Source organism: Arthrobacter sp. 05N425 (assembly GCF_056397125.1).
Genome location: NZ_JBFTMU010000001.1, coordinates 399013 through 455986, shown reverse-complemented (window position 1 = coordinate 455986; position 56974 = coordinate 399013). Strand labels below are relative to the sequence as shown.

Genomic DNA, 56974 nt, shown 5'->3' with positions numbered 1-56974 from the left:
GCGCCAGCGGGTCGAAGAGCAGCTTCGGATCCGGCCGTTGCCGGGCGATGAGGAGCTTGAAGGCTTCGCTGGCCACCCAGCCGGAGCAGGCGACCAAGCCAAAGGCCACGGCCTTGACCAGGTCACGGCGGACCAGCCAGAGGTAAACGGAGACGACGCCGACCAGCATGAGCCCTACCAGCGGACCGAACAATACGTTGATGCCCATCGCGACGGCGGTCAGCGCCGCGCCGTGGTGCCGGCTGAGACCCTGGTCCACGCCCAGCTCGGCGGAGGTTTCGCCGGGCACCAGCTGCACCGCCAGGCCCAGCGCGATGACGGCCGCGCACAGCAGCGCGCCCACCACCAGCCAGTGCCTGGCCTGGGGGAGGGTCCAAAAACCTGGTCCGGCAGCGGCCCGATTGTCGGGCAGGCGGGACGGTGCAGTGCGGTCGTCAGTGGCGGGCCCAGTCATGGAATCCTTCGGCTCGAGTCGGCGGCGCGCGGTCACGCGTCCTGATCAACTCTTCCGCGGGGCTCTTAAGAAACGCTTAAGAACTGGCCGCGGGTGTCCTAGGACCCGGCGTTGTAGACGTCCAGGCCGAAGCGGTTCAGGCCCGGTGTCCCGGCATAGCCCAGGTAGGGCAGCCCGAAGGTGTCTTCGATGCTGGCGAGCAGGCTGTAGTGGTTGTACGGCGTGGTGGACCAGGTGCCGCCCTTGGTGAACGGCGAGAGGACCAGGGCACCGACCCGGCCTCCGCCCATGCCGGTGATGCCCGGCAGCGGCGCATTCGGCCCGGGGCCTTCGCCGCAGCAGGCGCTGGCGTCGCTCTGCGGCCCGTCGGACTCGTCGAAGGTGATGACCAGGACCCCGTCCTGCTTGAACGCGGGGGAGGAGGTGATGGCCGGAACCCATTGCTTGAGCCACTCGTCGGCGCTGGCGAGGCCGCCCGGCTGCCCGTCCACGCACGGGGAATCGTGTCCGTCGTGGCAGAGGTTGGGAGTGATCATGGACAGGTTCGGGGTGGTGGCGGCGGAGGCGAGGTCCGTCTTCAGGGCGGCCAGGTCGACGTCGTTCTTGGCGCAGTCGGGCGAGCCGGTGATCCCGGCGAAGTATACGAACGGGTTGTGGCGCGCCGCGTACTGGTCGCCAACCTTGGCTTTCTGGGTGTCATCGACGGCGCCGAGCGCCGGGTGCCGGCACGGGGTGCCCATGTCCTCCATGTACCCCTTCCAGGTCTTCCCGGCGGCCGTCAGCTGGCCGGCGACGGTGGGGACGCTGGCCGGGAAGACGCAGCCGTCCCCGACGGCCTGGCCCGGGCTGGCCGTTCCGCTGCCGGCAAAGGGGGTGTAGCTCTGGCAGTCGGCTTGCATCTGGGGGTTCGGTCCCTGCCCCGAAATCTGCGCCACGTAGTTGGGCTGCGAGTTGTGCGCGGTTCCGAAGTACTGGTTCAGCAGGACTCCCTGGCTGCGCAGCGTTTGGGAGAGATACGGTGCTGCCGACGCCGGGCCCCAGGTCTTGTCATAGCCCTTGTTTTCAAGGTTGATGACGAAGACGTGCTGGGCCCCGGGCAGGTAGCCCTGGCCGGCGGTGGTGCCGGCCGGGGCAGCGTTGGCCGGCGTGGCCGCCGTGCCGGCATGGGGGCCGTAGCTGAGCGCCGCGGCGGCCAGTACGAGCAGCGCGGCGGCGGCGAAGCGCTTGAGCGTGCGGCGGCTACGCGGCCGGGGTGCGGATGCGGTAGGGGTGGTGGGGTTCACGGGAGCTTCCATCCGTCGGCGAGTGCTTTCTCTTTCAGTCCGGACCATTCCTCGGCCGGCGGCGGGCCGACGGGGGTGCAGGCCGGTCCGGCCACGAAGGGCGGGACAAGGTATTTGGGCGCGGCCAGGTTTGCCGGTGTGGCGAAGTCCAGGACTTCGGCGATGTTGCGGGCGGCCCTGTCCCGCGGCGTCAGTGGCGGGAGGTTCCAGCGCCATTCGATGGCCTTGAGGACCGAGGTGTGGTCGTAGACGTCGTGGGCGACGTAGCGGCGTCGTGCGCGGGGAGAGACCACCAGGGAGGGGACCCGGAAGCCGCGCAGGGCCGTGGCGGCACTGGTGTCCGGGGCCGTCGTCGGTGCGACGTGGTCGTAGAAGCCGCCCCATTCGTCGTAGTTGACCACCAGCAGGGTGTTGGCCCAGCCGGGACCGGAGGTGACCGCGTTGTAAACCTCGGCCAGGAACGTTTCGCCGGAGCGGATGTCCGCGTGCGGGTGGTCATCGCCCGAGGTGCCGGAGCCCTCGTCGGTGAACCGCGGGTCCACGAAGGACACCGCGGGCAGGGTCCCGGCGGAGCAGTCTGTAAGGAACTCGGAGTAATGGTGCGAGATGCCCTGGTATTTGGCCCCCCAGAGCGCGGTGAAGGGGATGTCGCCGTAGTAGTACTTGCCGGATACCCCTGCGGCGGCGAGCCGGTCCCAGATGGTCGGCAGGGTGCTGGTGACCGTGGAGTTATGGACCCGGTCGGTGGCTGCGGCGTGCTGGTAGAACCGGTTGGGGTAGGTCTCTGCCATGGTCGCGGCGAAGTACTGGTCGCAGACCGTCCAGTCGGGGCCGGCCTGCCGCCAGAAGTCCAGGTCGGCGGCGTCGTAGTATCCGACGGCGAACTCGTCGTTCTCCCCGGCCTGGAGCCAGCCGTTGTTCTTCCCGTTGTTGAACTGGATCCGGCCGCCCTCGTAGGAGTGGTCAGGGTCCGGGTGGCCGCAGCCCTGGAAGTCTGTCAGGTGGTGGGTGGAGTGCGGGATGCCGTAGCGGTCGGTGAAGCTCAGCCCGGACTGTTTCCCGTCGGCCCCCGGCATCCAGCCGAGGAAGTGGTCGAAGGAGCGGTTCTCCATCATCACCACGATGATGTGGTCGATGCCGGAGGCACCGGGTGCAGGCAGCGTCGCCGCGGCTGCGGCCCGGGAAGCGTTGCCGGCGGCCAGGGCCGTGGCGGTGCTGGCGGCCAGGGCCGTGCCGGCGGCGGTCATGAAGTTACGTCGTGTTAAGTTCACGCCCAGAAGTAGATCACGGAAAGGTTACGGCCCCGGCCCGTTTCGGGGCTGGTTCACGAACTGTTCACCGTGTGTTGGCGGTCCGGTACCGCCGCGGAAATCCGGGCAGGACCCCGGACTTCCGCCGGGCAACGGTCAGGCTGGCGCGGTGCCGCCTGGCATCCCGGGCGCGTTCTGGCCGTACTCGGCCGAGATCAGGATGGGCAGGTGGTCGGAGGCGCCGCGCGGCAGCGTTTCGACGTTCTCGATCATGAGGCCCTGGGACGTGGCGAAGTCGAAGTGACCCTTGAAGACCTTGTACCGGGTGTACGTCCGCCGGTCGCTGAGGGAGAGCTCGTAGCCGGCGTCCTTCATCTGTTCCGTGAGGTACTTGGTGAAGAACGGGTAGTTGAAGTCGCCCACCATGAGTGTCATCAGCCCGCCGCCCATGCTGAGCAGTTCCGCGTGCGCGGCGTGGATCTGGTTCCGGCGCAGCGAGTTCGACGCCGTCAGGGGCGCCGCGTGGAAGGAGGCGATGACGAGGTCGTGGTCCGTCTCGTTGTCGACCACCCGGGTGCCGATGAGCCGCTCGTGCGCGGGTGCCAGCACCCGGTCATGCATCGATTTCTTCAGGGCGAACGTCTTGGTCTCGTACGCGGTGAAACGGTCCTTGCGGTAGTAGATGGCCAGGCCCAGCCGGTTGCCTCTCGTGGCATCCGCGAGGTGAAGGTCGCCGATGGTTTCGGGCAGGTCTTCGGTGTCGCACTCCTGGAGGCAGAGCGCATCGATCTCATAGCCGCTGGCCAAAGCCTCCAGTTCGCCGCTGGCCTTGTGTTTGCGGAGGTTGTAGCTGATAACTCGGATCAGGGGGAGCACCTCTTCGCGCAATAGTCGGGGTAAACCTGCTCCCGAGTCTACCCAGTCCGGCGGATCGGACGGGACCAGACTGGCCGGGTGACTGCCCGGGCCGCTCCGTGGAACCGCCGCCGCAATGGCGCGCTGAAGCGGTGGTGGCCCGAGGCGATAAGGTGGTTGGGATTCTCTGATTGTTGCTGCGAAAGGGTCGACGTTGACTGCTGAACTACCCGTGCTGGCCGAGGGCGATTTCTACTACGAGGTGCTGGGGGACGGGCGTTTCCGCTCCACCATCCACGCCCAGGGCGCGTGGAACGTGCACGAACAGCACATGGCGCCGGCGTCCGGCATCATGGCCGATTGCCTGGCCCGGCACGAACCGCGGGACGACATGCGGATGGCGCGGATCAGCTACGAGATCCTGGGCCTCATCCCCGGCGGCGAATTTGAGGTCACCACCACCACGCTGCGCCCGGGCCGGACCATTGAACTGCTGCAGGCCGAACTCGTGGCCGGCGGCCGCGTGGCGATCCGGGCGACGGCGTGGCGCATGATCACCTCCGACACCTCGGCCATTGCCGCCTTCGAAGACCCGAGGATCCCGGCCCCGGACGACTGTGAGCCCTATGACGCCGCAACGGTCTGGCCGGGCGGGTACATCGCCTCGCTCAAGATGCGCATCGCCGAGGGCCACCGCGCCGGCTCCGGGACCGTCTGGCTGCACACCGACCACCCGCTCACGGACCGGGCGGACAGCAGCGACCTGGCCCGTCTGATCGGCCTCGTGGACACAGCCAACGGGATTGCCGCCCGGGTTCCGCCGGGCAAGGGCAGTTATGCCTTTCCCAACTTGGACCTGCAGATCCACATGTACCGGCGCCCGGAGGGGGAGTGGCTGGGTCTGGACAACGAGGTGTCCTTCGGCACGGACGGCATCGGCCTGACCTCCACGGTGCTGCACGATCTGCAGGGCCCCTTCGGGCGGGCCGAGCAGATCCTGACGCTGCGCAAAAGCTAGTCGAGTGCCCCGGCAGGGAAACTGTCCGGTCAGTGGAAGACGAGCCAGCCGACGGTTGTGGCCAGGCCGGTCAGGAACGCGCCCCAAAGGATGTCCGCCACGACGATCGCCAGCGGCCAGTTCTTCAGCGTCGCGGCGTTGGTGAGGTCGTAAGTGGCGTAGGCGAACCCGCCGAGGGCGGCGCCGTATCCCAGCGCGGTCAGCCAGCTGCCGCCGTCGAGGGCCGGGCGGAGGGCGAAGAAGACGATCCCGGCAATGTAGAGCAGGTAGAACACCACGGCGTACCCTAGATGGGGTTTGTCGGCCATCAGGTGGCCCAAATGCCGGCGGTAGAACTTGTTCATCGACTTGAGCCAGACGGCGTCGATGACGGCGAACGCGGCGGCTACCACTAGGAATTGCAGAATGACCATAAGGGAGCATAACAACATGCAGCAGGCCGCGGCCGGACCCCGGAGCCTGACGGCGTTCCGGCAGGAGCACTCCCTCGGCGCCGCGGAGGATCTGGACCTCGCCTTGGAGCTGCTGCAGCGGGTGAAAACCGGCGCGGTGGGACCCATGCTGCGGCTTTACCGGCCCGCGCCCACCGTGGCCTTCGGTCAGCGTGACACGCACCTGCCGGGCTTCGACGCCGCGGCGCGGGCCTGCCGCGAGCTCGGGTTCGAGCCGTTGGTCCGGAAGGCAGGCGGACGGGCTGCCGCGTACCACGGGGGAACGCTGGTGATCGACCATCTCGAGCCGGACGCCGATGCGATCGCGGGCGCGAAGGGACGCTTTTCCTTCTTCGGCGAACTGCTGGCGCAGGCACTGCGCGACGCCGGGGTGGAGGCCGCCGTCGGGGAGATCCCCGGCGAATACTGCCCCGGCGAGTTCAGCGTGCACGGCCAGGACCCGCTGGCTCCTGAGCGCCGGCTCAAACTCATTGGCACCGCCCAGCGCGTGGTCTCCGGCGGCTGGCTGTTCAGCTCGGTGATCATCGTGGAGAACTCGGCGCCGATCAAGGCCGTGCTCGAGGCCAGCTACGCGGCCCTGGGCCTGGACTGGGACCCGGCGACGGCGGGGGCGGTCAACGATCTTGTCCCGCACCTGGGCGTGGACGCTATCGAGGCCGCCGTGCTGGGCGCGTACGGCCGCTACGCCACCCTGGACTACGGCGACTTCGACAGCCTGCTGGATTAGCCTGGGGCGCGCGCCGCGAGGAGTTGCTCGCGCAGGATGTCGGCGTGCCCGCAGTGCTGGGCGAGTTCCCGGAGCATGTGCAGATACACCCACCGCAGCGGGAGCGGCCCGCGCCGGTTTCCGGTGACCAGGTCGTCCAGCCCCAGCGGCCGGGTCCTTTCGCGCGACTCAGCGCAGGCCAGCCGGTACGCGGCCTGGACGCTTGCGATGGTGTCGCCGTCGTCCAGGATGAAGGACTCGTCCGGGGTGGCTGGTATGCCGATCTCCTGGCGGCTACGGCGCGTGATGGCTTCGTCGAACCAGACCTTTTCCACGAACGTGGCGTGCTTGACCAGCCCCAGCAGCGTGGTGCGCGAGGGGACCAGGGAGGCCCGGGCCTCGTGCTCGCTCATCCCATCCAGGCAGTCGTGCAGTGAGGTCCGGTGCTCGTCCAGGAAGGCGTCGAACTGCGCCCGAAGGTCGGCCGCGAAGATGCCGGGATCCATGCTGGGGAATGTGCTCATGGGTCCACAGCCTAATACCCTGCCGCCGGGCGCCCGCAGGCCTGCCCTTACCGCATCCACCCCCACCATGGGCTGGCCCCGTCCGCGACTTCGGACGGGGCCAGCCCCTGACGGAACACCGGGACGTCAGTGCCCCCGCGCGATCCAATCCCCAAGTTGCGGCGCTTCGGCGCCCACACTGGTCGAGTCCCCATGGCCGGTGCGGACCACCGTGTCCGCGGGAAGCGTCAGCAACCTGGACTTGATCGACTCGACAATGGTGGGGAAGTCGCTGAAGGACCGGCCGGTGGCGCCCGGGCCGCCCTGGAAGAGCGTGTCGCCGGTGAAGACCGTGCCCTCGGCGGCCAGGTAGAAGCTCACGGAGCCGGGCGAGTGGCCCGGGGTGTGGAGCGCCACCAGCCGCGCGCCGCCGACGTCGAAGGTGTCGCCGTCGTCGATGCCGTGATCCGGCTCGGTTCCCGGGAAGACCCGGTCCCAGAGCATCCAATCGTTCCGGTTGAGGTAGACCGGCGCGTTGACCAGGCCGCGGAACTCGCCCACCGCGGCGATGTGGTCGTCGTGGCCGTGGGTGAGCAGGATGGCTGTGACTTTCCGGCCGGCGACGGCGGCCGCGATGGCGGCGGCGTCGTGGGCCGGATCGATCACCACGCACTCCTGGTCATTACCGACGAGCCAGACGTTGTTGTCCACGTCCCAGGTGCCGCCGTCGAGCGAAAACGTGCCCGAGGTGACCAGCCGCTCGATCCTCAGTCCGGTTCCGGAACCGGCGCTCACAGTTCCACCACCGAGCGGAGGACGGCCCCGGAGTGCATCTTCTCGAAGGCGTCTTCGATCTGGTCGATGGTGATCCGCTCCGTGACGAAGGCGTCCAGGTCCAGCCGGCCTTGCTGGTACAGGTCGATAAGCATGGGGAAGTCGCGCGACGGCAGGCAGTCGCCGTACCAGGAGGACTTCAGCGAGCCGCCCCGGCCGAACACGTCCAGCAGCGGCAGTTCCAGGGTCATGTCCGGGCTGGGGACACCCACGAGGACCACGGTGCCGGCGAGGTCGCGGGCATAGAAGGCCTGCTTGTACGTCTCGGGCCGTCCCACGGCGTCGATCACGACGTCGGCGCCGAAACCGCCGGTCAGTTCGCGGATCGCCTCCACCGGGTCGACGGCGGAAGAGTCCACCGTGTGGGTGGCGCCGAGTTCCTTGGCACGTTCGAGCTTTTTGGCGTCGATGTCCACCGCGATGACGGTGGTGGCACCGGCGAGCGCGGCACCGGCGACGGCCGCCACGCCCACGCCGCCGCAGCCGATCACGGCGACGGAATCACCGCGCTGGACGTTGCCGGTGTTGATCGCGGCGCCGAGGCCCGCCATGACGCCGCAGCCGAGCAGGCCGATCGCGGCGGGGTCGGCGTCGGGGTCCACCTTGGTGCACTGGCCGGCGGCGACGAGGGTCTTCTCGGCGAAGGCGCCGATGCCGAGCGCGGCGGTGAGCTCGGTGCCGTCCGCCAGCGTCATCTTCTGCGTCGCGTTGTGCGTGTTGAAGCAGTACTGCGGCTCGCCGCGGCGGCACGCCCGGCACTCGCCGCAGACGGCTCGCCAGTTCAGCACCACCCGGTCGCCGGGGGCCACCTCGGTGACGTCGGGGCCGACGGCGCTAACCACGCCGGTGGCCTCATGGCCGAGCAGGAACGGGAAGTCGTCGTTAATGGCGCCCTGCTTGTAGTGCAGGTCGGTGTGGCAGACACCGCAGGTGAGGATGTCCACCAGGGCCTCGCCGGGTCCGGGGTCAGGGACCAGGACGGTCTCCAGGGTGACGGGTGCGTTCTTGGAACGGACTACTGCGCCTTTGACTTCGTGGACCATGGGGTTGGCTCCTTTCATCACCGCTTCCGTGGCGGGAAGCGGCACGGCGCGGGCCCCTGGGGTGAGCCGGGAGTCCGCGCCGTAAGTGGTTTGGGGGTGTCCTGAAAAGGTGGCGTTAGGCCGCGAGGCGGCTCTTGACCTCGGCCGCGGAGGGGTTGGTGGCGGCGGTGCCGTCCGGGAAGAGCACGGTGGGGACGGTGCGGTTGCCTCCGTTGAGCTGCTCCACGAGTTCGGCGGTGCCTTCGACTTCCTCGATGTTGATCTCGGTGTATCCGATGCCCTGCGCGTCCAGCTGCTTCTTCAGCCGGTTGCAGTAGCCGCACCAGGTGGTCGAAAACATGGTGATGGTGCCGGAATCGGGGGTGAAGTCCACGAAGTTCTCCTCAAGGCAGGTTGACGGCACTGGTTGGCGATGATGAGTGGCATCGCCGTTGCCGACAAAAGTCGTATGTCACTCCCAATAACGGTAACCCGGGGCCCGCTATTCCCTGCTCTATTCCCGCTGGGCGGCCCGCGGTGGCATGCTGGTGCCATGTGTGGACGCTACGTGATGGCCCGGGCCGTCGGGGACCTGCTGGCAGAATTCGACGCCGAACTCGAGGAAGAGGTGGTGATTCCGCCGTCCTGGAACGTCGCGCCGACCGCGGACGTGCCGATCCTGCTTGAGCGGCTGGTGGACGGTGAACCCGTGCGGCAGCTCCACATTGCCCGCTGGGGACTGGTGCCGTCCTGGGCCAAGGACCCCGGCATCGGCTCGAAGATGATCAACGCCCGCAGCGAGAGCGTGCTGGAGAAGCCGGCCTTCCGCAAGGCCACCCGCACCCGCCGCTGCGCCGTTCCGGCCGACGGCTATTACGAGTGGAAGGGCGAGGGCCGCGGCAAGCAGCCGTACTACGTGCACCCAAAGGACGGCAGCCCGGTGGTCTTCGCAGGCCTCTATGAATGGTGGAAGGACCCGTCAAAGACCGAGGGGGACCCGGGGCGCTGGCTGCTCTCGACGTCGATCCTCACCACCGATTCTCCGCCGGAGGGCTACGCGGACGGCATGCTGGCGGAACTGACGGCCCTGCACGACCGCGTCCCGCTGCCGATGGACCGCAGGACCATGGAGACCTGGCTGGATCCGCAGGCGGAAGACGCCGCCGCGCTGGTCGGGCTGGTCCGCGCCGGCGCGCACGACGTCGCCGAGGGCTGGAGGATCGACGCCGTCGGCACCGCCGTCGGGAACGTCAAGAATGACTCCCCGGAGCTGATCGAGCCGGTCGGCAGCCTGTTTTAGCGGACGGGCCGGCAGGCTTGGCTCCGTTCCCGGCCATGTTTGGCTCTGCAGGGCCGAGACAAAGGTACATTTGACTCGATTAGAATCTGGTTCTGCCATGGGGGGCAATGGTGACAATTTTGGGTCGTGAGTCGGCTACCGCGGTCTTTCGAATAAGGCGAAAAGCGAGTGGGCTGCGGTGGATCATCCTAAGCACCGTACTCGCTGTGATGGGCCTTCTCGGCGTATGGATTACCATCCCGGAATGGATCAACGTGCTCCTGGCGGCAATCTCATTTGCCTTGTTGTACATGGAGGTGCGCGCCCACCGTCGTTCCGTTGCCTCGACGGTGTTTGAACCGCGCATTAGCGATTCCTTCGAAAGTTTCGTGCCGACGACTAGCAGCCACGGCCGGTTCACCTATCGCAAGTTCCCGCACGGATCCTTCCTCTCGGACAACTTGGTGAGCTCGGCCATACAGGACGGACTGGTGGCGCGACTGGAATCCAAACCCTTCACGATGCCCCCGTCCCTGAGCGCCCTCGGCCAACGCTTTCTCGACGACAAGATCAAAGTTAGGCATGTCTTTGACGGGCCTATCCTTGGATGGAACTCGAACGTTGGGGTAGGGCCGGCTGCGTCTGAGCTGCCTCGCTGGATAGATTTTCAGCCCGCAACCTACTTTCAGCACATCGCAACGGACCAGCTTGCGCTCCACGACGTAAGCCAGGCCGGTCGTTTCACCGAAGACCACGGACGAAGGCTTTTCATTACCCGACGCGGGGCGCTCAGGGACTTCCACGACTCATGGCTTGTAAACGTGGTTGGGACCTCAGTCATGGCATTCACGAGCGATGGCAAGCTGCTCATAGTGGATCAAGGAATTCATAACCTAAACAGCGGCGGTCAGTTGGCTCCGAGTGGCTCGGGTGCGCTGGAGCCCAAGGATTTTCAGGGCCGCGCTTCGCTTCCCTTGGCGGAACTGGCGGCCAACGGGGCCAACCGTGAGTTGCAGGAAGAAGCTGGAGTTCTGGCCAGTGAGATCCAAGAGAGCTACTTCCTAGGCTTCGGACGCTGGCTTGAAAAGGCGGCGCGTCCCGAACTCATGACATTGAGTTTGCTCTCCGTGGACTCGCACGTTCTGGAACAGCGGATGACGGGGAAACTCGAGAGACCGTTCGTTCGCGGACGGACATTCACCAGGCTTGTGGGTGAACCGAGCGAATGGGGATCGTCGCCGGAAACAATGCTCGAGCCCCAGTACCGGGGAAGACTCTCCCTGCCGCTTTCAGTGGGGCTTGCCCTTTTGAAAGAATTCGTCGCAGCGGGCGGCCCGTCTGCAGAAGTGTTTTCGAGCCAGGTCATCGGCGGCGACTAGACCGTGACCTTGCCGCCGGCGTCGACCGTCCAAGTGGGGTTGAAGGCGACCTCCCAGCGGAAACCGTCCGGGTCCGCGAAGTAGCCCGTATAGCCGCCCCAGGGCTGGGTCTTCGGCGCGGCCACGACGACGGCGCCGGCGGCCTCCGCCTGGCGCATCGCCTGGTCCACCTCGTCAGCGCTGCCCACGTTGTGGCTCAGGGTGATGCAGGGGATGCCGGCCGGGGGATCGGTGGCGGCCTCGGCCTGCATCTGCCCGGCGTCCCAGAGCGAGAGGATAAGCCCGTGGTTGACCTGCAGGAAGAGCACCTCGCCGGAAACCTCCCGGTGGACCGGCCACCCGAGGCCCTCCACGTAGAAGCGGCGCGAGGCGTCAACGCTGCGGACACCCAATGAGATGAAGTCGACTCGTGGTTGCATCGTTCGATACTGTCATGCACATGTCCACACATCACCGTGACGCCAAAGACGCCCAGGCCGATAAGGAACAACTCGCCGCCGTGCGGGTGGCGGTCGACGAGGTGGACGAGCAGATCGTCGCGCTGATCGGCCGGCGCGAACGGCTCATCCGGATTGCCGGCACCCTGAAGGCGGACAGTGCCGAGGTGCGGGCGCCCGGCCGCGTGGAGCGGGTCCTAGAACACGTCAAGGCGACGGCTGAGCAGAAGGACATCGACACCGAGATCGTCGAACAGACCTACCGGGCCATGATCGATTCCTTCATCCGGCTTGAGCTGGACGTCTACAAAGCCTCCAGCTAGGGCTGGTCGACTCAGCTAGAGCGACTCTTCGACGGGCACGTTGGCCTGGTACTCCCGGCCCTCACAATCGCTGTAGGCCGTCATCAGATGGCCCTTGGCCAGCCCCATCACCGTGCTAAGCGGAAAGTTGCCGGTGATGGTGTTGCCGGAGTGCTCCACACCCTTGAGGTCGAAGTTCTCTTCCGTGCCGTCATGGCTGAAACAGAAGAAAGAAACTGCCTCGCCGTTCATGAACTCGATTTCCATCCGGCGCTGGTGCGAATGGTCCGGGGTGGCCGCCACGAGCCCCACCACATAGGCCCCGGAACTCGGGATATTCCCGTCTATATCGAACTTCGCCACCAAGGTTGAATCCTTGGCGGCGATGCTTACGTGCTTCAGGAGTGCGCTATGGGAGCTCATAGCTCAATCCTGCTACCTGCGCTTGCGTCCGTCCACCCCCATCTAGGTTTTGTCCCGGGCCCGGCGTAGACTTGAATTGTTCGAAGATATATTCGAATACCCTCTCAAGATTCTTGCCAGAGGTCAGCGTATTCCGGGAGGCACCATGGGGATGTTCAGCGAGTCGGTGGACGTCGCGTGCACCCCGTCCGGCCAGCCGCTGTCCCTTGACTGGGGCGGCCGGCACTACGACGTCTGCGCCGAACCGGTCCGCTGGTTTGAGCGGCGGCAGTGGTGGGCCGAGGAGCAGCGGGCTCCGCTGGGCAGCGGCCCGGGACTGGTGGACCACGAGATCTGGCGGATCCAGGTCCGGGACGCCGGTAACCCGGAGGACACCCTCACCCTGGACCTGAGCCGACATCTGGGCAGCGGTCGCTGGCGGCTGCTGCGGATCCACGATGCCCTGCGCACTATCAGGAAGCCCGAGTCGGCATGAGCTTCACCCACCTGCACGTTGCCACCGCCTTCAGCGCCCATTACGGGGTGTCCTGGCCGGAGGAACTGGCTGCTGCCGCCGCCGCGGACGGGGCCACGGCGCTCGCCTGCACGGACCGTGACGGGCTTTACGGCACGGTCAAGCACCTGAAAGCCTGCATGGCGGCAGGGCTTGACCCAGTCGTGGGGGTGGACCTGGCAGTCTTCGACGACGACGGCGACCTCCGCACCCAGCTCGGCGGCCGCGTCGTCGTACTGGCGCACGGGCACAACCGCGGCGCCGGCTACCGGGCGCTGTGCCGGCTGGTCTCCGACGCCCACGCCCGCACCACGGGCAGGGCCGGAGGAATGGTGCCCGTCGCCGTGACCAGGGCGGAACTGGCCTCCCGTGCCCTCGACCCGCAGACCCTCGAACCGGTGCTGACCGTGCTGATCGGCCCGGACTCCGATGTCGGCCGCGCGATGGGCGGCCGGCGCTACCTCCGGCCCCGCACGTTCTTCAAGCGCTGGCTGGACGCCATGCCGGCGGGAACTCTCGCCGCTGAGGTCGTCTCGCAGCTCAGCCCGCCCGGCGAGCCGCTGAGCACGGCCCACGCGGTGCGAATGCTCAAGCTCGCCGCGGAACACGCAGTCCCCGCGGTGCTGAGCAACGCCGTGCGCTACTGTGCCGAGGACGGTGCCGCGACGGCGGACGTGCTGGACTCCGCCCGGACACTGAAATCCCTGCCCGAGCTCTCCGCCGCGCCGCAGCTGCAACCCAACGGGCAGGCCTGGCTGAAATCCTCCGCGCAGATGCTGCGGCTGGGCCAGGAAATCATGCACGCCGCCGGCTACGGCGCCGCGGACCTCAAGAGCCTGCTGGCACACACCGAGGCGCTCGCGGACCGCTGCCGGATGGATCCGGTCACGGACATGGGATGGAAGCAGCCCGTGGTCCCGGAGGCCTCGGTGATCGGAATTGCGGGGGACCCGCTCGTGGAACTCACGCAGCGCTGCGAGGCCGGCATCAGCCGACGCTTCCCCGGGATCGCCGGCAAGCCAGCCGAAGAAATGCGCGCCCGGCTGGAGCACGAACTGCGGATCATCGACAGTCTTGGTTTTGCCTCCTATTTCCTGACGGTGGCCGAAGTGTCCCGGATGATCCTGGACATGGGGGTCCGGGCGGCAGCCCGCGGCTCGGGCGCCTCCAGCCTGGTCAATTTCCTGATCGATGTCAGCCAGGTCAACCCGCTGCAGCACGACCTCATCTTTGAACGATTCCTGTCCCGGGACCGCGCCACCCTGCCGGACATCGACATCGACGTCGAAAGCGCCGAAAGGCACAACGTCTACCGGAGGATCTTTGAGCGCTTCGGCTCCGAACGCGTCACGCTGATGAGCATGCAGAACGGCTACCGCGCCCGCGGGGCCGTCCGCGACGCCGGCCTGGCCCTTGGCATGGACGGCGGCGACATCGACGAGATCGCCAAACAGCTGTGGCGGTTTTCGGCCCGGAACTTCCGTGAGGCCCTGGTGGAGAAGCCGGAGCTGAAGGAATTCGCCGGCCGGGTGGAGCAGCGGGACTTCACCGAAAACCAGCAACTGGACCTGTTGGTGGACCTGACCGAACGGCTGGACCGGCTGCCGCGGCACATCTCGATGCACCCCTGCGGGGTCATCCTGGGCGATGCGACACTGCTGGACCGCACCCCCGTGCAGCCCAGCGGCCTGGGCCTGCCGATGAGCCAGTTCGACAAGCACGACATGGATCCGATGGGCATGCTCAAGCTCGATGTCCTTGGCGTCCGGATGCAGAGTGCCATGGCGTTCGCGGTCCGGGAGGTGATCCGGCTGCACCCGTCCAAGGCCGWGGTGGTGGCGGCCGGCCGCCACCCCGCAGGCCCGGACGGCGCCGGCCCGGACTACATCGCAGCCGACGGCCGCATCGACCTCAACGCCGTCCCGCTCGACGACGAACCCACCTATGAGCTGATCCGCAGCACCCACACTCTGGGCTGCTTCCAGATCGAATCCCCGGGCCAGCGGGAACTTATCGGCAAGCTGGCGCCCCGGGAATTCAACGACCTCATCATCGACATCTCGCTGTTCCGGCCGGGGCCGATGAAGTCGGACATGGTCCGGCCCTTCCTGGAACACCGGCACGGCTTCGCGCCGGAGGTCTACCCGCACCCGGACCTCAAGCCGGTGCTGCAGGAGACGCACGGCGTCACCGTCTTCCATGAGCAGATCCTCAAAACCTTCGACGTCATGACCGGCTGCGGGCTGGCCCGGGCCGATGAATTCCGGCGGGCCCTCGGCAACGAGGTGCTCGAGGGCCGGGTGGAGGATTTCTTCCGCCGCGAAGCCCGGGCCCGGAACTACACCCCCGAGGTGGTGGACAAGGTCTGGGGGACGCTGAAAGCCTTTGGCAGCTTCGGTTTTTGCAAGGCCCACGGCGCCGCCTTCGCCGTGCCCACCTACCAGTCGGCCTGGCTCAAGACCCACCACCCCGAAGCCTTCCTGGCCGGGCTCTGGGAACACGACCCGGGGATGTACCCCAAGCGGCTGCTGGTGGCCGAAGCCCGGCGGCTGGGGATCCCCATCCTGCCGCTGGACATCAACCGCAGCCACGCCGAATACCGGGTGGAACGGGTGGACACCGGCCCGGACCGGGGCAAGCTCGGCATCCGGCTGAGCCTGAACGGCATTTTCGGGCTTTCCGGGGCCGAGCTGAAACGGATTGTGGCCGGCCAGCCCTATGATTCCCTCGCGGACCTGCGTGCCCGCACCCGGCTCAGCAAGCCGAGCATCCAGCGCCTGGCGCAACTGGGCGCCTTCGACTCGCTGCACCGCTCCTCCGGCAGCACCGCCAACCGGGCCGACCTGGTCCAGCACCTGCAGCAGCTGCAGGGCAGGCCGCAGCGCAAGGGGGTCGAGGTCATCGAGGGGCAGTTGGCCTTGCCGCTGGGCGACGTCGAGCTCAGGAACCTGAAGGGCGGCCTGCCGGCCCCTACGCTGGTGGAAACCGTGCGCGCCGAACTGGACCTGTTGGCCCTGGATGTCAGCGGTCACCTGATGGACAGCCACCGCCCCTTGCTGGACCGGCTGGGCGTTACGACGGCGGACAAGCTGCTGGGACTGCGCAACGGTACCGAGGTGCTGGTGGCCGGGGTGCGGGTGGCCACCCAGACCCCGCCGATGCGCGGTGGCAGGCGGGTGGTGTTCATCAGCATCGATGACGGCACCGGCTGCGTGGACTCGGTCTTCTTCCATGAGGCCCAGGAACAGTCCGGACCGCTGCTGTTCGGCACCCGGCTGCTGTTGATCCGCGGTACCACCCGGCGGACCGGGCCGCGGGGCATCAGCATCAGCGCCTCGATGGCCTGGGACCTCAGTCGGACCGAGACGCTGCCCTTCCCGGCGCCCGCCGCCAACCGGACGGCTGCTGCCGAGCCTGGCGCCGGCGGAGCTGCCGCCCCCGCGCAGGGCCGTCCTGAGCACCCGGTCCAGGGCCCGCTGGACGGGATCCGCCGGACCCTGGCCATCACCGGGTTCTCCGGCTAAGCGGCGGCAAAACGCCTGTCGGCCGGCGGCCTGCCGCGTTGGTTGGCCTATCCGGAACCCGATAGCATGGACGAGGCTGGCTGTGGTCCCCGTACGCCACAAGCTACGAAGCCTTAACTTTGAATAGGAGACACCCGTGTCAGATGCCCAGCAGATCACCCTTATCGTCGACGGCGAAGAGACCAAGGTGACTACCGGGACCACCGGCGCGGAACTCTTTTTTGAGCGCCGCGACGTCGTTGTGACCCGCGTCAACGGCGAGCTGAAAGACCTGGACCAGCCGCTGCCCGAGGGTGCAGCGATTGAAGGCGTCACCATCGATTCCCCGGACGGCCTCAACGTCCTGCGCCACTCCACCGCCCACGTCATGGCCCAGGCCGTGCAGCAGTTGCGCCCCGACGCCAAGCTCGGCATCGGCCCGTACATCACCGACGGCTTCTACTTCGATTTCGACGTCGAGGAGCCGTTCACCCCGGAAGACCTGCGCCAGCTGGAAAAGATGATGCAAAAGATCATCAACCAGAACCAGAAGTTCGTCCGCCGCGTCGTCTCCGAGGACGAGGCACGCGAAGCCATGAAGGACGAGCCCTACAAGCTGGAACTGATCGGCCTCAAGGGCGCCGGCTCGGACGCCGACGGCTCCAGCGTGGAGGTGGGCGGCGGCGAGCTGAGCATCTACGACAACGTGGAGCGCAAGGAAGGCACCACCGTCTGGTGCGACCTGTGCCGCGGCCCGCACCTGCCCAACACCAAGCTGATCTCCAACGCCTTCGCCTTGACCCGCTCGTCGGCCGCCTACTGGCGCGGCAGCGAGAAGAACAAACAGCTGCAGCGCATCTACGGCACCGCCTGGCCCACCAAGGAAGCCCTCAAGGCCTACCAGGAGCGGATCGCCGAGGCCGAACGCCGCGACCACCGCAAGCTCGGCGCCGAACTGGACCTGTTCTCCTTCCCGGACGAGCTGGGCTCCGGCCTGCCGGTGTTCCACCCCAAGGGCGGCATCATCCGCAAGGCTATGGAGGACTACTCCCGCCAGCGCCACGTCGACGCGGGCTACGAGTTCGTCTACACCCCGCACATCACCAAGGGCCACCTCTACGAAGTCTCCGGACACCTGGACTGGTACCGCGAGGGCATGTTCCCCCCGATGCACATCGACGCGGAACTGAACGAGGACGGCACCGTGCGCAAGCCCGGCCAGGACTACTACCTGAAGCCGATGAACTGCCCGATGCACAACCTCATCTTCCGCTCCCGCGGACGCTCCTACCGCGAACTGCCGCTCCGGCTCTTCGAATTCGGCTCGGTGTACCGCTACGAGAAGTCCGGCGTCGTGCACGGCCTCACCCGCGTCCGGGGCATGACCCAGGACGACGCCCACATCTACTGCACCCGCGAGCAGATGAAGGACGAGCTCACCAAGACGCTCAACTTCGTCCTCGGCCTGCTCAAGGACTACGGCCTGGAGGACTTCTACCTGGAACTCTCCACCAAGGACCCGGAGAAGTCCGTGGGTTCGGACGAGGTCTGGGAGGAAGCCACCCAGACCCTCGCCGAGGTGGCGCAGGAGTCCGGACTGGAACTGGTCCCTGATCCGGGCGGAGCCGCCTTCTACGGCCCGAAGATCTCGGTGCAGGCCCGCGACGCCATCGGCCGGACCTGGCAGATGTCCACCATCCAGCTGGACTTCAACCTGCCGGAGCGTTTCGAACTCGAGTTCCAGGCCGCGGACGGCACCCGCCAGCGCCCGGTCATGATCCACCGCGCCCTTTTCGGCTCGATTGAACGCTTCATGGGCGTCCTGACCGAGCACTACGCCGGCGCCTTCCCGGCCTGGCTGGCCCCGGTGCAGGTGGTCGGCATCCCCGTGGCCGAGGCGTTCAACGACTACATGTTCGACGTCGTCGACCAGCTCAAGGCCGCCGGGATCCGCGCCGAGGTGGACATCTCCTCGGACCGTTTCCCGAAGAAGATCCGCACCGCCAGCAAGGACAAGATCCCGTTCGTGCTGATCGCCGGCGGGGACGACGCCGAGGCCGGCGCCGTGTCCTTCCGTTTCCGCGACGGCAGCCAGGACAACGGCGTGCCCGTTGCCGAGGCCGTCCGGCGGATCGTCGACGCCGTCCGCAACCGGACCAGCTAGGGGAGCAGCACGTGCAGGAGACCACAGGCGCTGTCCCGGGCTACCCGGGTGATGACGGCGTAACCGACGACTTTGGCCTGGCCGGGGTGCCGGACGCCTTCCAGCGCCTGTGGACTCCGCACCGCATGGCGTACATCAAGGGAGGCCAGCACCAGTTCAAGAACCCGGATGACTGCCCCTTCTGCGTCGCTCCCGAGCGCGAGGACGACGACTCCCTGATCGTGTTCCGCGGCCGGTCCTGCTACGTCGTGCTCAACCTCTTCCCCTATAACCCGGGCCACCTCCTGGTCTGCCCCTACCGGCATATCCCCGATTACACGGACCTGACTGTCGAGGAGACCGCGGAGTTCGCCGAGCTGACCCAGACGGCGATGCGGGTGCTGCGTAAGGTCGCGAACCCGACCGGCTTCAACTTAGGGATGAACCAGGGCGTGACCGGCGGGGCCGGCATCGCGGGCCACCTGCACCAGCATGTGGTGCCGCGCTGGGGCGGGGACGGCAATTTCTTCCCGATCATCGCGCAGACCAAGGCGATCACCCAGACCCTGGGCGAGGTCCGACAGCAGGTCGCCGAGGCCTGGCCCCAGGCCAATGACCAGGCCAATGACGAGGGCAGCGACCAGGCCGGTCCTACGGGTCACCGGCCCTCCGGGACGTCGGATGCTGAATAAGCACGCCCGCGGTTTCTTCACCGCGCTGTTCTCGCCGCTGGCCCGCTGGCTGCTGCGGGTGGGTGTCTCGCCCGACGCCGTCACGATCATCGGCACCGCCGGCGTCGTCATCGGAGCGCTCGTGTTCTATCCGCTGGGCCAGCTCTGGTGGGGAACGCTGTTCATCACGGCGTTTATCTTCTCCGATGTCATCGACGGCATCATGGCCCGGATGCAGGAACGCGGCGGACGCTGGGGCAACTTCCTGGACTCCACCCTGGACCGGGTCGCCGACGGCGCCCTCTTCGCCGGCGTCGCCATCTGGTTTTTCACCGGCGGCTCCGATATCCCCATCGCCATCGCCGCCGTCGTCTGCCTCGTACTGGGCATGGTGGTGTCCTACGCGCGGGCCAAGGCCGAGGCGCTCGGCTACCACGCGAACGTGGGCATCGCGGAGCGGGCCGAACGGCTGGTGTCGGTCCTGGTGGTCACCGGCTTCACCGGGATAGGCCTCCCCACCGTGGTCCTGTTTGCCACCCTCTGCCTGCTCGCCCTGGCCAGTTTCGTGACGGTCGTGCAGCGCATCGCCTCCGTGCACCGCCAGTCGCTGGAGGAAAATACGGGAAGCGCCACGGAACAGGCCGCCTGAGCCCGTAATCGGAATTCAACCCCGCCGCGGCGGGGGACTAGTATTAGGCTTACCGGCCAATGGTTCCCGGTAATCCGGTGTGTGCGAGCCGGTGTATGCGAGATTGTCATCTGCGTGCCGTCCGCGCCCCGGCGAGGTCATCTATCTACCCATAGGGGTTTTTGTGTCTACACCTGATGTAAGCAGCGAAGCCGGCGCGTCCGCCAAGAACGTTACGGGCAGCAGCCGCGTCAAGCGCGGCATGGCGGAGATGCTCAAGGGCGGCGTCATCATGGACGTCGTCAACGTCGAGCAGGCCCGCATCGCCGAGGACGCCGGTGCCGTGGCCGTGATGGCGCTGGAACGCGTTCCCGCAGACATCCGCGCCCAGGGCGGCGTGTCCCGGATGAGCGATCCGGACATGATCGACAAGATCATCGACGCCGTCTCCGTGCCGGTTATGGCGAAGGCCCGGATCGGCCACTTCGTCGAAGCCCAGGTCCTGCAGTCGCTCGGCGTGGACTACATCGACGAGTCCGAGGTCCTGACCCCGGCCGACTACACCAACCACATCGACAAGTGGAACTTCACCGTTCCGTTCGTCTGTGGTGCCACGAACCTCGGCGAAGCGCTGCGCCGCATCAACGAGGGCGCGGCCATGATCCGCTCCAAGGGCGAGGCCGGCACCGGAGATGTCTCCAACGCCACCACCCACATGCGCCAGATCCGCGCCGAGATCCTCAAGCTCGCCGCCCTGCCCGAGGACGAGCTCTACGTCGCCGCCAAGGAGCTGCAGGCCCCGTACGACCTGGTCAAGGAAGTTGCCGCGACCGGCAAGCTTCCGGTGGTGCTGTTCACCGCCGGCGGCATCGCCACCCCGGCCGACGCCGCCATGATGATGCAGCTCGGCGCCGACGGCGTCTTCGTCGGCTCCGGCATCTTCAAGTCCGGCAACCCGGCCCAGCGCGCCGCCGCCGTCGTGAAGGCCACCACCTTCTTCGACGACCCGGACGTCATCGCCAAGGCCTCCCGCGGCCTGGGCGAGGCGATGGTCGGCATCAACGTCGACGAAATCCCCCAGCCGCACCGGCTCGCCGAGCGCGGCTGGTAGCGTTCGACTGCTTCTCCACAGACTCGGCGCCAAGGCGCCTCGTCCATGGAGCCTCTGCAGTCTCTGGTCCCCCGCCGCCGTCGTTTGTGTTCTGGGGGTCAGTCGAGGCCGCGGCGCTTGAGCAGCGGTTCGAGCCGGGCTTCCCGGCCCCGGAAGGAGCGGAAGGATTCCAGCGGGTCGCGGCTGTTGCCCCGGGAGAGCAGCTCGGCCCGGAAGAAGTCACCGTTCGCCCGGGTCAGGCCGCCGTTTTCCTTGAACCATTCGACCGTCTCGGCGTCGAGCACCTCGCTCCAGATGTAGGAGTAGTACCCCGCGGCGTACCAGCCGCCGGCAAAGATGTGCTGGAAGTAGCCGGTGCGGTAGCGCGGCGGGATCAGGCTGTGCGCGACGCCGGCGGCGGCCAGGGCCTTGGCCTCGAACTCCAGCGCGTCCTCGGGGATCTCGGTACCGTCGAGCACGTGCCAGGCGAGGTCCAGCAGCGCGGCGCCAAGGTACTCGGTGGTGCCGAAGCCCTCGCCCCAGAGGGCGGCTTCGTTGAGCTTGTCCACCGCTTCCTGCGGCAGCGGCTCGCCGGTGGCGTGGTGCCGGGCGTAGTTGGCGAGCACCTCCGGCCACATGATCCACATTTCATTGACCTGCGAGGGGTACTCGACGAAGTCACGCGGCACCGAGGTGCCGGCGAACCTGGGGTAGGTGACCGAGGAGAACAGCCCATGCAGGGCGTGGCCGAACTCGTGGAAGGTGGTCCGCAGCTCGTCCAGGGTCAGCAGCGTCGGCTCGCCGGCCGGCGGCTTGGAAATGTTGAGGTTGTTGATCACCACGGGCCGGGTGTTCAGCAGTCCGGATTGCTCCACGAGGGAGTTCATCCAGGCCCCGCCGCGCTTCGAATCCCGGGTGTAATAGTCGCCCAGGAACAGGCCGAGGTCGGTGCCGTCGGAGTTCTTTACCTCCCAGACCCGGACATCGGGGTGATAGCCCTCAAGGTCGGTGCGTTCGTGGAAGGTGATGCCGTACAGGGCGGTGGCGGCGAAGAAAACTCCATCCCGGAGCACCCGGTCCAGCTCGAAGTACGGCCGCAGGGCCTGCTCGTCCACCGAGTACCGTTCACGCTTCACCTGCGCCGAGTAGTAGGCCCAGTCCCAGGCCTCGAGCGGGTGGCCGGCGACCTCCGCCAGCGCCTCCGCCTCGGCGTCGGCGTTCCGGACGGCGGCCGGGGCGAGCCGGTTCATCATGGCCTGCACGGCCTCGAAATCGGGGGCGGTCTGCTGGTCCACACTGAGCTCGGCAAAGTTGGCGAAGCCAAGGAGGCCGGCCTTCTCCGCGCGGAGCCGGACCATGTCCTTGACCAGGTCCAGCACATCGAGGTCGCCACCGCCGCTGCCACGGCCAACCGACGCCTCGAAAAGCCGGCGCCGCACCTCCCGGTTCTCCAGGGCGGCCAGCGCGGGCTGGTTGCTGGGCTGGATCAGGGTGAGCAGGAATTTCCCCTCGTGCCCCGCGGCGCGCGCGGCTTCGGCGGCGCTGGCGACGTCGTCCGCCGGGAGACCGGCGAGCTCGGCGGCGGCGTCGTCCAGCAGCAACGAGGCGGACTTCATGCCCTCCTTGACCCGTTGGCCGAACTCGGTCCCGAGGGTGGACAGCTCGGCGTTGATGGCCTTGAGCCGTTCCTGGCCGGCCGCGTCGAGCTGGATGCCGGTCTGGCGGAACTCTTTGAGGTATTCCTCCACGAGCCGGTTTGATTCCCCGTCCAGCCGGTCGGTGTTGATGGCGGCGAAGCGCTCGTACAGCCCCCGGTTCAGGTACACCGCGTCCTGGTGGGCCGAGAAGCTGGGGGAGAGGCGGGTCTCGAGCTCCCGGATGGCCTCCGAGGCGTCCGCGGACACCAGCGTGAAGAACGACGCCGCGGCACGCTGCAGCAGCTGTCCGGAGCGCTCCATCGCCAGCGCCGTGTTCTCGAAGGTCGCAGGCTCCGGGTCCGCCACGATGGCCTGGATCTCGGCCAAGTGTTCGGCGAGGCCGGCCTCGACGGCCTCGGAGTAGTGCTGGACCTCGATGTCCGCGAATGGCGGCAGTCCGTAGGGCAGGGTGCTGGGACTCAGAAGGGGATTGGTCATGAAATAACTCTTTCATGCACAGCGCCGGTTCTCAATGGACCGCTAGGCGTGTTGTGACCCGGGCCACCGTACGATGACAAAATGCGAATCATCACCCCCACGCTGCGCGGACGGCTGCTGGCCGGGTCCGCCGCGGCTCTCCTGGCGGTCTCCCTGGCGTCTTGCGGCCTCGTCGCCCGCCCGGACTCCAGCGCGGGACCGTCCTCGGCGGCTGCCGCCAATACTGCCGGGACCACTGCCTCTGGAACCCCGGGATCCACGCCGGACGCGACGCCGACACCCACCCCGACGCCGACGCCGGGGAAGGGGCCGGCCTGCGCCGCCATCCGCTGCACCACCGTCCTGGTCACCGGGGACATGCTGGTCCACGCCCAGCTCTGGGAGCAGGCCCGTGCCGACGCCCTCGCTACCGGTGCCAAGGGCCTGGACTTCGAACCGCTGCTGGCGGGCCAGCGCAAGTACATCGAAAAGAGCGACCTCGCGGTCTGCCATCAGGAAACACCGGTCTCCGGACCCACCGGGCCGTTCTCCGCCTACCCGTCGTTCAACGTGCCGCCGCAGATCATCACCGCCGCCCAGCAGGTGGGCTACCAGGCGTGCACCACCGCCAGCAACCACACCATCGACCAGGGCACCGCGGGCCTGGTCCGCACCCTCGACGCCCTCGACGCGGCCGGACTGCAGCACACCGGCTCCTACCGCAGCGAAGCCGACTCCCGCGGCGTGATGATCCTGAATACCGCCGCCGCCACGGTGGCCGTGATCGAGGGCGCCTACGGTTTGAACGGGCAGACCCCGGAGCACGCCTGGCAGGTGGACATGCTCGATCCCGCCGCGATGATCGCCAAGGCCCGCAAGGCGAGGGCACTCGGGGCGGACATCGTGCTGGGCGTCATGCATGCCGGGGACGAGTACGCCAACGTGCCGAACGAGCAGCAGCGCACCGTGGCCCACGCGCTGGTGGACAGCGGCCAGTTCACCATGATCTACGGCCACCACACCCACTCGGTGCTCCCGATTGAGCGCTACAAGGGGACCTGGATCGTGTACGGGCTGGGCAACGGCGTCACCGAACTCTCGCCCTGGTACGTGGTGAACAACGAGGGGCTGCTGGTGCGGGCGCAGTTCAGCCAGGACGCCGCGGGCAAGTGGTCCGCCTCGGACCTGGCCTGGGCGCCCTCGGTCATTGTGCGCGGGCCTTACCGCTGGTGTTCGGTCGCCTCCGACGCCCCGCAGGGTCCCTGCGCCGGTGCCGCCGCGGACGCGGCCACCCGGCTCCGGACCCGAACCGTGGTGGAATCGATGGGCGCTGCCGCGGCAGGCGCCCATGAACTGCTGATCACGAAGGAGCGGTAGCCCTGGACACACTGAGCGAACGACGGCGGACTGTCGGCGCGCACGGTGCCGAGCTGGTCGTCGTCGAATACGGCCGGCAGCCGGGTCCGGACGTTCCGACGTTGCTGCTGGTGCACGGGTATCCCGATGACCACCGGGTGTTCCTGCCCGTCATCCGGGAGCTTGCCGCAACGCACCACGTGGTCGCGTACGACACCCGCAATGCGGGCGCCTCCGTCGTCGGGAGCCCCGGCGACTTCAGCCTGGCCACGCTGGTGGACGATCTTTTTGCCGTGCTCGACGCCGTCGGAGCCGCCGGGGTGCATCTGGTTGGCCACGACTGGGGGTCGATCCAGGGCTGGGCAGCGGTGCAGGATCCGCGTGCCGCCGGTGTGATCCGCCGCTACACGAGCATCTCCGGCCCGGACCTGCGCCACTTCTCGCGCTGGGTGCGCTCACGGCTCCGGGACCCCCGGTCCTGGCGGCAAGCGGCCGGGCAGTTGCTGCGCAGCTGGTACATCGCGGCGTTCCTGGTCCCGGTGCTGCCGGAGGCTGCCTGGCGGCTGTTCCTGACCGGGCGCTACGAGCGGGGCGCCAAACGCAGCGTCGGCAACGACCCGGTGCGCGGGCTGGCCCTGTACCGCAGCAACTTCCGGTCCGCCCGGAACTGGCCTGCACCCGCGCGGGTGGCGATGCCGGTGCAGGTGGTGGTCCCGTTGCGGGACCCCTTCCTGTCCCCGCACCTGGTGGAGGGGCTTGAGGCGTGGGTGGATGACCTGCGCGTGGTGAGGGTGGACAACGGCCACTGGTGGCCGGCTACCCGGCCGGCCGAGCTCGCGGCGCTGCTCAGGACTAGCGGAGCTGGAGGATGACGACGACGGCGGCGCCCGCGGTCCATTTGCTCTGCGGGCTCAACGGTGCGGGCAAAACGACGCTGGCCCGGGAACTTGAGGCAACCTTACCGGCCGTGCGGTTCAGCCTCGACGACTGGATGCTGCGGCTGTATCCGGGCTTGCACTACGCGGCCGAGGAGTACGGCGGCCGCGCAGAGAGCTGCAAACTGCTCATCTGGGACACGGCTGCGCAGGTCCTGCGCGCCGGGACGGATGTGGTCCTCGACTGGAACCAGTGGAGCCGCGCCCGGCGGGCGCTGTGGCATGGGAAGGCGACCGCGGCCGGGTTCGACGTCGTGCTGCATTATCTCCAGACGCCCTTGGACACCGCCCTTGAGCGTGTCCGCCGGCGGACCCTGGCGGAAGAACCGGGTTCCCATGCGTTGGAGGACTCCGGGGTCCGGCACCTGGCGGCAATCTTCGAGGAACCGGGGGAGTCGGAGGGGCTGGAGATCCTCCGGGTGTCGGGCAACTGACCGCGGCGTCCGGCGCTTCTCAGTTCGTCAGCGAACCCGACAGGTTGCAGGCCATAAAGACGCTGTTGGGGTCGGGCAGGTAATCGGCGAACGGCTGGCAAAGGACAAATCCGTGCCGTTCATAGAGCCGCCGTGCCGGTGCGAAGAAGTCCTCCGACCCCGTTTCCAGGCACACCCGGCCGTAGCCGCGGTTCCGTGCCTCGTCGAGGATCCGGGCCAGGAGGAGTGCGGCGATGCCACGGCCGCGGGCGTGGAGCGCTGTCCGCATCGACTTGATCTCGCCCTCGCCCGTGCCGAGGTCCTTCAGCGCTCCGCAGCCAAGCAGCGCGCCGCCGCCGTCGCGCGCGGTCCAGAAGGCGATCTCCGGACCGGCCAGCGCGTCCGGGTCCAGGGCGTGCACGCTCTCGGCCGGTGAGGTCGCATACATGTCCGCGAGGTGTTCTTCCAGGAGGCGCCGGACGTCCGGGCGTGCCGGGTTGTCGCGGGCAACCTTGATCATGCGGCGCGCGTCAGCGGGGCCGGCGGGCCGCGTGATCGCGGGCCAGGACGGCGTACGAGTCATCCGGGGTGCCCGGTGAGAAGCTGCCGTACTTGCGCTCGACGGCGGTTTTGATCAGGAAGTCTGCCAGCGCGGGGTTCTTGGGCAGCAGCGAGCCGTGCAGGTAGCTGGCGACGATGTTGCGGTAGCGGGCGCCTTCCTGGCCGTCGCTGCTGTTGTTGCCGGTGCCCTTGGCCGTGGTTCCCAGCGGCGCGACGCCCGGGCCCAGCGTGGTCTGGCCGCTGTGGTTTTCGTAGCCCAGCACGGTGCCGAATTCGGGGGAGGCCACCGAGACGTTGCCGATCAGCCGTTCGTCCGTGCCGTGCGTCTCGACGTCCAGGATGCCGATGCCCGGGATGACGGAGCCGGTCCGGGTCTTGAAGAACTTCCCGAACAGCTGGTACAGCCCGCAGATCACCAGCATCGGCGTGCCGGCCTCGGCGAGTTCCTTCAGGACGGTCTCGCGGGAGAGCAGGTCATCCTGGATCACCAGCTGGCCGCTGTCCTGGCCCCCGCCGCCCACGATCAGGTCGACGCCGGCGGGGAACTCGTCCCCGACGTTGTACTCGAGCAGTTCCGGGGTGTACCCGTGCCAGCGCAGGCGCTGGGCCAGGACCAGGGCGTTGCCCCAGTCGCCGTAGATGTTCATGTCCCGTGGATAGAGCTGCAGCACGCGGACGCTGCCCTTGCTGGGGGCCGGGGTGTCCTCGGGGGGCAGTTCGTGCCCGAAGGAGAGCCCGTTCGGGGTTTCGGGGGACCCGGGGGTCATGAGACCACCTCCACTGTGGTGATTTTGGACAGCTCGCGGCGGATGGCCAGCATGGCCGTGTAGGTGCAGAAAATCCGCTTCGGCTTGTCCTTGGAGCCGCGGATGAAGGCGGCAAGGGCGGCGGCGATGTCTGTGTCGACGGCGCCGATCGCCACGTCGTCGTATTGCAGCCGGAGCGCCATGTCGTAGGCGCGCGAGCCGGAGAGCTGGTCCACGCCGCCGTCGCGCAGGGTGTCGAATTCGACGTCCCACAGCCAGGACATGTCCCGGCCGTCCGCGTAGTTGTCATTGATGGCGATCATCGTGGCGTAGCCGGCGGCCGGGAAGGACTTCAGGCCGAGGCGGAAGCCGCTGGGGTTCTTGACCAGGACCAGTTCCAGCGGCAGTCCGTCGACGACGAGGCTTTCGCCGCGTCCGAAGGCAGGGGCAACGTTGGAAAGCGCCGTCAGCAGGCCGGCGTGGTCGGTGCCCGTGCCGCGGGCGCCAGTGATGGCCCGCGCCAGGGTCAGGGCAGCCGCAGCGTTGAAGATGTTGTAGACGCCGCGGAGCTTCATCCCGGTGCTGACCGTCGCGCCGTCGTACTCGAAGTCGGCGTCGTCCGCGCCCACCCGGCGGAGGACGACGTCGGCACCCGGCTTGGCGGGGGCCGGAGGCACCGGGCTGCCCGGCGCGGCACGCATTTCGTCGTCGTTGGGGAACGTGCTGAGCAGCGAATCATCGAGGCCGAAGTAGCGGACCTCGGGACCGCCGGCCGCCGGGCCGTTGAGCGTGTCGGCGATGCGGGCCACGCGCGGGTCCTCGCGGTTCAGGACGACGGTCCCGGAGGTCTTGGCGGCGATGTGCTGCAGCAGCTCGGCAGTCTTGTCGATCTCGCCGAAGCGGTCCAGCTGGTCGCGCAGGACATTCAGCAGCAGGCAGTAGCGCGGCGGGACCTTGTTGACGAAGTGCACGGCGTGGGCCTCGTCGAGTTCCAGGACGGCGACGTCGGCGTCGAGCCGGCCGCGCCAGTCCACCTCGCCGAGCAGCGCCGCGGCCACGCCCCGGGTGAAGTTGCTGCCGGTGCGGTTGGTGAAGACCTTCAGGCCCTGGCTCTCCAGCAGTTCCACGACCATCTTGGTGGTGGTGGTCTTGCCGTTCGTGCCGCTGACGACGGCGACGCCCAGCGGCAGCGTGGAGAGCGTCCGTTGCATGAAGCCGGGGTCGATTTTTTCGACCACCAGACCGGGGAGGGCTGAGCCTCCGCCCCGGAGCCGGGAGACCCGGCGGACGAGCTTGCCGAGCGGAACGCTGAAGTAGAGCATGCTTTGTAATATATCCCAGCGGCGGCATGGAACCCGGTCCGGGGGCGCGCTCCGGTGCGGCCCCGGGGAGCGCGGCGCATTATGCTGGCACCATGACCACCCCCCTTTCTTTGCCTGGTTCCGGCGCGGGATCAGGCCTCCGGATCGGCGTCCTGGCGCTCCAGGGCGACTTCCGTGAACACCTGCACGCCGTGGAGGCAGCCGGCGCCACGGGCGTCGGCGTCCGCCGCCCCGCCGAGCTGGACGGCCTTGACGGCCTCATCATTCCCGGCGGGGAATCGACGACCATCGACAAGCTCGCCCGGATGTTCGAACTGCGGGATCCGCTGCGCGAACGCATCCAGGCCGGTCTGCCGGTCTATGGTTCCTGCGCCGGCATGATCCTGCTGGCGGCGGACATCGCCGACCCGGCCCTGGACCTTGCCGGCAACCCCCAGCAGACCTTCGGCGGCCTGGACATCACGGTCCGCCGCAACGCCTTCGGCCGGCAGCGGGAATCGTTCGAGACCGACCTTGAGTTCAAGGGGCTGGAGTTCAGCGCCGATGAATCCGGCGTGGCCCCGGTGCACGCCGTGTTCATCCGCGGACCCTGGGTGGAGCGCGTCGGCGCGGGCGTTGAGGTCCTGGCCCAGGTGGAACCGTCCAAGGCCGGCCACCCGGAATCCCTCGACGGGACGGCTAGAATTGTTGCTGTGCGTTCCGGCAAGCTGCTGGCCACCTCCTTCCACCCGGAAGTGACGGGGGAGAAGCGCGTGCACGAATTGTTTATTCGAATGATCAGAGGAGAAGCGTAAAGCATGTCAGGCCACTCCAAATGGGCGACGACCAAGCACAAGAAGGCCATCCTGGACAGCCGCCGGGCCAAGTCGTTCGCCAAGCTGATCAAGAACATCGAAGTTGCCGCGCGCATGGGCGGACCCGACCTCGCCGGCAACCCGAGCCTGGAACTCGCCGTCACCAAGGCCAAGAAGACCTCGGTCCCCGCTGACAATATCGACCGCGCCATCAAGCGCGGCGCCGGCCTCACCGGCGAGGTCGTGGACTATACCGAGATCATGTACGAATGCCGCGGCCCGCAGGGTTCGGCCCTGCTGATCGAGTGCCTTACGGACAACAAGAACCGCGCGGCCTCCGAGGTCCGGCTCGCCATCTCCCGCAACGGCGGCACGATCGCCGATCCCGGTTCGGTCAGCTACCTGTTCTCCCGCAAGGGCGTCGTCTCGCTGCCCAAGAACGGCCTGAGCGAGGACGACGTGCTGATGGCCGTCCTGGACGCCGGAGCCGAGGAAGTCAAGGACAACGGCGACAGCTTCGAGATCCACTCCGAACCGACTGACCTGCAGGCCATCCGCGATGCGCTCAAGGAAGCCGGAATCGACTACGACACCGACGAGGCCGAGTTCGTGCCCTCCATGCAGGTGCCGCTGGACCTCGACGCCGCCAAGAAGTTCATGAAGCTCGTGGATGCCCTGGAAGAGCTCGACGACGTGCAGAACGTCTACAGCAACGCCGACCTCAGCGACGAAGTGCAGGCCGCACTGGAAGCCGAGTGACCCTTCGCGTCCTCGGCGTCGATCCGGGCCTCACCCGCTGCGGCATCGGCGTCGTGGACGTCGAGAAAAACCGCCGCGCCACCATGGTGGCGTTCGGCGTCGTCGGTACCTCCCCGGAGGAGAGCCTGGACCAGCGGCTGCTTGTCATCGCCACCTCGATCGACGACTGGCTGGACAAGTATGAGCCGCAGGTCCTCGCCGTCGAACGTGTCTTCTCCCAGCTCAACGTCAGCACGGTCATGGGTGTGGCCCAGGCCTCCGGCGTCGTGATCGCGGCCGCCGCGCGCCGCGGCATCCCGGTGGCGTTGCATACGCCCTCGGAGGTCAAGGCCGCCGTGACCGGCAGTGGAACGTCCAACAAGGACGCTGTCACCAAGCTCGTCACCAAGATCCTGCGGCTGGATGCCCCGCCGCGGCCAGCCGATGCCGCCGATGCGCTGGCACTGGCCATCACACACGCGTGGCGGGCCGGCAGTGGTGCCGCGGTGGCCACCACAGGGCCGGGAAGCCAGTCCCTTACCCCGGCCCAGCGCGCCTGGGCCGACGCGGAGGCCAAGGCGCGCCGCGCGCGCTGAATGTCCGGGGCGCTTGCTAGGGTATTCGTAGATATGTTCGGATAGCCGGCTGCCAACCCAGCCGTAGACCCAGGAGCCAGGCCTTGATCAGTTTTCTCCGCGGAACCGTAGCGCACGTTGGCCTGTCCTCGGCAGTGATCGACCTCAACGGCGCCGGCATGAGCGTCAACGCGACGCCGCAGACCCTCAGCAAGCTCCGCGTCGGGGACGAGGGCAAGCTCTTTACTTCCCTGATCGTGCGCGAAGACTCGCTGACCCTTTTCGGCTTCTCCAGCGACGACGAACGTGAGGTCTTCGACGTGCTGCTCAGCGTCAGCGGCGTCGGCCCGCGCCTGGCCCTGGCCGTCCTGGCCGTCCATGAGCCCGAGGCGATCCGGGTCGCCGCGCATTCCGGTGACGGCAAGGCCTTCACCAAGGTTCCCGGAATCGGCCCCAAGGTCGCCGGCCGGATCGTGCTGGAACTGGCCGGCAAGCTGGTCCCGCACGGCACGCCCGGAGGCTCCGCGCCGGCCGTGTCCGCCGAAGCCGTGTGGAAGCCGCAGGTGGTTGCCGCGATGACGAGCCTGGGCTGGTCCGAGAAGGACGCCACCGCCAGCATCGACAAGTCACTGGCTGATTCCCCGGAGCTCGCCGAAAAGGGCAACGTCGCGGAAATCCTCCGCGCCACGCTGCGCTGGCTGGGCCAGGACGGCGCCCGCGCCGGCAACAGGGTAGGCGCCCGTGGCTGAGCCGTCGCTCGTCGCCGGGGGCGAGGAACCCGAGGAGCGCGCGATCGAGGCCGCCCTCCGGCCCAAGAACCTGCACGACTTCGTGGGCCAGCACCGGGTCCGCAAACAACTCTCCCTCGTCCTGGAGGCCTCCCGGATGCGCGGCCGCAGCGCCGACCACGTGCTGCTGTCCGGGCCGCCCGGCCTGGGCAAGACCACGCTGTCCATGATCATCGCCGCCGAGATGAACGCCCCGCTGCGGATCAGCAGCGGCCCGGCCATCCAGCACGCCGGTGACCTGGCCGCCATCCTCTCCTCGCTGTCCGAGGGCGAAGTCCTCTTCCTCGACGAGATCCACCGGATGTCCCGCCCGGCCGAGGAGATGCTCTACATGGCCATGGAGGACTTCCGCGTCGACATCGTCGTCGGCAAGGGCGCCGGGGCCACCGCCATCCCGCTCGAGCTCCCGCCCTTCACCCTGGTCGGCGCCACCACCCGCGCCGGGCTGCTGCCGGGGCCGCTGCGGGACCGGTTCGGTTTCACCGGCCACCTCGAGTTCTACTCCGTCGAGGAGCTCGAACTGGTGCTGCGGCGCTCCGCCGGCCTGCTGGACCTGAAGGTGAATTCGGCCGGGTTCAGCGAGATCGCCGGCCGGTCCCGGGGCACGCCCCGAATTGCCAACCGCCTGCTCCGCCGCGTCCGGGACTGGGCCCTGGTGCACGGCGTGGATCAAATCGACGCCCGGACGGCGTCCGCTGCCCTCGACATGTACGAAGTGGACAAACGCGGCCTGGACCGCCTGGACCGTGCCGTCCTGGAGGCGCTGATCACCAAATTCGGCGGCGGACCGGTGGGCCTGTCCACCCTGGCGATCGCCGTCGGCGAGGAAACCGAAACGGTGGAAACCGTCGCCGAACCATATCTGGTCCGGGAGGGTCTGCTGGGCCGGACGCCGCGCGGTCGGATTGCCCTGGCCCCGGCGTGGACCCACCTGGGTTTTGCGGTGCCCGCCGGCGCCTTCGGGCAGGACCCGCTGGACCTGTTCCAGGCCGGCACCCCCGATAGCGGACCGGCCGGCTTCGGCGTGGATGCCGAGGGCGAAGTCGATCCGGAATGGATCCGTAATAGTCAATAGCACTCGCTAGTGACCTTTTCCCTTTAGACTGGTATGACGCTCGGCACGTTCGGGCCATTGTTTCCGTGTGCGGCTACCGCTAGCCGCTGCCGGCCGGGCATGATTTTCTGCCAGGTCTACTGCCAGGGCCCACACCAGGCGGCCCCGGAACGGAACGGACGTTGCTGTGAAACCAGCTTGCAAGTACAGAACGGAACTTTCCCCTTGGATCCAATGACTATTCTCCTGTTCGTCATGCTCGGCGTGTTCGTCTTCATGATGTTCCGCCGCAACAAGAAGACGCAGCAGCAGCAGGCAGAGCTCCAGTCGAAGTTCGGCACCGGCGTTGACGTCATGACCAGCTTCGGGCTGTTCGGCCGCATCGTTGAGATCGACGAAGCCGAGAACAAGGTTGTTTTGGAGCTCTCCCCGGGCAACACCGCCACCGTGCACCGCCAGGCCGTCACCAAGATCGTGGAGCCGGTTGTTGCCGCCGAGGAACCGACGGTTGTTCCTGACGATGCCTCCTCGCTGACCCTCGGGAAGACCGATGCCACCATCGACGGCGTCGACAGCGCCGCCACCGCCGGTGAGGCGCCCCGCCACGAAACGCCGGACGAAACCCTGCGCCGCCTGAACGACGAAGGCAAGAAAGACAGCTAGTCTGCCTCCTGAGCTATCCCGCGAAGCTACGGTGCGCGGGCATCCGCCGGTGCAGGCCTGACAGGCCGCACCGGCGGTTCCTCCGTAAACAATAGAAAGATCGACAATGGCACGAACTGGCCCCAAAAACTCAGCCCTCAGGGTGCTGGTCTGGCTTGGCGTAATTCTCGCCGTCTTGACTGCCGTCCTGGCGGGCGGCACCATGGCCGGGCAGGCGAGCTGGGCTCCGAAGCTGGCACTGGACCTTGAAGGCGGCACCCAGATGATCCTGGCGCCCAAGGTGGAGGGCGGTTCGGACATCAACGAAGAACAGCTCAACCAGGCCGTGGCGATCATCCGCCAGCGTGTGGACGGCTCCGGCGTCGCGGAAGCTGAAATCAGCACGCAGTCCGGCCGCAACGTCGTCGTCAGCCTTCCGGGCACTCCGTCGAAGGAGACCCGTGCGCTGATCCAGGCGTCGGCCGACATGAACTTCCGCCCGGTCATCCAGGCCGGCGCCGGCGCAGCCGTCCCGGTCGCGTCCCGGACCCCCGCGAACAAGCTGCCCAAGCCGACCGCCGCGCCCAAGAACAGCAGCGACGAGAACTGGGTCACCGCGGACGTCTACAAGAAGTTTGAGGCGCTCGACTGCGACAACCCGTCCCAGGACAAGCAGGAACGCTCCGATCCGGCCAAGCCGCTGGTTACCTGCGAACCCGCCTCCGACGGCAGGCCCGCAATCAAGTACATCCTCGGGCCGGTTGAGGTCAAGGGCTCGGACATCACGACCTCGTCCTTCCAGCTGCAGCGCGGCGCGCAGGGCGCGGTGACCAACCAGTGGGCTGTCGACATCCAGTTCAACGACGAGGGCACTGCCAAGTTCAAGACGGTCACCGAGCGGCTGAACAAGTTCTACGTCGCTGCCGGCGGCGAGACCGGTTCGGACCCGAAGGCGCAGTTTGCCATTGTCCTGGACGACCAGGTCATTTCCGCCCCGCGGGCCCAGGCCGTCATCACCGATGGCCGCCCGCAGATCACCGGCGGTTTCACCGAGCAGTCCGCCAAGGCCCTCTCCGACCAGCTGCGCTTCGGCGCCCTGCCGATCAGCTTCGAGATCCAGAGCGACCAGCAGATCTCCGCCACCCTCGGCGGTGAGCAGCTGCGGATGGGCATGCTGGCCGGCCTGATCGGCCTGCTGCTGGTTGTGGTCTACTCGCTGTTCCAGTACCGGGCGCTCGGCTTTGTCACCGTCGCCTCGCTCGTCGTCGCCGGTGCGCTGACCTACCTGGCCATCGCAATCCTCGGCTGGACCGAGAACTACCGCCTCTCGCTCGCCGGTGTGGCCGGCATCATCGTGGCAATCGGCCAGACGGCGGACTCGTTCATCGTCTACTTCGAACGCATCCGTGATGAGCTGCGCGAAGGCCGCGGCCTGGTCTCGGCCGTGGAAAACGGCTGGAAGCGGGCCAAGCGGACCGTGCTGGCGTCCAAGGCCGTCAACCTGCTGGCAGCCCTCGTGCTCTACTTCGTGGCGGTGGGCAACGTCCGCGGCTTCGCCTTCACCCTGGGCCTGACCGCAATCGCCGACCTGATCGTGGTCTTCATGTTCACCCATCCGACCCTGCAGGTCCTGGCCCGCACCAAGTTCTTCGGCGAAGGCCACAAGTTCTCGGGCCTTGACCCGAAGCGGCTCGGCGCCGTGCCCCTGTACCGGGGAGCCGGACGCATCCGCACGCCGGAGGACCGGCCGGTTGCGGCCCCGCGCGCCAAGAACACCGGTGCCGCGGCCGAGGCCGAACGCCGGATGACCATTGCAGAACGACGCCTCGCGGAAAAGCAGGAACAGCTTGCTGGTTCCTCCAAGAGCGCGTCCAAGGAGGGCAAGTAAATGGCCAGCTTCGCCACTTTCGGTAACGAGCTTTACACGGGCAAGCGCTCGTACGACTTCGTCGGTTCCAAGAAGATCTGGTTCCTGATCGCCGCGGCCGCCGTCGCGCTTTCCATCCTGCTGCCGATCGCCAAGGGCGGCTTCAACCTGGGCATCGAGTTCCGCGGCGGCTCGGAGTTCACGGTCTCCAACGTCAAGGACCGCGACGCCGCCCTCGGCGAGAAGGCCGTCCAGGAAGTCGTCTCCGGGAGCCTGCCGCGCGTCGCCAACGTCGCCGGCAACACCATGCGCATCCAGACGGACAAGCTCAGCGACGACGAGGTGATCAAGGTCAAGGAAGGCCTCACCAAGGCCTATGGCGTGACCGACAACGAGGTCACGTCGACGTTCGTGGGGCCCACCTGGGGCGCTGACGTGACCAAGCAGGCGCTGCTCGGCCTCGCCATCTTCGTGGGACTTGCCGCAGTCCTGATGGCGCTGTACTTCCGGACCTGGAAAATGTCCCTGTCCGCCCTCGCCGGCATGGCGGTAACGATGTTCGTCACGGCCGGGGTGTATTCGCTGAGCGACTTCGAGGTCACCCCCTCGGCCATCATCGGCTTCCTCACGGTGCTCAGCTACTCGCTCTACGACACCGTGGTGGTGTTCGACAAGATCCGTGAAAACACCTCGGACCTGCAGGCATCCACCAGGCGCACGTTCGCCGAAGAAGTGAACCTCGCCGTCAACCAGACGCTGGTGCGTTCCATCAACACCATGATGGTCGCCATCCTCCCGGTCGGCGCGATCCTCTTCATCGGGGCCGGACTGCTGGGCGCGGGCACCCTTCGGGATCTCTCGCTGGCGCTGTTCGTCGGCATCCTGATCGGCACCGCGGCGACCATCTTCGTCGCCGCCCCGCTGTACGCCTGGCTGCGCCAGGGGGAGCCGGACCTGATCAAGCAGGCCAAGCGCGTGCAGCAGCGCCGCACCGAGAATGCCGCCAAGGCGGCACCGGCCACGGCCTAGCCGGCAGGCCCGCAGAAGACCGCCCGACGGGCCGGAGAACGTCCCCGCGACGTTCTCCGGCCCGTGGCCGTTGGTCCCGGTTATCGAAGTGTCCTGCTGCGGGAATAGACTTGAATAATTAACGGGTTGTGAGAGGTGCTTCATTGGAAGAACGTTCGACGCCGGTGCCTGCAGCCCCGGCGGATAAGGCTACCGGCCAGGGGCCCCAGACTGGCGTGGTCGCTGCCGGACGCCCGGACACGGCCGTGCCCGTCGACAACTCCGGAACCCGGCCCACCTTCCCCGGACGCCGCGAACGCACCCGCTCCCGGCTGGCGCGCCTGACCGGCCGCGGAACGCCCTCGTACTCGCCGATTCTGGAGCCGTTGCTGCGCACCGTGCGCGCCAACAACCCCAAGGACGACTTCGAACTGATCCAGCGCGCCTTCGTCGTGGCGGAACGATGCCACCGCGGACAAAAGCGCAAGAGCGGCGACCCGTACATCACACACCCGGTGGCCGTGGCGACGATCCTGGCCGAGCTGGGATTGAGCGGGACGACGCTGGCCGCCGCGCTGCTGCACGACACCGTCGAGGACACCTCGTACACCCTGGATGATCTCAAGGGTGAGTTCGGTCCGGAGGTGGCCATGCTGGTCGACGGCGTGACCAAGCTGGACAAGGTCAGCTTCGGCGAGGCCGCCCAGTCCGAGACCGTGCGCAAGATGGTCGTGGCCATGGCCAAGGACATCCGCGTGCTCATGATCAAGCTTGCGGACCGGCTGCACAACGCCCGCACCTGGCGTTTTGTCTCGGCCGAGTCCTCGGCCCGCAAAGCCCGCGAAACCCTGGAGATCTTTGCGCCGCTGGCCCACCGGCTCGGCATGAACACAATCAAGTGGGAACTCGAGGACCTCTCCTTCGCTGCGCTGTACCCCAAGGTCTACGAGGAAATCGTGCGCATGGTGGGGGACCGCACCCCAGAGCGGGAGAAGAACCTCGCCGTCATCCGCAACCAGATCACCGAGGATCTGCGCGCGGCCAAGATCAAGGCCACGATCACCGGCCGGCCCAAGCACTATTACTCGATCTACCAGAAGATGATCGTCCGCGATAAGGACTTCGACGACATCAACGACCTGATGGGTGTCCGGGTTCTCGTCGACTCGGTGCGCGACTGTTATGCAGCCCTCGGTGCCATGCACTCGCGCTGGAACCCGCTCCCGGGCCGGTTCAAGGACTACATCGCGATGCCGAAGTTCAACATGTACCAGTCGCTGCACACCACGGTGATCGGCCCGGGCGGCAAGCCGGTGGAAATCCAGATCAGGACCCACGAGATGCACCGCCGCGCCGAATACGGCGTCGCCGCGCACTGGAAGTACAAGGACCAGCCCAACCGCACGGCGGCCGGTCCGGGGAGCCCGCGCGACGGGGACATGGGCTGGCTGCGGTCGCTCGTGGACTGGCAGCAGGAAACCTCCGACCCCGGCGAGTTCCTCGATTCGCTGCGCTTCGAGATCAACGCCCGCGAAGTGTTCGTGTTCACGCCCAAGGGCGAGGTCATGGCCCTCCCGGCCGGTTCGACGCCGGTGGACTTTGCGTACGCGGTCCACACCGAAGTCGGGCACCGGACCATCGGCGCGCGCGTCAACGGCAAACTCGTGCCGCTCAACAGCGAACTCAACCACGGCGACTGGGTGGAGATCTTCACCTCCAAGGCCGAAGGCGCCGGCCCCAGCCAGGACTGGCAGCACTTCGTCAAGAGTGCCCGTGCGCGGAACAAGATCCGGCAGTGGTTCAGCAAGGAACGCCGCGAAGAGGCGATCGACCGCGGCAAGGAACTGCTCACCAAGGCAATGCGCAAGCAGAACCTTCCGCTGCAGCGCCTGATGACCCACGACGCCCTCGCCGCGATTGCCGAGGACTTCAAGTACGCGGACATCTCCGGGCTCTACGCGGGCGTGGGCGACGGCCACACCTCGGCCCAGTCCGTGATGGAGCGGCTCGTCGAGAGCCTCGGAGGGAACGAAACTCCCGAGGACGACCTCACCGAGATCTCGATCCCCACGCAGGTCACCAAGACGCGGTACTCGGACTCCGGCGTCGTGGTCCGCGGCGTCGATGACGTCTGGGTGAAACTGGCACGCTGCTGCACCCCGGTGCCGCCGGACCCGATCCTGGGCTTCGTCACACGCGGTTCCGGCGTCTCCGTGCACCGGACCGACTGCACCAACGTGTCCGGCCTGATGGACCAGCCGGACCGGATCGTCGAGGTGGAGTGGGCGCCGACCCAGTCCAGCGTCTTCCTGGTGGAAATCCAGGTGGAGGCCCTGGACCGCAAGTCCCTGCTCTCCGACGTCACCCGGATCCTCTCGGAGAACCACGTCAACATCCTGGCCGCTAGCGTGCACACCTCCACCGACCGGGTGGCGATCTCCAAGTTCGCGTTCGAGATGGGCGATCCAAAGTACCTGAGCCACGTGCTCAGTGCCGTCCGGCGCATCGACGGTGTCTTCGACGTCTATCGCACCACGGGCAACCGCCGCCGCAGCTAGCATCCCGGACCGGCTAACAATCCGGGACAGTGCCGCGGTCCTGCTCCGGCAGCAAGGCCGCGAGTTTCGCCAGGGCCGACCTCCGGTACGGCAGCCGGGGCGTGGCCTCCACCGCGCGGATGAGCAACCGCAGCCGCACGTTCAGCTCCGGCGCGGCCAGGAAGGCTCCGAGGGCGGGCACTGCCCGCTCTGCGTCCACATGCAGGGCGATGTCCACTGCCGTCCGCAGCGGACTGGAGACCATGAGCCCGCCGAGGCTGACGACGTCGAACGGCCCCAGCCGCACCTCATGGAAGGTGCAGCCGCGGGTGGCCCGGAGGCTTGAAACGCGCCGGTTGGCGTCCACGAGCAGGGCCGTCCGGTCCGGTTCCCCGGCGCAGCCGTAGATCCACGCCGCCGTCATCCGTCCCGCGACCACGCGCTGCCGGATTGGCGGCGGAATGGTGCAGGCCGCCGCCCGGGCGCGCAGCTGCGGGGTGGACGCGGCGCCGGGCGCGAGGTAGCCGCGCTGGGAGAGTTGCGTCAGCACGCCGTCGGACGCCATGGCCTGCAGCTCCGCCCATGAGAACAGCGTCCCGGGGGAGTAGAGCACCGACGGTGCACCGCCGGGCTGGCCCGGAGCGGACGCCGGCTGGCCGCCAGCCGCGGGGCCGGCACCCGGGGAACTGGCGGCGGGGTAGCCGGGGCGCAGGGTCATTCAGCCATCGTGCCGCGTGGCCCCGGACGCGAAACAGGCCCCGTCCCGGTCATGTGGATAACCGGGAGGGGCCTGTCGCTGCTGGCTGTTCCTAGGAGAGTTCGCTGGCTGACCGCTCGAGCTGCTCAAGCCAGGCTTGGCGGGCCTCCAGGGCTTCCTGGGCTGCCTTGATCTTGCGCTCGTCGCCGGCTTTCTCGGCCTTGGCCAGATCGTCCTTCAGCCCCGCGATGGCAGACTCCAGCTGGGAGAGGGCGCTGTTGGTGCGGGCCTTCGTTTCCGGGTTCGACCGCTTCCAGTTCTCGTCCTCGGCGTGGCGGACGGCGTCCTCCACCTTCCGCAGGCCGGCTTCGATCCGGCCCATGTCCGCGCGGGGAACCTTGCCGGCTTCCTCCCAGCGGTCACGGATGGACTGCAGCGCCTTCTTGGCCGCGGCGAGGTCCTTGATCGGGAGCAGTTCGTTGGCCTCCACCAGCAGGGCTTCCTTCACCTTGAGGTTCGCCCCGTACTCCTGGTCGATCTCCTCGTTGGCGGCCTGGCGATTGGTGAAGAAGACGTCCTGCGCGGCGCGGAAACGTGCCCACAGGGCGTCGTCGTCCTTGCGGCTGGCGCGCGGCGAGGCCTTCCACTGATCCATCAGGCGGCGGTATTCGCCGGCAGCGAAGCCCCAGTCGGTCGAGGAGGACAGCGCTTCGGCCTCGGTGATCAGCTTCTCCTTGGCCGCCTTGGCCGCGGAGTTGTTGCTGTCCAGCTGCGAGAAGTACGCGCGGCGGTGGCGGTCGAAGACGGTGCGGGCGGCGCGGAACCGCTTCCACAGCGCGTCCTCGTTGCTGCGGCCAAGCCGGACGCCGCTCTTCTGGGCGGTCTTCCAGCTCTCGAAGAGCTCGTTCATCCGGGCGCTGGAGGTCTTCCACTGGATCTGCGCGGGATCGTGCCCGGCGATCTCCTCGGCCTCGGCCACGATCGCTTCGCGGGCTGCCAGCTCGGCGGCGCGGACGGCGTCGTGCTCCGCCTTCTCGGTCTTTTCGAGTTCGGTGATCTGGCCCGACAGCGTGTCCAGGCGACCCTCCGCGGCTCGGAGGTCGCCCACCATGTTGCGCTCGGCCAGCAGCTCGCGCAGGTGCGTGACTGTCTTCTGCATGTCCGTCGCGGGGGCCTTGGAGGCAACGCGCTGCTCGAGCAGGACGATCTGGGCCACGACGTCGTCGTACTTGCGGGCGAAGTAGCCGAGGGCCTCATCATCGCTGACGCCGGGGTACTGGCCGACGGGGTGTTCCTCGCCATCGATGGTCAGGAACACGTGGCCGTCGCCCTCGACGCGGCCCCAGCGTGCTGCCTCGGCAAGCGATGTGGCACTCGAGGAGGGGGTGGCTGCGGGCGCGGCCAGCGATGGCGTTGCCTTCGGGCGTGCGGCAAAGGCGGCGGGTGACGGGGCCGGACGGGGCGCGGGAGCCGGGGCCGGGCGGGAATCCGGTGCGGATTCTGCGGCGGCGGCGGCGGCCTCGGGCTGGACTGCTTCCTCGGCCTCGGGCTGCACGTCCGCCTCTGCGGATGCGGCGTCGGCCTCCGTTGCCGCGGGCTCCGGGGCTCCCGTCTCCTGTACTTCCGGCGTGGCCGGGTTGGCGCCGCCGGGCTCGTTGGCCGTCTCGGTCACCGTAACCTCGGCTTCGGTCTCGTTGGCAGCTGCTGCCACTGTTTCGTCGGATTTCTGACTGTCTGTCACCGCTAGAAGTCTTTCGCTTGGAGGGAAATACCGGCACCGCGGCCGCGAGGGCCCCGGCTGGTTACTTCAGAGAGAACGAGTCTATCGTGACTGGTTCCACAGGTGCGCCGTCCGTGGCGCTGGCGCCGGGTTTGACGCCGGCAGCCGCAATCTTCTTGACCACGTCCAGCCCGGACGTGACCTTGCCGACCACCGTGTAACCGCCGGCGGCGTCGGCGGGGATCACGGTGTCCTTGTAAACGATGAAGAACTGGGTTCCATTGCCGTACGCGTTGCCGCCGGTCCGTGCCACGGCGATGGTGCCGGCCGGGTACTTGTTGTCGGCAGGGGTGTTTTCCAGCGGACCCCAGGTGTACGCGGGGTCGCCGCTGCCGTCCCCGGACTTGGAACCGCACTGCAGCACGCCAAAGGACGCGGCGGTGGTAAGCCGGTGGCAGCTGAGGCCCTTGTAGAAGTTTTTGTCCGCGAGGGACTTGAACACGGCGGCCGCCTGCGGAGCCTTGCTGCCGTCCAACGTGACCCCCAGGCTGCCGCGGTTGAGGGCCAGGGTGCCGGTGAAGGTCTTGCCGGACGCGGTCTCCGGCTTCGGAATGTTCGCGCCGTTGCTCGCGGCGGGGGACGGGGTGGCGGAGGCCGACGGGCTCTGCAGCCCGGCTTCCGCGGCCTTGAACTCGTCCTCGCTGGGATTGCTGGAAAACACCGTCAGCTGCAGCACGACGGCGAGGACGAGGGCGGCGGCGCCGCCGGCGGTCGCGAGGACATTGTCGCGTTTCCGGCGTTTGTCCTGCTCCCGGCGCAGCTCGCGCTTCGCCTCCATCTGCTGGACGCGCCGCTTGGCTTCGCGGGCGCTCCGTGAACTGGCCGCCAAAAGTCCTCCTGGTTGTAGGGCCGCACCCCGGGCCGCGCCGTCGGCGCCGATCCGGGTGCAACACGCAAGCTTCCGGCAGTACTGCCGGCGGCAACCGTTTCAGAGCCGCGCATTAGAGATGCGCGCGCCGAAAGCATAAACTGACTGCCGCACACAGTTTATGCACGACTGGCCGGTCAGCGCGCGACGCCGCGGCCGTTGCAGCCGCCGTCGTTATCAGAGGAGAAAATTCCACCATGGCACGCACCGCCTCCCTGTCCGGATTCCCCGAGTGGCTTCCCGAGGAGCGGCTGGTGGAACTGCATGTGCTGGACACCCTGCGGCGGACCTTTGAACTGCACGGCTTCTCCTCCATTGAGACGCGCGCCGTGGAGACGGTGGGACAGCTGCTCCGCAAGGGCGAAATCGACAAAGAGGTCTACGGCCTCAGCCGGCTGCAGGACGACGAGGGGGCCGGCGGCGCTGCGAGCGACCCAGCCGCGTCCCACAAGGCCGATCCGCACGCCCTGGCCCTGCACTACGACCTCACCGTGCCGTTCGCGCGCTACGTGGTGGAGAACGCCGGTTACCTGGCGTTCCCGTTCCGGCGCTACCAGATCCAGAAAGTCTGGCGCGGTGAGCGTCCGCAGGAGGGCCGCGCCCGCGAGTTCACCCAGGCGGACATCGACATCGTCGGCGACGGCGAGCTGCCGTTCCGCTACGACGTCGAAATCGCGCTTGTGATCGCTGAGGCGCTGGGTGCCCTGCCGATCCCGGACTTCCTGCTCCGGGTCAACAACCGCAAACTGGCCGAGGGCTTCTACAACGGCATCGGCCTGACCGACACGGCAGGGGTCCTGCGCAGCATCGACAAGCTCGAGAAGATCGGCGCGGCCAAGGTCGCTGAGCTGCTCCAGACCGAGCTCGGCGCGACCGAGGAGCAGGCGCAGGCAGCGCTCAAGCTGGCCGGAATCCGAACCGGGGACACCTCGTTCGTGCAGCAGGTCCGGGCGCTCGGCGTGAGCAACGAGCTGCTCGAGGAAGGCCTCAACGAGCTGGAGCAGGTCATAGCCGCCGCCGTCCAGCGCGCGCCGGGCAAGGTGGTCGCGGACCTCAGCATCGCCCGCGGTCTGGACTACTACACCGGCACCGTGGTGGAAACTGTCCTGGTGGGCCACGAGCAGCTGGGTTCGATCTGCTCCGGCGGCCGGTACGACGCGCTGGCGAGCAAGGGCAACCGGAAGTTCCCCGGCGTCGGACTGTCGATCGGCGTGACCCGGCTGGTGTCGCGCATGCTCAGCCAGGAGCTGGCCAAGGCGTCCCGGGCCGTGCCCACCGCCGTTCTGGTGGCGCTGACCAACGACGAGAGCTGGGGGGCGGCGCAGGACGTCGCGGCGCAGCTGCGCGCCCGCGGGATCGCCACGGAGGTCGCGGCAAAGGCAGAGAAGTTCGGCAAGCAAATCAAGTTCGCGGACCGCCGCGGCATCCCGTTCGTCTGGTTCACCGACGACGACGGCAAGCACCAGGTCAAGGACATCCGCACCGGCGAGCAGGGCGACGCCGATCCGGCCGGCTGGGCGCCGGCCGAGGAGGACCTGCACGTCCGCGTGACCAGGGCCTAAGCCCTTCCGCGGCGCGCACCGTTTCAGCGTCCGCTGCGCCCGCGGTGCGCCAGCACCAGGAACCGTCCGGCGACGCCCACAGCCAGCACCGCCGCCATGACCAGCACCGAGGCGGGCGGCAGTGTCACGGCCAGGACCAGGCAGCCGGCGAATCCGAGGGCATTGAGCCAGCGCCGGGCGAGGCGGCGGGGGCCCGTGAGGGTGAACGCGGCGGCATTCGTCACGGCGTAGTAGATCAGCACACCGAAACTGGAGAAGCCCACCACCGTCAGCACGTTCGTGGTCAGCAACAGCACGATCACGGCCGCGGCGACGGTCAGCTCGGCCACGACCGGAACAGTGTGCGCCCCGCCGACCCGGGCCAGCGGGGCGGGCAGGTCCCTTTCCCGGGCCATCGCCATGGTGGTCCGGCCCACGCCGGTGATCAGCGCCAGCAGGGCGCCGAGGCACGCGGCGGYGGCCCCGGCCTGTACGAAGGGGGCGCCGGCGCGCAGCGACGAGTTGGTCACGGCGTCGAGCAGCGGGGCGGATGAGCCGGCCAGTTGGTCCGCCGGCAGGTGCCACTGCAGCAGGGCCGCGAGTCCGAGGTAGATCAGGAAGGCCGCGGCGAGGGCGGCGAGGATGGCCCGCGGGATGGTGGTGGCTGGATCCTTGACCTCTTCGCCCAGGGTGGCGATCCGTGCGTACCCGGCGAAGGCGAAGAACATCAGCCCCGCCGCAGGCAACACGCCCCACGCCCCGCCGGTGGCACCGGGCTGTAGCGCCTGGAGTGATATTGCCCCGAACGGTCCGCCCAGTGCCGCGCCGGCGCCTTCCGGGTGCGGGCCGATAACCGAGGCCACGGAAACGAACGCGAGCGTGGCCAGCACGACGGCGAGCAGGATCTTGGTCAGCAGCGCCGTACGGGTGATGCCCAGCAGGTTTACGCCGGTCAGCACGACGACGGCGGCAACCGCCACCGGCATAGCGAAGCCGGGCGCCAAGTAATGCCCGAAAGTTAGAGCCATGGCCGCGCAGGAAGCCGTCTTGCCGGTCACGAAACCCCACCCGGCGATGAAGCCGGGCCATTCGCCCAGCTGCCGGCGGCCGTACACGTAGGTGCCGCCGCTGGACGGATATCTGGCGGCCAGCTGTGCCGACGCCACCGCGTTGCAGTAGGCCACCAGGCCGGCCAGGGCCACTGCGACGGTGAGCAGCGGCCCGGCGAGGGCTGCGGCGGGGGAGAAGACCACGAACACGCCGGCGCCCAGCATTGAGCCGAGACCGATCGCGGTGGAATCGACGACGCCGAGTCGGCGCTTCAGCTGCCCCGGCACGGGCGGATGGCTAGCCATGGCGGGTGGGGCCTTTCCAACGGGTAAACTCGAACGGGATCGTTCCCGTAGCGGTCCCATTTAACACCACCCTGTTTTCCTTCTGAAAGGCGAGCTGTGCTGCGCACACACGACCTCGGATCCCTTCGCTCCGAGCACATTGGACAAACCGTAACCCTCGCCGGCTGGGTCGGCCGGCGTCGTGACCACGGTGGTGTCGCATTCGTGGACCTGCGCGACGCTTCGGGCGTCGCCCAGGTGGTCGTCCGCGAAGAAGAGGTCTTCCACGGCCTCCGCAACGAGTTCGTGCTGCAGGTAATCGGCACCGTCGCCAAGCGTCCCGAGGGCAACGAGAACCCGGCGCTGGCCACCGGCGAGATCGAGGTCATGGCCGAGAAGGTCACCATCCTCAACACCTCCGACCCGCTGCCGTTCCAGATCGACGAGCACGTTGAGGTGGGCGAGGAAGCCCGCCTCAAGCACCGCTACCTGGACCTGCGCCGCCCGGGCCCGGCCCGCAACCTTCGCCTGCGCTCCGAAGCCAACCGGGTGGCCCGCGAACTGCTGCACCAGGACGGCTACGTCGAGATCGAGACGCCCACGCTGACCCGCTCGACGCCGGAAGGCGCCCGCGACTTCGTCGTCCCCGCCCGCCTCGCACCGGGTTCCTGGTATGCGCTGCCGCAGTCGCCGCAGCTCTTCAAGCAGCTCCTGCAGGTCGGCGGCTTCGAGAAGTACTACCAGATCGCCCGCTGCTACCGCGACGAGGACTTCCGCGCCGACCGCCAGCCGGAGTTCACCCAGCTCGACATCGAAGCCAGCTTCGTGGAGCAGGATGACATCATCGGCCTCGGCGAGAGCATCGTGAAGGCGCTGTGGAAGCTGATCGACGTCGAGATCCCCACCCCGATCCAGCGCATCACCTACAACGATGCGATGGCCCGCTACGGCTCGGACAAGCCGGACCTGCGCTTCGGCCTGGAGCTGACCGAGCTCACCGAGTTCTTCAAAGACACGAACTTCGGCGTCTTCAAGGCGCCCTATGTTGGTGCCGTCGTGATGCCGGGCGGCGCCTCGCAGGCCCGCCGGGCCCTGGATGCCTGGCAGGAATGGGCCAAGCAGCGCGGCGCCAAGGGCCTCGCCTACGTGCTCTTCAAGGAAGACGGCGAGCTTGCCGGTCCGGTGGCCAAGAACCTGACCGAGACCGAACGCGCCGGCCTCGCCGACGCCGTCGGCGCCAAGCCCGGCGACTGCATCTTCTTCGCCGCCGGTGAGAAGACCCCGTCCCGTGCGCTGCTCGGCGCCGCCCGGGTCGAGATCGGCCACCGCACCGGCCTGATCAACCCGAGCGACTGGGCGTTCTGCTGGGTGGTCGACGCGCCGATGTTCGAACCGGCGGCAGCGGCCGTCGCGTCCGGCGACGTCGCCGTCGGCGGCGGCAAGTGGACGGCCGTGCACCACGCATTCACCTCGCCCAAACCGGAATTCATGGACAGCTTCGACACGGACCCGGAAACCGCGCTGGCCTACGCCTACGACATTGTCTGCAACGGCAACGAAATCGGCGGCGGCTCCATCCGTATCCACCAGGGCGACATCCAGGAGCGGGTCTTTAAGGTCATGGGCCTCTCGCACGAGGACGCCCAGGAGAAGTTCGGCTTCCTGCTCGAGGGCTTCAAGTTCGGGGCGCCCCCGCACGGCGGCATCGCGTTCGGCTGGGACCGCGTGGTCTCGCTGCTCGCCGGCGTGGACTCCATCCGCGACGTCATTGCCTTCCCGAAGTCCGGCGGCGGCTACGACCCGCTGACCCAGGCGCCCGCGCCCATCACGGCGCAGCAGCGCAAGGAGGCCGGCGTCGACTTCAAGCCGGAAGCCAAGAAGGACGAGGGCTCAAAGTAGCCTGACGGGATCAGCAGCAAAGGCTCCCCGGGCAACCGGGGGGCCTTTGCCGTTCAAACCGGCGGTCATTTCTTTTGCGGAGGTCACGAACATGGAAGCAGTGCCCGGCCTTGAGGCCCTGATGGACGCCGCGTGGCCAGCCGCCGACCGTGAGGAGTGCGGCGGCTGGGAGCTTCGGGCTGCCTCGGGCGTGACGCAGCGGGCCAACTCGGTGTGGCCCCGCCAGCCGGGAGCTGACCCGAACGCGCAGCTCGCCGCGCTCCGGGACGCCCGGCTCTGGTACCGGGCCCGCCGCCAGCCGCTGATCTTCCAGGTCTTCGACGACCCGCGCTCCGCGCCGCTCAACGCCCTTCTCGATACCGAAGGTTTCACCCGCCAGTCGGAAACCCTCGTCCTGGTCCGGGCCGGAGGTAGGCCGGCTCCGGGTTCGGCCCGCGGCGTCGAGCTCTCCACGGAACCCTCCGGCGAGTGGCTGCAGCTGTGGGGGAGCGTCGACGGCCGCGGCGACGAGACGGCACTGGGCGTGGCCCGCGGCATCCTGACCGGTTGTCCCTCGCTCTACGCCCTCGTGCGGGACGCCGACGGCGCCCCCGCCGCCGTCGGACGCCTTGCCCTGCCTGTCGCGGAACCTGGCAGCCCCCGGTGGGGTGGTCTCTACTGCATGGCGACCCGTCCCGACGCGCGCCGTCGAGGTTACGCCGCCAGGGTGCTGCACGCATTGCTGGGTGAGGGAACGCGCCGGGACCTGGYCGGCTACTGGCTGCTCGTCACGGCGGCCAACACCGGGGCCCAGGAACTCTACGCCCGCGCCGGCTTCGAGGAGTCCGGCCGGTATCTGTACCGGCAGGAGCGCCCCAAGCGACAGCACACAAGGTGTTTCGCAGCGTCGAACGGGCACGGAACCGTCGAAACGGCCGGGTGGGGAGAGCGTGCGCCCTACGCCGGCGGGTCTGTGACCATGATCCGCACCGCACACGCGTCGGCCGCGGCCTTCTTCAGCACGGCCGCCCGCGGGTCCGGGACGTCCAGGAACGGCAGCCGGACCAGCGCCGCGTAGCGCTTGAGCACGGGTTCGGCGAGTACCTGCTCGGCCAGGCTGCGGTCCCCGCCCGGGGCGAGGTATTCGACGCTGTGGTCCGCGAAAATCCGGGCGGCATGCTCGGCCACGGCCTCCACCAGGGCGTCGGCCTGGTTGGCGCGGCGCCGGGCGAAGCGCTGCTGGGACCAGCCGCCGRCCGCGGTGCGGGACTGCACATGCCGGGTCCCGGTTTTGGCGGCGAGCACCCGGCCCTCGGACACCACCGCCACCGAGTAGCCGCCGCGGCGCACCAGCACCAGGCCGAGCCGGCGCGGCTGCGAGGCCAGCGATGCCAGCCGGGCCACGGGATCGTTCCCGCGGCCGGGCCGTCCGCCGTCGGGCCAGGGCGGGAGCAGCAGGGCGGTGGCGCCGTCGGCCGCGAGCAGCCGCAGGCCGGCGTCGTCGGGCTCCTCCCGCAACTCCCCGTGGCTGGCGCGGAACCGCTCCACCCAGCCGGGCAGCCGTCCGCCGGAGACGAACGCCACACGGGTGTCGGGGCTGGCCATGGCGCGGATCTCCGTTGTGAGGGTGCAGGGGCGGCCGCCGTGTCGGGGCGGGCAGGAACTAGAAGTAGCCTATCTATGTGGATGATCTCTTTGGCTCAGGGCAGGACAACGCGTCGGCGACCAACGACGTCGACGCCGAAGAGTCCGGAGGTGCCAGCTCCCCGAGCGGCACAACAGCCCGCTCCACTCCGCGCAGCCCGCTGGCCGTCCGGATGCGGCCGCGCAGCCTCGACGACGTTGTGGGCCAGCAACACCTCCTGGGCCAGGGATCGCCGCTGCGCCAGCTGGCGGCCGGCAGCGACGCCACCGGACCGGCCGGACCGAGCTCGCTGATCCTCTGGGGCCCGCCCGGCACCGGCAAGACCACGCTGGCACACGTCATTGCCAAGGGCCCGGGCCGGAAGTTCGTCGAGCTCTCCGCCATCACCGCCGGCGTGAAGGACGTCCGCCGGGTCATGGATGAGGCCCTCACCGCGCGGGACCTGTACAAGACCACCACCGTGCTCTTCCTCGACGAGATCCACCGCTTCAACAAGGCCCAGCAGGATGCGCTGCTGCCCGGCGTCGAAAACCGCTGGGTGGTCCTGGTCGCGGCCACCACGGAAAATCCCTCGTTCTCCGTGGTGTCGCCGCTGCTGTCCCGCTCGCTGCTCCTGACGCTTAAGCCGCTGACCGACGCCGACGTCGAAGGACTCCTGCGCCGGGCCGCCTCGGACGCGCGGGGCCTGAACGGCAAGGTGGAACTGGACGAGGAAGCACTCGCCCACCTGGTGCGGCTCTCCGGCGGGGACGCGCGCCGGGCGCTCACGGCGCTGGAGGCCGCCGCCGGCGTCGCCTTCGGGGACGCGGACGACACTGACGGGATCGCCGGGGCGGGCGGAGATGCACCCGTCCGGATCGAGCTCAAGCACACCGAACGTGCCCTCGACGTCGCATCGGTGCGCTACGACCGCGCTGGCGACCAGCACTACGACGTCGCCAGCGCGTTCATCAAGTCCATCCGCGGATCCGACGTCGACGCCGCGCTGCACTACCTGGCCCGGATGCTTGAGGCAGGGGAGGATCCCCGCTTCGTGGCCCGCCGGATCGTCATCTCCGCGGCCGAGGACGTCGGCATGGCCGACCCCACCGCGCTGCAGACCGCGGTGGCGGCGGCCCAGGCGGTGCAGCTGATCGGCATGCCCGAGGGGCGCATCATCCTGGCCGAGGCCGTGGTCCACCTTGCCACCGCACCGAAGTCCAACGCCGCGTACATGGGCATCAACCAGGCGATCGCCGACGTCCGTGCCGGCCTCGGCAACGGCATCCCGGCGCACCTGCGCGACGCCCACTATCCCGGATCCAAGCAGCTGGGGCACGGCAAGGGCTACAAGTACGCGCACGACGCGCCGCATGCGGTGGCCACCCAGCAGTACCCGCCGGACGACCTCGTTGGCCGGAACTACTACGAACCCACCGGCAACGGCGCCGAACGCGACATCTCCACCCGGCTGGAACGGCTGCGGAAGATCATTCGGGGCAAGTGAACCTCTGGTAGGATTGATCGTTGTCTGGCAAGGCACGGACGCACAATCCACCAGTTCTCGGCAGTTCCTGCTGATTTGATGGGTTCGCCCTGTGCCCAGTAGCAAAAGGCAGCGGTTGGCCGATGCTCTCCATCGTGGAGGCCAGTAACACTGACACACCGCAGATATTGGAAGGACACAAGTGGCTAACAACACTCGTGCTCGCCGTACCGCACGCCTCTCGCGTGCACTCGGCATCGCTCTGACCCCCAAGGCCGCCAAGTACATGGAGCGCCGCCCGTACGGCCCCGGTGAGCATGGCCGTGCCCGCAAGAAGCAGGACTCCGACTACGCCGTACGTCTGCGCGAAAAGCAGCGCCTGCGCGCCCAGTACGGCATCCGCGAAGCCCAGATGACCCGTGCCTTCGAAGAAGCACGCCGCACCAAGGGCCTGACCGGTGAAAACCTGATCGAACTGCTCGAAATGCGTCTCGACGCCCTCGTGCTGCGTGCCGGCTTCGCCCGCACCATCGCCCAGGCCCGCCAGCTGGTTGTGCACCGCCACATCCTGGTTGACGGCATCCGCGTTGACCGCCCGTCTTTCCGCGTCGGTGAGGGCCAGCTGGTCCACGTCCACAGCCGCAGCGAGACCATGCCTCCGTTCCAGGTGGCAGCAGCCGGCGCGCACCGCGACGTGCTGCCGATGGTTCCGGCCTACCTGGACGTCAAGCTTGACGCCCTCCAGGCACGCCTGGTCCGTCGCCCGAAGCGCTCCGAGATCCCCGTGACCTGCGAAGAGCAGCTCGTCGTGGAATTCTACGCACGCTAGATCCAACGCGACACCTTACAAAGAAGCCCGTGGCAAGCGCCGCGGGCTTCTTTGTATGTAAGGTACTTGGGGGAGTTCTCCGCTTGCCATGCCCGGCCAGTGGAGGACCACGCAGGAATCCACGTAGTTTCAAGGAGATGAACGTCTATGTCTGGTGGCGATATTGCCGGCCTGATCGCGGCCGGAGTGTTTGCACTGCTGGTCCTGCTGCTCGCCGTACCGATCCTCAAGCTCGGTGGTGTGTTCGACGAGGTCCGCAGCACCATCCGCTCGATCAGCGACGGCGCCACCCCGCTCATGGATGAGGTCACCGCCACCGTCTCCACCACCAACCAGCAGCTGAAGAAGGTCGACGGGATCGCCTCCAACGTCTCAGACGCCTCCGCCAACATCTCGGCGCTGTCCTCGCTGGTCGCCGCGACCGTCGGCTCGCCGCTGATCAAGGTTGCCGCCTTCAGCTACGGTGTGCGGTCCGCCTTCTCAGCCCGCAAGAAGCCCGCCACCGGCCGCCGTAGCCGCTGACCAAACCGATCACGCTGACAGGATCTGACATGAACAGAATCATCTGGATGGGCATCGGCGTCGCGATCGGTGTCATCGCTTTCCGCAAGCTCACCGAGGCGCAGTCGACCCTTGGCCCCGAAGGCCTGAACCGTGCCGTCGGCCGGCTCGCCGACGGCGTGTACGACTTCGCCGACGCCGTCCGCGTCGGGATGCTCGAGCGGGAAACCGAACTCCGCACCGCCCTCGGGGTGGACGCCAGCGCAGACGGCGCCGTCACCGGCCGGGATGCGCTCCGGCGCTAGCCGGGGGAGAATGGGAAACAACGGCGCCCCGCGGGGCGCCTGCCGGAACCAGGCCGGCGCATCAAAGAATTTTCCGAAGGCTGGCAGCACGGCGCCCCGCGCCCACATGTTGGCACACACCGCTGGCAGAAACCGGTGGCAGGCAACCAGCCCGGAACCAACTACGCAGTGCATATTGAAGGGTAAGTAACCAGGTTATGAAGTCGCAGGAGATCACCAAGCGCTGGATCGACTTTTTTGTCAGCAAGGGCCACACCGCCGTGCCCTCCGCCTCCCTGGTCTCCAGCGACCCCTCCCTGCTGTTCACCGTGGCCGGCATGGTCCCCTTCATCCCGTACCTCACCGCGCGTGAGGAAGCCCCCTACTCCCGCGCCACCAGCGTGCAGAAGTGCATCCGCACCGGCGACATCGAAGAGGTCGGCAAGACCGCGCGGCACGGCACGTTCTTCCAGATGTGCGGCAACTTCTCCTTCGGCGACTACTTCAAGGAAGACGCCATCAACTTCGCCTGGGAACTGCTCACCACGAGCGTCGACGACGGCGGCTACGGCCTGCCGCCCGAGCGCCTCTGGGTCACCGTCTACGAAGAGGACGACGAGGCCAAGGAACTCTGGCTCAAGAACACCGGCGTCCCGGCCGAGCGGATCCAGCGGATGGGCAAGGCGGACAACTACTGGTCCACCGGCCAGCCCGGCCCGGCCGGCCCCTGCTCCGAGATCTACTACGACCGCGGCCCGGCCTACGGCATCGAGGGCGGCCCGCTGGCCGACGAGACCCGGTACATCGAAATCTGGAACCTCGTCTTCATGCAGTACCAGATCGACAACGTCCGCTCCAAGGTGGACTTCGACATCACCGGCGAACTGCCGAAGAAGAACATCGACACCGGCCTCGGCATGGAACGCCTCGCAATGATCCTGCAGGGCGTCGAGAACATGTACGAGACGGACCAGGTCCGTCCGGTGATCGACAAGGCCGCCGCGCTCTCCGGCAAGGAATACACCTCCGCGGAAACCCCGGCGGACCCCCACCACACGGACGACGTCAGGATGCGCGTGGTGGCAGACCACATCCGCTCTGCCCTGATGCTGATCGCCGACGGCGTCACCCCCTCCAACGAGGGCCGCGGCTACGTGCTGCGCCGCCTGATCCGCCGGGCGGTGCGCTCGATGCGGCTCCTCGGCGTCGAAAAGGCCTGCCTGCCCGAGCTGCTGCCCGCCTCCCGCGACGCCATGAAGGGTGTCTACCCGATCGTGGAGACCGACTTCGACCGGATCAGCCGGATCGCCTACGCCGAGGAGAAGGCGTTCCTGCGCACCATCGCCTCCGGCACCGCGCGGCTCGAGGACGCCGTGAAGGAATCCAAGGCCGCCGGCCAGCCGCTCTCCGGCGCCGACGCCTTCGCGCTGCACGACACCTACGGCTTCCCGATCGACCTCACCCTTGAAATGGCCGAGGAAGCCGGGCTCAAGGTCGACGAGCCGGAGTTCCGCAAACTCATGCTGGAACAGCGCCAGCGCGCCCAGGCGGACGCCAAGGGCAAGAAGGGCGCCCACGCGGACCTCAGCGCCTTCCAGGAGCTGCTGGCCGCGGGGGAGACCGTCTTCACCGGCTACACCGAGCTTGCCGGCGAATCCAAGGTGCGCGGCATCCTGGCCGGCGGCCGGAAGGTCTCGCAGGCCTCCACCGGCGAGGAAATCGAACTGGTCCTGGCCGAGACCCCGTTCTACGCCGAAGCCGGCGGCCAGGCCGCCGACACCGGGCTGATCACCGGAGACGGCTTCGTCGTCGAGGTCCTTGACGTGCAGCGGCCCATCAAGGGCCTGAGCGTGCACAAGGCAATCGTCCGCGAGGGCGAAATCGGAGCCGACTCACTGGTCCAGGCCGCCGTGGACCGGGAACGCCGCCACGCCGCCGAGCAGGCGCACACCGGTACGCACATCGTGCACGCGGCCCTGCACCAGATCCTCGGCCCGGAGGCTACGCAGCGCGGTTCGTTCAACAAGGCCGGCTACCTCCGCTTCGACTTCGCCTGGGGTGAGGGCCTCAGCGCCGCCACCCGCTCCGAGATCGAAGAAGTGTCCAACATCGCCATCCGGAACAACTTCCAGGTGCAGACCAAGGTCATGGGCCTGGCCGAAGCGAAGGCCCTCGGCGCCATGGCGCTGTTCGGCGAGAACTACGGCAACGAGGTCCGCGTCGTGGAGATCGACGGCGCCTGGTCCCGTGAGCTTTGTGGCGGAACGCACGTGTCCAACACCTCGCTGATCGGCAGCCTGTCGCTGCTCGGCGAACAGTCCGTTGGTTCGGGAAACCGCCGCGTGGAGGCCTTCGTCGGCATGGACGCGTTCCGGCACCTCGCTGCTGAACGCGCCCTGGTCACCGAACTCACCGAGATGCTCAAGGTTCCTTCCGGCCTGCTCACCGAGCGGATCGCCAGCACCCTGAACAAGCTGAAGACGGCGGAAAAGGAACTCGAGCGGCTCCGCAAGGAACAGCTCACGGCTGCCGCAGCGCAGTTGGTAGGCACCGCCAAGGACGCCGCCGGCGTCAAGGTGATCGCCCACGATGCCGGCCTGGTCAGCGGGGCCGACGACCTTCGCGGCCTCGCCCTTGACCTCCGGACCCGGCTGGGCTCCGAGCCGGCCGCCGTCGCGGTCGCCGGCGTCAGCAACGACCGCCCGGTCATCCTGATCGCCACCAACGAGGCTGCCCGGTCCGCCGGCGTCAAGGCCGGTGCGCTGGTCCGCCTCGCCGCCGGTATCCTCGGCGGCGGCGGCGGCGGCAAGGACGACGTTGCACAGGGCGGCGGCACCGACGCTTCCAAGGTCGGCGCGGCCCTCTCCGCCGTCGTGGACGCCATTACCCGGCGCTAACCCAGGACCTTGGATGACTGAATCGGCCGTGCCCGGCGCCTACCCCCAGGGCGTGAAACTCGGGGTGGACGTCGGCACCGTCAGGGTGGGCGTCGCGGTGTGCGACCGCGACGGCATCCTGGCCACGCCCCTGCGGACGCTGGCCCGCAATGCCAAGAAGAACACCGACGTCCGGATCCTCGCGGATCTTGCCGTGGAGCTCGGAGTTGTGGAAATTTTTGTGGGCCTGCCACGCACCATGAAAGGTGAAGAGCACGCTTCCGCCCGAATGGCCACCGAATATGCAAAGCTACTGGTCAGTAAACTATTGGAGGCCGGATCCGGCGTGCCGGTGAGGTTGGTTGACGAACGGCTGAGCACCGTGTCAGCCCACCGCGACCTGCACCAAGCTGGCATGAGCAGCAGGGACCACCGTAAAGTAGTTGATCAGGTCGCGGCCGCAGGTATCCTGCAGCATGCGATCGATATGCAAAAGGCCAGGGGAACGGATGTAGGAAACCGCGTCAGCGCGGACCTCCCTCCGGGGCCACCCGGTGACGGCGCTCAGGCCGTCCCGGCAGTACACACGCATTCTGCACAACGCATTCTGCCCAAAATGGAAGGCTACAGTGAGCCCGGTCAACAATGACGACTCCTCTGGTGTTGCCAAGAGCGGCGCCGGCCGACCGCTGACGCGCAAAGAGATCAGGGCCCAGGAGAAGTTCCTGGCCACCCAGGGTCACGACGTCATCCCGCCGCAGGCCTTCGAGACGGGGCCGGAAGCTCCGGCCGTGCCGCCCGCCGACGCTTCGGCCACGGCTGATGCACCCCGTGAACCCTCCGCAGACGCCCCGGAACCCCCGGAGGCTGCGCCGACCGTGCACGAACCCGTGAACGAGAGCCCCGCCGCGCGCGTGCACGAGGATCCCGCACACGAGGATCCCGCACACGCAGCACCCATACACGCAGAACCTGTGCACGCGGAGCCGGTGCTTGAACAGCCCGGGCACGCCACACCCGAGCCGGAACAGCCTGTGCACGAGGACCCCGTGCAAGGGGAGCCGGTCCACGGCTACTCCGGTCACGACGAACCGCACCATGATCAACCGCAGCACGAGGAACCCGCGCTCGAGGAGCCGGTCCACGAGTACGCCGGCGGGATGTCCCGCGAGGAAACCCTGCGCCGGGCCGACGCGCTGCAGTACGGCCACGGCCTTCACGACGGGGCGGATTTCCACCCGGCCTACGCGGACCAGCCCGACGATGAGGCCCACCATGTCTACGACGACGAGCCCGGCCACGACCTGATGGCCGGCGCCGCCAGCATTCCCACCGCCAAGGGCCCCTCCAAGAAGGTCCGCCGGCGCCGCCGCTTCCTCGCCCTCGTCCTGACGCTGGCCGTGTTCGTGGTCGCAATCGTGGTCGGCGCGCAGGTCATCAAGCCCCTGCTCGGCGGCGACAAGGTCGCCGACTACCCGGGCCCGGGAACCGGCTCGGTGACGATTACCGTTCCGCCGGGTGCCGGACCCCGGTCCGTGGCGGCGGAGATGGAATCCAAAAAGGTCATTGCGAACGCCGATTCCTTCGTCAAGCAGTTCGCCGCCTCGGGCGGCGCCCTGAGCCCGGGAACATTCACGATGCGCAACGAAATGAACAACTCCGATGCCGTGGCCGTCCTGTTGAACAAGGGCCAGGAAAAGGTCATGTACGTTGCCCTGAGCGCCGGTTTGAGGATCAGCGAATCGCTGCAGGCCATATCCGAGGGCACCGGAATCCCGGTGGCGGAGCTCAAGGCACTCAGCGACTCCCCGAAGCAGTTCGGTGTGCCGTCCAAGGCCAAGAACCTCGAAGGGTTCCTGTTCCCGGGCGAGTACCGCTTCCCGCTGGGTACGTCCGGGAAGGACGTACTGCAGAAACTGGTCGGCAGCACGCTGGAGGAACTCAAGTCACAGGGCGTGACCGATCCGGCCAAGCAGTACGACGCCATCACGGTCGCGAGCATCGTGCAGGCCGAAGGTGGCCAGGCGGAATACGGAGACGTCGCCGGCGCGATCTACAACCGGCTCAAGCCCAACAACACCGAGACGAACGGCCTGATCCAGTCCGACGCCACGGTGACCTACGGGCTGGGCATCCGGAGCTTCCACATCGACGAGGACCAGAAGGCCGACAAGTCGAACAAATACAACACGTACGCCAACGCCGGCCTGCCGGCGGGCCCGATCGGTTCGCCTGGCAAGCGGGCTATCGACGCGGCCGCCAAGCCGAAGAAGAACGACTACCTCTACTGGGTCACCATCAACCTGGACACCAAGGAGACGAAGTTCTCCAAGACCCTGGCCGAGCACAACGGCTACGTGGCCAAGTACAACGCCTGGTGCGAGGCCAATCCCGGACGTTGCGTGTGACGCTGCGGGCCGCCGTCCTCGGGCATCCCATCAGCCACTCAAAGTCGCCGGCCCTGCATCGCGCCGCCTACGCCAAGATCGGCGTGGAAGTGGCCTATGACGCCGTCGACGTCACCGAGGAGGCCCTCCCGGCCTTCATGGCGGGCGTACGCGGGGACGAAGGCTGGCGCGGGCTGTCGGTGACCATGCCGCTCAAGGCCGCGATGGCCGCCGAGGTGGACGAGGTCCGCGGCGTCGCCCGGCAGTTGGGCGTCATCAACACCGTGGCCTTTGAGCGGCCGGGCGCTGCCGCCGGTGCGCCGGTCCGCCTGGTGGGGTACAACACCGACGTCGCCGGGATCGTCAACGCCGTCCGCTACGCCGGCGTGGCCGCTGAGCCGTCCGCCGTCATCCTCGGCGGCGGCGGAACCGCCGCGGCCGCCATTGCCGCGCTGAAGGAGCTCGGCGCCCCGGATGCTGCCGTTTACGTCCGGGACGTCGGCCGCGCCGTCGAAGCCCGGGCAGCGGCCGCCGCCGTCGGACTTCCGCTGCAGGTGCTGCCGCTGACGGCTGCAGCGCCCGCAGTCGCAGCAGCGGACATCGTGATCTCCACCCTGCCGCCCCGCGCCGCTGACGGCCTCGCGGAGGAACTCGCCGCAGCATTGGACGCGAAGGGCGGCACAGTCGCCGGGGTGCTCCTCGACGTGGCCTACG

General features: G+C 68.1%; 53 protein-coding genes and 1 pseudogene (2 of these 54 running past the window's edge). 34 read left to right on the top strand and 20 right to left on the bottom strand.

All coding sequences use genetic code 11. From position 1 onward, the window contains the following. The 4 genes from AC1DGE_RS02085 to AC1DGE_RS02070 form a co-directional block, all read right to left on the bottom strand. Positions 1 to 454 carry the 5' portion of a phosphatase PAP2 family protein gene (locus AC1DGE_RS02085; protein ID WP_476892441.1) on the bottom strand. 308 nt of this gene lie to the left of the window's left edge, so 454 of the gene's 762 nt are visible here — the first part of the coding sequence; it begins with the start codon at positions 452 to 454; its stop codon lies off the left edge, out of view. Between the two features lie 98 nt (positions 455 to 552). Continuing rightward, positions 553 to 1737: an alkaline phosphatase family protein gene (locus AC1DGE_RS02080; protein ID WP_476916797.1), complete on the bottom strand. Its 1185-nt coding sequence runs from the start codon at positions 1735 to 1737 to the stop codon at positions 553 to 555. Then, positions 1734 to 3008 (bottom strand): alkaline phosphatase family protein, encoded by a 1275-nt coding sequence (locus AC1DGE_RS02075; protein ID WP_476908767.1) that lies wholly within the window; start codon positions 3006 to 3008, stop codon positions 1734 to 1736. The genes AC1DGE_RS02080 and AC1DGE_RS02075 overlap by 4 nt, the downstream gene beginning before the upstream one ends. A gap of 135 nt (positions 3009 to 3143) precedes the next feature. Beyond that, positions 3144 to 3851: an endonuclease/exonuclease/phosphatase family protein gene (locus AC1DGE_RS02070; protein WP_441417875.1), complete on the bottom strand. Its 708-nt coding sequence runs from the start codon at positions 3849 to 3851 to the stop codon at positions 3144 to 3146. A gap of 205 nt (positions 3852 to 4056) precedes the next feature. On the opposite strand from AC1DGE_RS02070, the gene AC1DGE_RS02065 reads away from it, so the two are divergent. Beyond that, a complete protein-coding gene (locus tag AC1DGE_RS02065) occupies positions 4057 to 4860 on the top strand; it encodes a thioesterase family protein (protein ID WP_441417667.1) in 804 nt (267 codons plus the stop codon). Between the two features lie 29 nt (positions 4861 to 4889). Here AC1DGE_RS02065 and AC1DGE_RS02060 read toward each other — a convergent pair whose 3' ends face one another. Beyond that, on the bottom strand, positions 4890 to 5273 hold the full coding sequence (locus AC1DGE_RS02060; protein ID WP_476916796.1) for a DUF2177 family protein: 384 nt from the start codon (positions 5271 to 5273) through the stop codon (positions 4890 to 4892). A 16-nt stretch (positions 5274 to 5289) separates the two neighbouring features. Between AC1DGE_RS02060 and AC1DGE_RS02055 the strand changes: the two genes are divergently transcribed. Next, positions 5290 to 6039, top strand: coding sequence for a lipoate--protein ligase family protein (locus AC1DGE_RS02055; RefSeq protein WP_476908849.1), 750 nt, complete (start codon positions 5290 to 5292; stop codon positions 6037 to 6039). Here the strand turns inward: AC1DGE_RS02055 and AC1DGE_RS02050 are convergent. The 4 genes from AC1DGE_RS02050 to AC1DGE_RS02035 all read right to left on the bottom strand — a co-directional run bounded on the left by AC1DGE_RS02050 (position 6036) and on the right by AC1DGE_RS02035 (position 8771). Beyond that, on the bottom strand, positions 6036 to 6542 hold the full coding sequence (locus tag AC1DGE_RS02050; RefSeq protein WP_476916795.1) for a DinB family protein: 507 nt from the start codon (positions 6540 to 6542) through the stop codon (positions 6036 to 6038). The genes AC1DGE_RS02055 and AC1DGE_RS02050 overlap by 4 nt on opposite strands. Before the next feature lie 126 nt (positions 6543 to 6668). Further along, complete coding sequence (locus AC1DGE_RS02045; protein WP_476916794.1) at positions 6669 to 7316, bottom strand: MBL fold metallo-hydrolase; 648 nt, start codon at positions 7314 to 7316, stop codon at positions 6669 to 6671. Continuing rightward, on the bottom strand, positions 7313 to 8398 hold the full coding sequence (locus tag AC1DGE_RS02040) for an S-(hydroxymethyl)mycothiol dehydrogenase (RefSeq protein ID WP_476916793.1): 1086 nt from the start codon (positions 8396 to 8398) through the stop codon (positions 7313 to 7315). Before AC1DGE_RS02040 ends, AC1DGE_RS02045 begins: the two co-directional genes overlap by 4 nt. Positions 8399 to 8513: 115 nt before the next feature. Further along, a complete protein-coding gene (locus AC1DGE_RS02035) occupies positions 8514 to 8771 on the bottom strand; it encodes a mycoredoxin (protein WP_056739948.1) in 258 nt (85 codons plus the stop codon). 159 nt (positions 8772 to 8930) lie between these two features. Here AC1DGE_RS02035 and AC1DGE_RS02030 point away from each other — a divergent pair, with 159 nt between their 5' ends. After that, complete coding sequence (locus AC1DGE_RS02030; protein WP_441417671.1) at positions 8931 to 9677, top strand: SOS response-associated peptidase; 747 nt, start codon at positions 8931 to 8933, stop codon at positions 9675 to 9677. Positions 9678 to 9883: 206 nt separating this feature from the next. Beyond that, entirely contained in the window at positions 9884 to 11035 is a 1152-nt protein-coding gene (locus AC1DGE_RS02025; protein WP_476916792.1) for a hypothetical protein, read from the top strand. On the opposite strand, the gene AC1DGE_RS02020 is transcribed toward AC1DGE_RS02025, so the two are convergent. Beyond that, positions 11032 to 11454 (bottom strand): VOC family protein, encoded by a 423-nt coding sequence (locus AC1DGE_RS02020; RefSeq protein WP_441417673.1) that lies wholly within the window; start codon positions 11452 to 11454, stop codon positions 11032 to 11034. The genes AC1DGE_RS02025 and AC1DGE_RS02020 overlap by 4 nt on opposite strands. Before the next feature lie 14 nt (positions 11455 to 11468). Between AC1DGE_RS02020 and AC1DGE_RS02015 the strand changes: the two genes are divergently transcribed. Further along, on the top strand, positions 11469 to 11795 hold the full coding sequence (locus AC1DGE_RS02015; protein WP_476916890.1) for a chorismate mutase: 327 nt from the start codon (positions 11469 to 11471) through the stop codon (positions 11793 to 11795). Positions 11796 to 11810: 15 nt separating this feature from the next. Here the strand turns inward: AC1DGE_RS02015 and AC1DGE_RS02010 are convergent, their stop codons facing one another. Further along, positions 11811 to 12197, bottom strand: coding sequence for a hypothetical protein (locus AC1DGE_RS02010; RefSeq protein WP_441417674.1), 387 nt, complete (start codon positions 12195 to 12197; stop codon positions 11811 to 11813). 145 nt (positions 12198 to 12342) lie between these two features. On the opposite strand from AC1DGE_RS02010, the gene AC1DGE_RS02005 reads away from it, so the two are divergent. The 6 genes from AC1DGE_RS02005 (at position 12343) to pdxS (ending at position 20746) form a co-directional block, all read left to right on the top strand. Beyond that, positions 12343 to 12672, top strand: a complete 330-nt coding sequence (locus AC1DGE_RS02005; RefSeq protein WP_476916791.1) for a DUF6504 family protein — start codon at positions 12343 to 12345, stop codon at positions 12670 to 12672. Then, positions 12669 to 16214 (top strand): DNA polymerase III subunit alpha, encoded by a 3546-nt coding sequence (locus AC1DGE_RS02000; protein ID WP_476916790.1) that lies wholly within the window; start codon positions 12669 to 12671, stop codon positions 16212 to 16214. Before AC1DGE_RS02005 ends, AC1DGE_RS02000 begins: the two co-directional genes overlap by 4 nt. 136 nt (positions 16215 to 16350) lie before the next feature. Continuing rightward, positions 16351 to 18357, top strand: a complete 2007-nt coding sequence (thrS, locus tag AC1DGE_RS01995) for a threonine--tRNA ligase (RefSeq protein ID WP_476916789.1) — start codon at positions 16351 to 16353, stop codon at positions 18355 to 18357. Between the two features lie 11 nt (positions 18358 to 18368). After that, the gene (locus AC1DGE_RS01990; protein ID WP_476916788.1) at positions 18369 to 19028 is read left to right on the top strand and encodes an HIT family protein; all 660 of its coding nucleotides are present in this window, start codon (positions 18369 to 18371) and stop codon (positions 19026 to 19028) included. After that, positions 19018 to 19656: a phosphatidylinositol phosphate synthase gene (gene pgsA / locus AC1DGE_RS01985; protein WP_476892450.1), complete on the top strand. Its 639-nt coding sequence runs from the start codon at positions 19018 to 19020 to the stop codon at positions 19654 to 19656. The genes AC1DGE_RS01990 and pgsA overlap by 11 nt, the downstream gene beginning before the upstream one ends. Positions 19657 to 19819: 163 nt before the next feature. Further along, on the top strand, positions 19820 to 20746 hold the full coding sequence (pdxS, locus tag AC1DGE_RS01980; protein WP_441417680.1) for a pyridoxal 5'-phosphate synthase lyase subunit PdxS: 927 nt from the start codon (positions 19820 to 19822) through the stop codon (positions 20744 to 20746). Positions 20747 to 20844: 98 nt separating this feature from the next. On the opposite strand, the gene AC1DGE_RS01975 is transcribed toward pdxS, so the two are convergent. After that, positions 20845 to 22860 (bottom strand): M3 family metallopeptidase, encoded by a 2016-nt coding sequence (locus AC1DGE_RS01975; protein WP_476916787.1) that lies wholly within the window; start codon positions 22858 to 22860, stop codon positions 20845 to 20847. An 81-nt stretch (positions 22861 to 22941) separates the two neighbouring features. Here AC1DGE_RS01975 and AC1DGE_RS01970 point away from each other — a divergent pair, with 81 nt between their 5' ends. From AC1DGE_RS01970 to AC1DGE_RS01960, 3 genes are read left to right on the top strand one after another with little or no spacing between them, the layout of a single operon-like run. Continuing rightward, positions 22942 to 24216, top strand: a complete 1275-nt coding sequence (locus tag AC1DGE_RS01970; protein WP_441417682.1) for a CapA family protein — start codon at positions 22942 to 22944, stop codon at positions 24214 to 24216. Positions 24217 to 24218: 2 nt separating this feature from the next. Next, a complete protein-coding gene (locus tag AC1DGE_RS01965; RefSeq protein WP_476916889.1) occupies positions 24219 to 25067 on the top strand; it encodes an alpha/beta fold hydrolase in 849 nt (282 codons plus the stop codon). Next, positions 25064 to 25564, top strand: a complete 501-nt coding sequence (locus AC1DGE_RS01960; protein ID WP_476916786.1) for a P-loop nucleotide/nucleoside kinase family protein — start codon at positions 25064 to 25066, stop codon at positions 25562 to 25564. Before AC1DGE_RS01965 ends, AC1DGE_RS01960 begins: the two co-directional genes overlap by 4 nt. A gap of 19 nt (positions 25565 to 25583) precedes the next feature. Here AC1DGE_RS01960 and AC1DGE_RS01955 read toward each other — a convergent pair whose 3' ends face one another. Genes AC1DGE_RS01955 through AC1DGE_RS01945 form a run of 3 tightly spaced genes read right to left on the bottom strand, consistent with a single transcriptional unit; the run spans position 25584 to position 28172 of the window. Further along, positions 25584 to 26063, bottom strand: coding sequence for a GNAT family N-acetyltransferase (locus AC1DGE_RS01955; RefSeq protein WP_476916785.1), 480 nt, complete (start codon positions 26061 to 26063; stop codon positions 25584 to 25586). A 10-nt stretch (positions 26064 to 26073) separates the two neighbouring features. After that, a complete protein-coding gene (locus AC1DGE_RS01950) occupies positions 26074 to 26871 on the bottom strand; it encodes a type 1 glutamine amidotransferase (protein WP_476916784.1) in 798 nt (265 codons plus the stop codon). Then, positions 26868 to 28172, bottom strand: coding sequence for a MurT ligase domain-containing protein (locus AC1DGE_RS01945; RefSeq protein ID WP_476916783.1), 1305 nt, complete (start codon positions 28170 to 28172; stop codon positions 26868 to 26870). Before AC1DGE_RS01945 ends, AC1DGE_RS01950 begins: the two co-directional genes overlap by 4 nt. Positions 28173 to 28264: 92 nt before the next feature. Between AC1DGE_RS01945 and pdxT the strand changes: the two genes are divergently transcribed. From pdxT to AC1DGE_RS01900, 9 genes are all read left to right on the top strand, one after another. Continuing rightward, positions 28265 to 28966 (top strand): pyridoxal 5'-phosphate synthase glutaminase subunit PdxT, encoded by a 702-nt coding sequence (gene pdxT / locus AC1DGE_RS01940; RefSeq protein ID WP_476892457.1) that lies wholly within the window; start codon positions 28265 to 28267, stop codon positions 28964 to 28966. A 3-nt stretch (positions 28967 to 28969) separates the two neighbouring features. Further along, positions 28970 to 29725: a YebC/PmpR family DNA-binding transcriptional regulator gene (locus AC1DGE_RS01935; protein ID WP_441417688.1), complete on the top strand. Its 756-nt coding sequence runs from the start codon at positions 28970 to 28972 to the stop codon at positions 29723 to 29725. After that, positions 29722 to 30300: a crossover junction endodeoxyribonuclease RuvC gene (gene ruvC, locus AC1DGE_RS01930; protein WP_476908780.1), complete on the top strand. Its 579-nt coding sequence runs from the start codon at positions 29722 to 29724 to the stop codon at positions 30298 to 30300. The genes AC1DGE_RS01935 and ruvC overlap by 4 nt, the downstream gene beginning before the upstream one ends. A gap of 83 nt (positions 30301 to 30383) precedes the next feature. Continuing rightward, the gene (gene ruvA, locus AC1DGE_RS01925; protein WP_476908781.1) at positions 30384 to 31028 is read left to right on the top strand and encodes a Holliday junction branch migration protein RuvA; all 645 of its coding nucleotides are present in this window, start codon (positions 30384 to 30386) and stop codon (positions 31026 to 31028) included. After that, on the top strand, positions 31021 to 32142 hold the full coding sequence (ruvB, locus tag AC1DGE_RS01920; protein ID WP_441417691.1) for a Holliday junction branch migration DNA helicase RuvB: 1122 nt from the start codon (positions 31021 to 31023) through the stop codon (positions 32140 to 32142). The genes ruvA and ruvB overlap by 8 nt, the downstream gene beginning before the upstream one ends. A gap of 213 nt (positions 32143 to 32355) precedes the next feature. Beyond that, a complete protein-coding gene (yajC, locus tag AC1DGE_RS01915) occupies positions 32356 to 32784 on the top strand; it encodes a preprotein translocase subunit YajC (protein ID WP_441417692.1) in 429 nt (142 codons plus the stop codon). A gap of 106 nt (positions 32785 to 32890) precedes the next feature. Continuing rightward, positions 32891 to 34651 carry a protein translocase subunit SecD gene (gene secD, locus AC1DGE_RS01910; protein ID WP_441417693.1) on the top strand — a complete coding sequence of 587 codons (1761 nt, stop codon included), beginning with the start codon at positions 32891 to 32893 and terminating at the stop codon, positions 34649 to 34651. Further along, positions 34652 to 35659: a protein translocase subunit SecF gene (gene secF, locus AC1DGE_RS01905; protein ID WP_476892460.1), complete on the top strand. Its 1008-nt coding sequence runs from the start codon at positions 34652 to 34654 to the stop codon at positions 35657 to 35659. Positions 35660 to 35802: 143 nt separating this feature from the next. After that, positions 35803 to 38196 carry a RelA/SpoT family protein gene (locus AC1DGE_RS01900; protein ID WP_441417695.1) on the top strand — a complete coding sequence of 798 codons (2394 nt, stop codon included), beginning with the start codon at positions 35803 to 35805 and terminating at the stop codon, positions 38194 to 38196. Positions 38197 to 38209: 13 nt separating this feature from the next. On the opposite strand, the gene AC1DGE_RS01895 is transcribed toward AC1DGE_RS01900, so the two are convergent. The 3 genes from AC1DGE_RS01895 to AC1DGE_RS01885 form a co-directional block, all read right to left on the bottom strand. Further along, positions 38210 to 38893, bottom strand: a complete 684-nt coding sequence (locus AC1DGE_RS01895; protein ID WP_476916782.1) for a hypothetical protein — start codon at positions 38891 to 38893, stop codon at positions 38210 to 38212. A gap of 91 nt (positions 38894 to 38984) precedes the next feature. Continuing rightward, positions 38985 to 40613: a DUF349 domain-containing protein gene (locus tag AC1DGE_RS01890; RefSeq protein ID WP_476916781.1), complete on the bottom strand. Its 1629-nt coding sequence runs from the start codon at positions 40611 to 40613 to the stop codon at positions 38985 to 38987. Between the two features lie 61 nt (positions 40614 to 40674). Further along, on the bottom strand, positions 40675 to 41481 hold the full coding sequence (locus AC1DGE_RS01885; RefSeq protein WP_441417698.1) for a peptidylprolyl isomerase: 807 nt from the start codon (positions 41479 to 41481) through the stop codon (positions 40675 to 40677). 236 nt (positions 41482 to 41717) lie between these two features. Between AC1DGE_RS01885 and hisS the strand changes: the two genes are divergently transcribed. Continuing rightward, positions 41718 to 43082, top strand: a complete 1365-nt coding sequence (gene hisS / locus AC1DGE_RS01880) for a histidine--tRNA ligase (RefSeq protein WP_476892464.1) — start codon at positions 41718 to 41720, stop codon at positions 43080 to 43082. A gap of 23 nt (positions 43083 to 43105) precedes the next feature. Here the strand turns inward: hisS and AC1DGE_RS01875 are convergent, their stop codons facing one another. Beyond that, positions 43106 to 44416 (bottom strand): APC family permease, encoded by a 1311-nt coding sequence (locus AC1DGE_RS01875; RefSeq protein WP_476916780.1) that lies wholly within the window; start codon positions 44414 to 44416, stop codon positions 43106 to 43108. Positions 44417 to 44512: 96 nt separating this feature from the next. On the opposite strand from AC1DGE_RS01875, the gene aspS reads away from it, so the two are divergent. Both aspS and AC1DGE_RS01865 read left to right on the top strand, forming a co-directional pair. Then, a complete protein-coding gene (aspS, locus tag AC1DGE_RS01870) occupies positions 44513 to 46294 on the top strand; it encodes an aspartate--tRNA ligase (RefSeq protein ID WP_441417701.1) in 1782 nt (593 codons plus the stop codon). 91 nt (positions 46295 to 46385) lie between these two features. Beyond that, positions 46386 to 47123, top strand: a pseudogene (locus AC1DGE_RS01865) (GNAT family N-acetyltransferase); the annotation flags it as partial. A gap of 107 nt (positions 47124 to 47230) precedes the next feature. Here the strand turns inward: AC1DGE_RS01865 and AC1DGE_RS01860 are convergent. Then, the gene (locus AC1DGE_RS01860) at positions 47231 to 47878 is read right to left on the bottom strand and encodes an acVLRF1 family peptidyl-tRNA hydrolase (protein ID WP_476916779.1); all 648 of its coding nucleotides are present in this window, start codon (positions 47876 to 47878) and stop codon (positions 47231 to 47233) included. Between the two features lie 212 nt (positions 47879 to 48090). Here AC1DGE_RS01860 and AC1DGE_RS01855 point away from each other — a divergent pair, with 212 nt between their 5' ends. The 8 genes from AC1DGE_RS01855 to AC1DGE_RS01820 form a co-directional block, all read left to right on the top strand. Continuing rightward, positions 48091 to 49404, top strand: coding sequence for a replication-associated recombination protein A (locus AC1DGE_RS01855; RefSeq protein WP_476916888.1), 1314 nt, complete (start codon positions 48091 to 48093; stop codon positions 49402 to 49404). Positions 49405 to 49585: 181 nt separating this feature from the next. After that, positions 49586 to 50212 carry a 30S ribosomal protein S4 gene (gene rpsD / locus AC1DGE_RS01850; RefSeq protein ID WP_091251848.1) on the top strand — a complete coding sequence of 209 codons (627 nt, stop codon included), beginning with the start codon at positions 49586 to 49588 and terminating at the stop codon, positions 50210 to 50212. A 147-nt stretch (positions 50213 to 50359) separates the two neighbouring features. Beyond that, positions 50360 to 50734: a DUF948 domain-containing protein gene (locus AC1DGE_RS01845; RefSeq protein ID WP_175321020.1), complete on the top strand. Its 375-nt coding sequence runs from the start codon at positions 50360 to 50362 to the stop codon at positions 50732 to 50734. Positions 50735 to 50763: 29 nt separating this feature from the next. Continuing rightward, positions 50764 to 51018 carry a DUF6167 family protein gene (locus tag AC1DGE_RS01840; RefSeq protein ID WP_441417704.1) on the top strand — a complete coding sequence of 85 codons (255 nt, stop codon included), beginning with the start codon at positions 50764 to 50766 and terminating at the stop codon, positions 51016 to 51018. A 197-nt stretch (positions 51019 to 51215) separates the two neighbouring features. Next, positions 51216 to 53894 carry an alanine--tRNA ligase gene (gene alaS, locus AC1DGE_RS01835; RefSeq protein WP_476916778.1) on the top strand — a complete coding sequence of 893 codons (2679 nt, stop codon included), beginning with the start codon at positions 51216 to 51218 and terminating at the stop codon, positions 53892 to 53894. A 13-nt stretch (positions 53895 to 53907) separates the two neighbouring features. After that, complete coding sequence (gene ruvX, locus AC1DGE_RS01830; protein WP_476916777.1) at positions 53908 to 54522, top strand: Holliday junction resolvase RuvX; 615 nt, start codon at positions 53908 to 53910, stop codon at positions 54520 to 54522. Next, on the top strand, positions 54503 to 56281 hold the full coding sequence (gene mltG, locus AC1DGE_RS01825) for an endolytic transglycosylase MltG (protein WP_476916776.1): 1779 nt from the start codon (positions 54503 to 54505) through the stop codon (positions 56279 to 56281). Before ruvX ends, mltG begins: the two co-directional genes overlap by 20 nt. After that, a protein-coding gene (locus tag AC1DGE_RS01820; RefSeq protein WP_476916887.1) for a shikimate dehydrogenase crosses the window boundary here: on the top strand, positions 56278 to 56974 show its 5' portion. It continues 188 nt past the right edge of the window; the window shows 697 of its 885 coding nt (coding positions 1-697); it begins with the start codon at positions 56278 to 56280; its stop codon lies beyond the right edge, outside the window. Before mltG ends, AC1DGE_RS01820 begins: the two co-directional genes overlap by 4 nt.

What these genes read in the sequence shown, in the direction of transcription:
- AC1DGE_RS02060 (WP_476916796.1), bottom strand. Translation starts at nt 5,273, where the DNA reads ATGGTCATTCTGCAATTCCTAGTGGTAGCCGCCGCGTTCGCCGTCATC.
- AC1DGE_RS02055 (WP_476908849.1), top strand. Translation starts at nt 5,290, where the DNA reads ATGCAGCAGGCCGCGGCCGGACCCCGGAGCCTGACGGCGTTCCGGCAG.
- AC1DGE_RS02050 (WP_476916795.1), bottom strand. Translation starts at nt 6,542, where the DNA reads ATGAGCACATTCCCCAGCATGGATCCCGGCATCTTCGCGGCCGACCTT.
- AC1DGE_RS02040 (WP_476916793.1), bottom strand. Translation starts at nt 8,398, where the DNA reads ATGGTCCACGAAGTCAAAGGCGCAGTAGTCCGTTCCAAGAACGCACCC.
- AC1DGE_RS02030 (WP_441417671.1), top strand. Translation starts at nt 8,931, where the DNA reads ATGTGTGGACGCTACGTGATGGCCCGGGCCGTCGGGGACCTGCTGGCA.
- AC1DGE_RS02020 (WP_441417673.1), bottom strand. Translation starts at nt 11,454, where the DNA reads ATGCAACCACGAGTCGACTTCATCTCATTGGGTGTCCGCAGCGTTGAC.
- AC1DGE_RS02015 (WP_476916890.1), top strand. Translation starts at nt 11,469, where the DNA reads ATGCACATGTCCACACATCACCGTGACGCCAAAGACGCCCAGGCCGAT.
- AC1DGE_RS02010 (WP_441417674.1), bottom strand. Translation starts at nt 12,197, where the DNA reads ATGAGCTCCCATAGCGCACTCCTGAAGCACGTAAGCATCGCCGCCAAG.
- AC1DGE_RS02005 (WP_476916791.1), top strand. Translation starts at nt 12,343, where the DNA reads ATGGGGATGTTCAGCGAGTCGGTGGACGTCGCGTGCACCCCGTCCGGC.
- pgsA (WP_476892450.1), top strand. Translation starts at nt 19,018, where the DNA reads ATGCTGAATAAGCACGCCCGCGGTTTCTTCACCGCGCTGTTCTCGCCG.
- AC1DGE_RS01975 (WP_476916787.1), bottom strand. Translation starts at nt 22,860, where the DNA reads ATGACCAATCCCCTTCTGAGTCCCAGCACCCTGCCCTACGGACTGCCG.
- AC1DGE_RS01970 (WP_441417682.1), top strand. Translation starts at nt 22,942, where the DNA reads ATGCGAATCATCACCCCCACGCTGCGCGGACGGCTGCTGGCCGGGTCC.
- AC1DGE_RS01960 (WP_476916786.1), top strand. Translation starts at nt 25,064, where the DNA reads ATGACGACGACGGCGGCGCCCGCGGTCCATTTGCTCTGCGGGCTCAAC.
- AC1DGE_RS01955 (WP_476916785.1), bottom strand. Translation starts at nt 26,063, where the DNA reads ATGATCAAGGTTGCCCGCGACAACCCGGCACGCCCGGACGTCCGGCGC.
- AC1DGE_RS01950 (WP_476916784.1), bottom strand. Translation starts at nt 26,871, where the DNA reads ATGACCCCCGGGTCCCCCGAAACCCCGAACGGGCTCTCCTTCGGGCAC.
- AC1DGE_RS01945 (WP_476916783.1), bottom strand. Translation starts at nt 28,172, where the DNA reads ATGCTCTACTTCAGCGTTCCGCTCGGCAAGCTCGTCCGCCGGGTCTCC.
- pdxT (WP_476892457.1), top strand. Translation starts at nt 28,265, where the DNA reads ATGACCACCCCCCTTTCTTTGCCTGGTTCCGGCGCGGGATCAGGCCTC.
- AC1DGE_RS01935 (WP_441417688.1), top strand. Translation starts at nt 28,970, where the DNA reads ATGTCAGGCCACTCCAAATGGGCGACGACCAAGCACAAGAAGGCCATC.
- yajC (WP_441417692.1), top strand. Translation starts at nt 32,356, where the DNA reads ATGACTATTCTCCTGTTCGTCATGCTCGGCGTGTTCGTCTTCATGATG.
- secD (WP_441417693.1), top strand. Translation starts at nt 32,891, where the DNA reads ATGGCACGAACTGGCCCCAAAAACTCAGCCCTCAGGGTGCTGGTCTGG.
- secF (WP_476892460.1), top strand. Translation starts at nt 34,652, where the DNA reads ATGGCCAGCTTCGCCACTTTCGGTAACGAGCTTTACACGGGCAAGCGC.
- AC1DGE_RS01895 (WP_476916782.1), bottom strand. Translation starts at nt 38,893, where the DNA reads ATGACCCTGCGCCCCGGCTACCCCGCCGCCAGTTCCCCGGGTGCCGGC.
- hisS (WP_476892464.1), top strand. Translation starts at nt 41,718, where the DNA reads ATGGCACGCACCGCCTCCCTGTCCGGATTCCCCGAGTGGCTTCCCGAG.
- AC1DGE_RS01855 (WP_476916888.1), top strand. Translation starts at nt 48,091, where the DNA reads ATGCGGCCGCGCAGCCTCGACGACGTTGTGGGCCAGCAACACCTCCTG.
- AC1DGE_RS01845 (WP_175321020.1), top strand. Translation starts at nt 50,360, where the DNA reads ATGTCTGGTGGCGATATTGCCGGCCTGATCGCGGCCGGAGTGTTTGCA.
- AC1DGE_RS01840 (WP_441417704.1), top strand. Translation starts at nt 50,764, where the DNA reads ATGAACAGAATCATCTGGATGGGCATCGGCGTCGCGATCGGTGTCATC.
- alaS (WP_476916778.1), top strand. Translation starts at nt 51,216, where the DNA reads ATGAAGTCGCAGGAGATCACCAAGCGCTGGATCGACTTTTTTGTCAGC.
- ruvX (WP_476916777.1), top strand. Translation starts at nt 53,908, where the DNA reads ATGACTGAATCGGCCGTGCCCGGCGCCTACCCCCAGGGCGTGAAACTC.